The sequence below is a fragment of the Halalkalibacter oceani genome, assembly GCF_023715705.1.
Taxonomy (GTDB): domain Bacteria; phylum Bacillota; class Bacilli; order Bacillales; family Bacillaceae_D; genus Halalkalibacter; species Halalkalibacter oceani_A.
Genome location: NZ_JAMBOS010000002.1, coordinates 172221 through 229891, shown reverse-complemented (window position 1 = coordinate 229891; position 57671 = coordinate 172221). Strand labels below are relative to the sequence as shown.

55 protein-coding genes, 2 tRNA genes, 1 riboswitch and 2 other annotated features (2 of these 60 cut by a window edge) are annotated in these 57671 nt (G+C 47.6%); of the genes, 5 read left to right on the top strand and 52 right to left on the bottom strand.

What is annotated here, in order from left to right; all coding sequences use genetic code 11:
* The 12 genes from lonB to ilvE form a co-directional block, all read right to left on the bottom strand.
* On the bottom strand, nucleotides 1-1233 hold the 5' portion of the coding sequence (lonB, locus tag M3212_RS02970; RefSeq protein ID WP_251192454.1) for an ATP-dependent protease LonB. It extends 438 nt beyond the left edge of the window; only the first 1233 of its 1671 coding nucleotides appear in the window; it begins with the start codon at nucleotides 1231-1233; its stop codon lies beyond the left edge, outside the window.
* Nucleotides 1234-1657: 424 nt separating this feature from the next.
* The gene (gene clpX / locus M3212_RS02965) at nucleotides 1658-2932 is read right to left on the bottom strand and encodes an ATP-dependent protease ATP-binding subunit ClpX (RefSeq protein ID WP_251192453.1); all 1275 of its coding nucleotides are present in this window, start codon (nucleotides 2930-2932) and stop codon (nucleotides 1658-1660) included.
* Between the two features lie 547 nt (nucleotides 2933-3479).
* Complete coding sequence (tig, locus tag M3212_RS02960; protein WP_251192452.1) at nucleotides 3480-4772, bottom strand: trigger factor; 1293 nt, start codon at nucleotides 4770-4772, stop codon at nucleotides 3480-3482.
* Nucleotides 4773-4892: 120 nt separating this feature from the next.
* Nucleotides 4893-5945: a hypothetical protein gene (locus M3212_RS02955; RefSeq protein WP_251192451.1), complete on the bottom strand. Its 1053-nt coding sequence runs from the start codon at nucleotides 5943-5945 to the stop codon at nucleotides 4893-4895.
* 228 nt (nucleotides 5946-6173) lie between these two features.
* Complete coding sequence (gene leuD / locus M3212_RS02950) at nucleotides 6174-6755, bottom strand: 3-isopropylmalate dehydratase small subunit (protein ID WP_251192450.1); 582 nt, start codon at nucleotides 6753-6755, stop codon at nucleotides 6174-6176.
* An 18-nt stretch (nucleotides 6756-6773) separates the two neighbouring features.
* Nucleotides 6774-8192, bottom strand: a complete 1419-nt coding sequence (gene leuC / locus M3212_RS02945; protein WP_251192582.1) for a 3-isopropylmalate dehydratase large subunit — start codon at nucleotides 8190-8192, stop codon at nucleotides 6774-6776.
* A gap of 77 nt (nucleotides 8193-8269) precedes the next feature.
* Nucleotides 8270-9361, bottom strand: coding sequence for a 3-isopropylmalate dehydrogenase (leuB, locus tag M3212_RS02940; RefSeq protein WP_251192449.1), 1092 nt, complete (start codon nucleotides 9359-9361; stop codon nucleotides 8270-8272).
* A gap of 209 nt (nucleotides 9362-9570) precedes the next feature.
* On the bottom strand, nucleotides 9571-10587 hold the full coding sequence (ilvC, locus tag M3212_RS02935) for a ketol-acid reductoisomerase (protein ID WP_251192448.1): 1017 nt from the start codon (nucleotides 10585-10587) through the stop codon (nucleotides 9571-9573).
* 57 nt (nucleotides 10588-10644) lie between these two features.
* Nucleotides 10645-11166, bottom strand: coding sequence for an acetolactate synthase small subunit (ilvN, locus tag M3212_RS02930; RefSeq protein ID WP_251192447.1), 522 nt, complete (start codon nucleotides 11164-11166; stop codon nucleotides 10645-10647).
* Complete coding sequence (ilvB, locus tag M3212_RS02925; protein WP_251192446.1) at nucleotides 11163-12887, bottom strand: acetolactate synthase large subunit; 1725 nt, start codon at nucleotides 12885-12887, stop codon at nucleotides 11163-11165. The genes ilvN and ilvB overlap by 4 nt, the downstream gene beginning before the upstream one ends.
* An 89-nt stretch (nucleotides 12888-12976) precedes the next feature.
* Nucleotides 12977-13235 (bottom strand) — a binding site (T-box leader).
* A 4-nt stretch (nucleotides 13236-13239) separates the two neighbouring features.
* Entirely contained in the window at nucleotides 13240-14907 is a 1668-nt protein-coding gene (gene ilvD / locus M3212_RS02920; RefSeq protein ID WP_251192445.1) for a dihydroxy-acid dehydratase, read from the bottom strand.
* 39 nt (nucleotides 14908-14946) lie between these two features.
* Nucleotides 14947-15843, bottom strand: coding sequence for a branched-chain-amino-acid transaminase (ilvE, locus tag M3212_RS02915; RefSeq protein ID WP_251192581.1), 897 nt, complete (start codon nucleotides 15841-15843; stop codon nucleotides 14947-14949).
* A 382-nt stretch (nucleotides 15844-16225) separates the two neighbouring features.
* On the opposite strand from ilvE, the gene M3212_RS02910 reads away from it, so the two are divergent.
* On the top strand, nucleotides 16226-16630 hold the full coding sequence (locus M3212_RS02910) for a hypothetical protein (protein ID WP_251192444.1): 405 nt from the start codon (nucleotides 16226-16228) through the stop codon (nucleotides 16628-16630).
* 44 nt (nucleotides 16631-16674) lie between these two features.
* On the opposite strand, the gene M3212_RS02905 is transcribed toward M3212_RS02910, so the two are convergent.
* The 12 genes from M3212_RS02905 to M3212_RS02850 all read right to left on the bottom strand — a co-directional run bounded on the left by M3212_RS02905 (nucleotide 16675) and on the right by M3212_RS02850 (nucleotide 26209).
* Entirely contained in the window at nucleotides 16675-17691 is a 1017-nt protein-coding gene (locus M3212_RS02905) for an ABC transporter substrate-binding protein (protein ID WP_251192443.1), read from the bottom strand.
* A 114-nt stretch (nucleotides 17692-17805) separates the two neighbouring features.
* Entirely contained in the window at nucleotides 17806-18630 is an 825-nt protein-coding gene (locus M3212_RS22225; protein ID WP_251192442.1) for a helix-turn-helix transcriptional regulator, read from the bottom strand.
* Between the two features lie 121 nt (nucleotides 18631-18751).
* Nucleotides 18752-18828, bottom strand: a tRNA-Arg gene (locus M3212_RS02895).
* A gap of 5 nt (nucleotides 18829-18833) precedes the next feature.
* Nucleotides 18834-18904 (bottom strand) — tRNA-Gly (locus tag M3212_RS02890).
* Between the two features lie 349 nt (nucleotides 18905-19253).
* The gene (locus M3212_RS02885) at nucleotides 19254-19760 is read right to left on the bottom strand and encodes a metallophosphoesterase family protein (RefSeq protein ID WP_251192441.1); all 507 of its coding nucleotides are present in this window, start codon (nucleotides 19758-19760) and stop codon (nucleotides 19254-19256) included.
* 12 nt (nucleotides 19761-19772) lie between these two features.
* Nucleotides 19773-20369, bottom strand: coding sequence for an XTP/dITP diphosphatase (locus tag M3212_RS02880; RefSeq protein WP_251192440.1), 597 nt, complete (start codon nucleotides 20367-20369; stop codon nucleotides 19773-19775).
* On the bottom strand, nucleotides 20366-21121 hold the full coding sequence (gene rph / locus M3212_RS02875; protein ID WP_251192439.1) for a ribonuclease PH: 756 nt from the start codon (nucleotides 21119-21121) through the stop codon (nucleotides 20366-20368). The genes M3212_RS02880 and rph overlap by 4 nt, the downstream gene beginning before the upstream one ends.
* Before the next feature lie 275 nt (nucleotides 21122-21396).
* The gene (locus tag M3212_RS02870) at nucleotides 21397-22455 is read right to left on the bottom strand and encodes a GerMN domain-containing protein (protein ID WP_251192438.1); all 1059 of its coding nucleotides are present in this window, start codon (nucleotides 22453-22455) and stop codon (nucleotides 21397-21399) included.
* Nucleotides 22456-22802: 347 nt separating this feature from the next.
* Nucleotides 22803-23603, bottom strand: a complete 801-nt coding sequence (racE, locus tag M3212_RS02865) for a glutamate racemase (RefSeq protein ID WP_251192437.1) — start codon at nucleotides 23601-23603, stop codon at nucleotides 22803-22805.
* Between the two features lie 50 nt (nucleotides 23604-23653).
* Entirely contained in the window at nucleotides 23654-24094 is a 441-nt protein-coding gene (locus tag M3212_RS02860) for a MarR family winged helix-turn-helix transcriptional regulator (RefSeq protein WP_251192436.1), read from the bottom strand.
* A 133-nt stretch (nucleotides 24095-24227) separates the two neighbouring features.
* The gene (gene ptsP, locus M3212_RS02855; RefSeq protein WP_251192435.1) at nucleotides 24228-25946 is read right to left on the bottom strand and encodes a phosphoenolpyruvate--protein phosphotransferase; all 1719 of its coding nucleotides are present in this window, start codon (nucleotides 25944-25946) and stop codon (nucleotides 24228-24230) included.
* Complete coding sequence (locus M3212_RS02850; RefSeq protein WP_251192434.1) at nucleotides 25946-26209, bottom strand: phosphocarrier protein HPr; 264 nt, start codon at nucleotides 26207-26209, stop codon at nucleotides 25946-25948. Before M3212_RS02850 ends, ptsP begins: the two co-directional genes overlap by 1 nt.
* Nucleotides 26210-26634: 425 nt before the next feature.
* Between M3212_RS02850 and M3212_RS02845 the strand changes: the two genes are divergently transcribed.
* A complete protein-coding gene (locus M3212_RS02845) occupies nucleotides 26635-26859 on the top strand; it encodes a helix-turn-helix domain-containing protein (RefSeq protein ID WP_251192433.1) in 225 nt (74 codons plus the stop codon).
* Between the two features lie 206 nt (nucleotides 26860-27065).
* On the opposite strand, the gene M3212_RS02840 is transcribed toward M3212_RS02845, so the two are convergent.
* The 5 genes from M3212_RS02840 to M3212_RS02820 form a co-directional block, all read right to left on the bottom strand.
* Nucleotides 27066-27524, bottom strand: coding sequence for an acyl-CoA thioesterase (locus M3212_RS02840; protein ID WP_251192432.1), 459 nt, complete (start codon nucleotides 27522-27524; stop codon nucleotides 27066-27068).
* A 128-nt stretch (nucleotides 27525-27652) separates the two neighbouring features.
* Complete coding sequence (gene sdhB / locus M3212_RS02835; RefSeq protein WP_251192431.1) at nucleotides 27653-28402, bottom strand: succinate dehydrogenase iron-sulfur subunit; 750 nt, start codon at nucleotides 28400-28402, stop codon at nucleotides 27653-27655.
* Nucleotides 28399-30168, bottom strand: a complete 1770-nt coding sequence (gene sdhA, locus M3212_RS02830) for a succinate dehydrogenase flavoprotein subunit (protein ID WP_251192430.1) — start codon at nucleotides 30166-30168, stop codon at nucleotides 28399-28401. Before sdhA ends, sdhB begins: the two co-directional genes overlap by 4 nt.
* Before the next feature lie 20 nt (nucleotides 30169-30188).
* Nucleotides 30189-30821 (bottom strand): succinate dehydrogenase cytochrome b558 subunit, encoded by a 633-nt coding sequence (locus M3212_RS02825; protein ID WP_251192429.1) that lies wholly within the window; start codon nucleotides 30819-30821, stop codon nucleotides 30189-30191.
* Between the two features lie 368 nt (nucleotides 30822-31189).
* Nucleotides 31190-32539 (bottom strand): TrkH family potassium uptake protein, encoded by a 1350-nt coding sequence (locus tag M3212_RS02820; protein WP_251192428.1) that lies wholly within the window; start codon nucleotides 32537-32539, stop codon nucleotides 31190-31192.
* 153 nt (nucleotides 32540-32692) lie between these two features.
* Here M3212_RS02820 and M3212_RS02815 point away from each other — a divergent pair, with 153 nt between their 5' ends.
* Complete coding sequence (locus M3212_RS02815) at nucleotides 32693-33097, top strand: YslB family protein (protein WP_251192427.1); 405 nt, start codon at nucleotides 32693-32695, stop codon at nucleotides 33095-33097.
* Nucleotides 33098-33193: 96 nt separating this feature from the next.
* Here M3212_RS02815 and M3212_RS02810 read toward each other — a convergent pair whose 3' ends face one another.
* The 16 genes from M3212_RS02810 to M3212_RS02735 all read right to left on the bottom strand — a co-directional run bounded on the left by M3212_RS02810 (nucleotide 33194) and on the right by M3212_RS02735 (nucleotide 52913).
* Nucleotides 33194-34429: an aspartate kinase gene (locus M3212_RS02810; protein ID WP_251192426.1), complete on the bottom strand. Its 1236-nt coding sequence runs from the start codon at nucleotides 34427-34429 to the stop codon at nucleotides 33194-33196.
* Between the two features lie 117 nt (nucleotides 34430-34546).
* A riboswitch (Lysine riboswitch) is annotated at nucleotides 34547-34736 on the bottom strand.
* A 77-nt stretch (nucleotides 34737-34813) separates the two neighbouring features.
* Complete coding sequence (gene uvrC / locus M3212_RS02805) at nucleotides 34814-36586, bottom strand: excinuclease ABC subunit UvrC (protein WP_251192425.1); 1773 nt, start codon at nucleotides 36584-36586, stop codon at nucleotides 34814-34816.
* A 93-nt stretch (nucleotides 36587-36679) separates the two neighbouring features.
* Nucleotides 36680-36994 (bottom strand): thioredoxin, encoded by a 315-nt coding sequence (trxA, locus tag M3212_RS02800; RefSeq protein ID WP_251192424.1) that lies wholly within the window; start codon nucleotides 36992-36994, stop codon nucleotides 36680-36682.
* Between the two features lie 182 nt (nucleotides 36995-37176).
* A complete protein-coding gene (locus tag M3212_RS02795) occupies nucleotides 37177-38154 on the bottom strand; it encodes an electron transfer flavoprotein subunit alpha/FixB family protein (RefSeq protein WP_251192423.1) in 978 nt (325 codons plus the stop codon).
* 13 nt (nucleotides 38155-38167) lie between these two features.
* Nucleotides 38168-38938 carry an electron transfer flavoprotein subunit beta/FixA family protein gene (locus M3212_RS02790; protein ID WP_251192422.1) on the bottom strand — a complete coding sequence of 257 codons (771 nt, stop codon included), beginning with the start codon at nucleotides 38936-38938 and terminating at the stop codon, nucleotides 38168-38170.
* 19 nt (nucleotides 38939-38957) lie between these two features.
* Nucleotides 38958-39737 (bottom strand): enoyl-CoA hydratase, encoded by a 780-nt coding sequence (locus tag M3212_RS02785; RefSeq protein ID WP_251192421.1) that lies wholly within the window; start codon nucleotides 39735-39737, stop codon nucleotides 38958-38960.
* A gap of 16 nt (nucleotides 39738-39753) precedes the next feature.
* Nucleotides 39754-40347, bottom strand: a complete 594-nt coding sequence (locus M3212_RS02780) for a TetR/AcrR family transcriptional regulator (protein WP_251192420.1) — start codon at nucleotides 40345-40347, stop codon at nucleotides 39754-39756.
* 130 nt (nucleotides 40348-40477) lie between these two features.
* Entirely contained in the window at nucleotides 40478-42166 is a 1689-nt protein-coding gene (locus tag M3212_RS02775) for a long-chain-fatty-acid--CoA ligase (protein WP_251192419.1), read from the bottom strand.
* 303 nt (nucleotides 42167-42469) lie between these two features.
* Nucleotides 42470-42883 (bottom strand): DUF350 domain-containing protein, encoded by a 414-nt coding sequence (locus M3212_RS02770; RefSeq protein ID WP_251192418.1) that lies wholly within the window; start codon nucleotides 42881-42883, stop codon nucleotides 42470-42472.
* Between the two features lie 15 nt (nucleotides 42884-42898).
* Nucleotides 42899-45259 (bottom strand): endonuclease MutS2, encoded by a 2361-nt coding sequence (locus M3212_RS02765; RefSeq protein ID WP_251192417.1) that lies wholly within the window; start codon nucleotides 45257-45259, stop codon nucleotides 42899-42901.
* Nucleotides 45260-45295: 36 nt separating this feature from the next.
* Complete coding sequence (polX, locus tag M3212_RS02760; protein ID WP_251192416.1) at nucleotides 45296-47017, bottom strand: DNA polymerase/3'-5' exonuclease PolX; 1722 nt, start codon at nucleotides 47015-47017, stop codon at nucleotides 45296-45298.
* Nucleotides 47018-47145: 128 nt separating this feature from the next.
* Entirely contained in the window at nucleotides 47146-47685 is a 540-nt protein-coding gene (locus tag M3212_RS02755) for a CvpA family protein (protein WP_251192415.1), read from the bottom strand.
* A 1-nt stretch (nucleotide 47686) separates the two neighbouring features.
* The gene (gene zapA / locus M3212_RS02750) at nucleotides 47687-47956 is read right to left on the bottom strand and encodes a cell division protein ZapA (RefSeq protein ID WP_251192414.1); all 270 of its coding nucleotides are present in this window, start codon (nucleotides 47954-47956) and stop codon (nucleotides 47687-47689) included.
* 261 nt (nucleotides 47957-48217) lie between these two features.
* Entirely contained in the window at nucleotides 48218-50644 is a 2427-nt protein-coding gene (gene pheT / locus M3212_RS02745) for a phenylalanine--tRNA ligase subunit beta (RefSeq protein WP_251192413.1), read from the bottom strand.
* A gap of 36 nt (nucleotides 50645-50680) precedes the next feature.
* On the bottom strand, nucleotides 50681-51715 hold the full coding sequence (pheS, locus tag M3212_RS02740) for a phenylalanine--tRNA ligase subunit alpha (protein ID WP_251192412.1): 1035 nt from the start codon (nucleotides 51713-51715) through the stop codon (nucleotides 50681-50683).
* A 138-nt stretch (nucleotides 51716-51853) separates the two neighbouring features.
* Nucleotides 51854-52095, bottom strand: a binding site (T-box leader).
* Nucleotides 52096-52157: 62 nt separating this feature from the next.
* Nucleotides 52158-52913, bottom strand: coding sequence for a TrmH family RNA methyltransferase (locus tag M3212_RS02735; protein ID WP_251192411.1), 756 nt, complete (start codon nucleotides 52911-52913; stop codon nucleotides 52158-52160).
* A gap of 122 nt (nucleotides 52914-53035) precedes the next feature.
* On the opposite strand from M3212_RS02735, the gene sspI reads away from it, so the two are divergent.
* Nucleotides 53036-53242 (top strand): small acid-soluble spore protein SspI, encoded by a 207-nt coding sequence (gene sspI / locus M3212_RS02730; protein ID WP_251192410.1) that lies wholly within the window; start codon nucleotides 53036-53038, stop codon nucleotides 53240-53242.
* 66 nt (nucleotides 53243-53308) lie between these two features.
* On the opposite strand, the gene M3212_RS02725 is transcribed toward sspI, so the two are convergent.
* Nucleotides 53309-54394, bottom strand: a complete 1086-nt coding sequence (locus M3212_RS02725; protein ID WP_251192409.1) for a M42 family metallopeptidase — start codon at nucleotides 54392-54394, stop codon at nucleotides 53309-53311.
* Nucleotides 54395-54469: 75 nt separating this feature from the next.
* On the bottom strand, nucleotides 54470-54958 hold the full coding sequence (locus M3212_RS02720; RefSeq protein ID WP_251192408.1) for a dUTP diphosphatase: 489 nt from the start codon (nucleotides 54956-54958) through the stop codon (nucleotides 54470-54472).
* 159 nt (nucleotides 54959-55117) lie between these two features.
* Here M3212_RS02720 and M3212_RS02715 point away from each other — a divergent pair, with 159 nt between their 5' ends.
* On the top strand, nucleotides 55118-55501 hold the full coding sequence (locus M3212_RS02715; RefSeq protein WP_251192407.1) for a sigma-w pathway protein ysdB: 384 nt from the start codon (nucleotides 55118-55120) through the stop codon (nucleotides 55499-55501).
* An 88-nt stretch (nucleotides 55502-55589) separates the two neighbouring features.
* Here the strand turns inward: M3212_RS02715 and M3212_RS02710 are convergent, their stop codons facing one another.
* From M3212_RS02710 to infC, 5 genes are all read right to left on the bottom strand, one after another.
* Complete coding sequence (locus M3212_RS02710; RefSeq protein ID WP_251192406.1) at nucleotides 55590-56168, bottom strand: TVP38/TMEM64 family protein; 579 nt, start codon at nucleotides 56166-56168, stop codon at nucleotides 55590-55592.
* Nucleotides 56169-56193: 25 nt separating this feature from the next.
* On the bottom strand, nucleotides 56194-56466 hold the full coding sequence (locus tag M3212_RS02705; RefSeq protein WP_251192405.1) for a DUF1294 domain-containing protein: 273 nt from the start codon (nucleotides 56464-56466) through the stop codon (nucleotides 56194-56196).
* 147 nt (nucleotides 56467-56613) lie between these two features.
* A complete protein-coding gene (gene rplT / locus M3212_RS02700; protein ID WP_251192404.1) occupies nucleotides 56614-56973 on the bottom strand; it encodes a 50S ribosomal protein L20 in 360 nt (119 codons plus the stop codon).
* Between the two features lie 37 nt (nucleotides 56974-57010).
* A complete protein-coding gene (rpmI, locus tag M3212_RS02695) occupies nucleotides 57011-57211 on the bottom strand; it encodes a 50S ribosomal protein L35 (RefSeq protein WP_251192403.1) in 201 nt (66 codons plus the stop codon).
* A 36-nt stretch (nucleotides 57212-57247) separates the two neighbouring features.
* A protein-coding gene (infC, locus tag M3212_RS02690) for a translation initiation factor IF-3 (protein ID WP_251192580.1) crosses the window boundary here: on the bottom strand, nucleotides 57248-57671 show its 3' portion. 80 nt of this gene lie beyond the right edge of the window; the window shows 424 of its 504 coding nt (coding positions 81-504); its start codon lies off the right edge, out of view; it ends in the stop codon at nucleotides 57248-57250.

Sequence of the window (57671 nt, the reverse complement as noted above, 5' to 3'; positions counted from 1 at the left end):
TGACCCTTTCGCCATGCTTTTCCGGCGAATCGAACGCATTTGGTTACCTGTGCTTTCCTCCTCGGCAATACCGGTTATGTTTACATTCCCTTTTCCCTCATTTTTAATAACATTCACTTCAATTTCCAGCAATGCTCCAAGATTAGGCCCATACACTGCGAGACCGTTGACGAGCCCTACCGCCGGCTGATGGTGAATCTTCCGCTCCGGACGCGGGGCCAACTGACTCGCATGAAGCACCCATTCGACATCGGCGCAGCTCAATGTTGTTCTGCCCTCCGACGTGGCAACACCGGCGGCGATTTGCACAATATTAACCGCTTCACGGCCATTGGTGGCGTATTTGGCTATGCATTCAATCGCTCCCTCTTCGGCTGTGAACGAGATTTTCGCCGCTGCTTTTTCAGCAATTTGAATAATTTCTTTCGGCTTGAGCGCGCGGAAATAAACCTCCAGGCAGCGTGACCGAATCGCCGGAGGAAGCTCCTGCGGCGTTCTTGTCGTCGCCCCAATTAAACGGAAATCCGCCGGCAGCCCCTTTTGAAAAATTTCGTGGATATGCCGCGGAATTTGGCTGTTTTCTTCACTATAGTAGGCAGACTCTAAAAAGACTTTCCGGTCCTCCAACACTTTAAGCAATTTATTTAATTGAATCGAATGCAGCTCGCCAATTTCATCGATGAACAACACACCGCCGTGCGCTTTCGTCACTGCGCCGTGCTTCGGCTGGGGAATGCCGGCTTGTCCCATCGCTCCGGCACCCTGATAAATCGGATCATGGACCGAGCCAATCAGCGGGTCGGCGATCCCCCGTTCATCAAACCGGGCTGTCGTGCCATCCAATTCAACAAAAACGGCGTCCGCCGAGAATGGAGATTTCGCGTTACGTTTCGCTTCCTCCAGCACAAGCCGTGCCGCCGCCGTTTTGCCAACCCCTGGCGGACCATAAATAATCACATGCTGCGGATTCGGCCCACATAAGGCAGCGCGCAGGGAGCGAATCCCTTCCTCCTGCCCAACAATATCAGCAAAGCTTGCGGGCCGAACCTTCTCGGAAAGCGGCTCGCTTAATGAAATGGAGCGCATCCTTCTTAATTGTTCCATCTCTTTTCTTGATTCCCGGTCAATCGAGACGCGCTGACTCCGTTGATTCCGTAATAAATTCCAAAAGTAAATGCCGATGACAACGCCAAAAAAAAGTTGCACAACCAATGCAATTCCAGTCCAATTCATACATACCCCTCCAGAAGTTGTCGTTTGTTTCTTTTAGTATGACCGGGAACCACTTCCCTAATCAAAGAAACTTCTGAGAATGATTGGTTACGCCGCTCATTCTCTTAACGAAAAAAACCCTGGATAAAAGGTTGATTTTGACCTTTATCCAGGATTTAAAGCTGTAGGTTATAGAGATGTCGCTGTCTTGTTCTACCGTAATGGCTCCACTCGCTGCACGTCAGCTGGGAGAACTTCACTCCTAGCTGACTTAAAAGAGCTTGCAGCGGTTCCGCTCATTACTTAAAAAAGAGTGTTCCCTTGCGGGAACACAGCGGTTTCGTTCCGGGCGCAGCCAGAAGGAAAGAAAACCACTTTCCTTCTGGCTTTAAAACCCTTGCCCAGACTCCACTCGCTGTTTTGGAGATGTCTGCGACATCTCCTCTTACGCGCTTTCTTTTGGTTCGGTTTGGGAGAGCGTAATTTCTGTTCCGTCTTTTGTGAGCAGCGTTGGTGGTTCATTATCTGTGACGCATTTGTCATGAATGACACACTTCACGACGTCATCGCGTGATGGCAGATCAAACATTACATCGAGCATTAATGTTTCAATAATCGAGCGGAGACCACGGGCTCCTGTTTTGCGTTCAATCGCTTTATTGGCAATTTCACGCAAAGCTTCCTCTGTAAACTCAAGCTCAACCTCGTCAAGCTCAAGCAGCTTTTGATATTGCTTCACCAAAGCATTCTTTGGCGCTGTCAAGATTTCAACCAATGCGTCAATATCAAGCGGCTCAAGGCTGGAAATCACCGGCAGACGGCCGATAAATTCAGGAATTAATCCGAAACGAAGCAAGTCTTCCGGCAATACTTTGCCTAAATATTCACCCGGCTTCAGTTCCTCCTGCTTTACCTCTGAACCAAACCCGATAACCTTTTTACCTAGACGACGTTTAATAATCTGTTCAATTCCGTCAAAGGCTCCACCGCAAATGAAGAGGACATTTGTTGTATCAATTTGAATGAACTCCTGATGCGGATGCTTGCGTCCTCCCTGTGGCGGCACACTGGCTGTTGTTCCTTCCAAAATCTTAAGCAGCGCCTGCTGCACGCCTTCTCCGGAAACATCGCGTGTGATCGATGGATTTTCCGATTTGCGGGCGACTTTATCGATTTCATCGATATAAATAATCCCTTTTTCCGCTTTCTCCACATCATAATCAGCGGCCTGAATCAGCTTCAAAAGAATATTCTCGACGTCTTCCCCGACATAACCGGCCTCTGTTAAAGAAGTCGCGTCGGCAATCGCAAACGGTACGTTTAAAATCCGGGCCAACGTCTGGGCGAGCAATGTCTTCCCGCTCCCTGTAGGTCCGATCATACAAATATTACTTTTTGCCAGTTCAACTTCATCAGAACGGTTTAATGAATTAATTCGCTTGTAATGATTATAGACAGCGACCGAAAGCGATTTCTTTGCGCGATCTTGTCCAATGACGTAATCATCAAGAATTTGTCTGATTTCATGCGGCTTTGGTACTTCCTGATATTCAACTTCCTCTTCCGTCCCAAGTTCCTCTTCCACAATCTCCGTACAAAGCTCAATACACTCATCGCATATATACACACCAGGTCCGGCTACAAGCTTGCGGACTTGGTCTTGTGTTTTTCCACAAAAAGAACATTTTAATTGTCCTTTTTCCTCGTTAAACTTAAACATATTATCACCCCTAAAGAATAATTGTATCATCCTCGATGCTTCTATATCTAGGATAAAGCGTTCCCAACTGGCTGACTTCACGACGATCATAGGGACGATACCTGCAAACCAAGCTTCTGATCGTATGTTTCGTCATTGTATCATACAAAAGCAAAAACCACTAAAAAAAACTCTTTTTATCCGTCTTTCAGCCCAAAGCTTAATATGTACAGACCTTCCTAGTGCTATGTGGATTACTTCATTTTATGTAAGGATTGCTTATACATTCAAGATTTAGAGAGAAAAATCCTTTTTCTTTTCTAAATTGATACACTTTTCTCACCTGCTTCAAACCTATTTTCTCTAAGCTTGTTCTAAAAACAGGTAAGTCATACACGAATGAGCGAGAAAGTGAATCAATCAGATGTGGAAAAAGAGGTGTCTGAAAAGGCCGATTTTACCTTTTAAAACACCTCCGAAGCATTGGGCGGAGCGGCGTGAAGCAATGTGCCCCACGCTCGAACAGCCCTAAATGTTCTGTAGACTTTGTACGAAATTAAGAATGTTTTTATTTCTTTTTGCTGTTGTCAACAAGAAATTCAACAGCCTTTTGTACTTTCAGGTCACCTTTGATTCCATCAAGTCCGCCCTGTGCGGCAAAGATTGTCTTGATTTCCTCAACAGAACGCTGGTACATTTCAGCCATTTTTTCAAGTTCCTTGTTTACATCGTCTTCTGACACTTCAATGCTTTCAGCATCAGCAATCGCTTCAAGCGTCAGGTTAATGCGGACGCGTTTTTCACCGTCAACCTTAAACTGTTCGCGCATTGCCGTCTCGTCCTGGCCAGAAAACTGGTAGTACATCTCAAGGTTCATTCCTTGCATTTGCAGACGTTGTTCAAACTCCTGCATCATCCGGTCAACTTCAGTCGTAATCATTGCTTCAGGAATGTCGATTGTCGCATTTTCTGCCGCTTTTTCGACCAATGTGTCACGGATTTCATGGTGAGCTTCATGCTCTTTATCTTTTTGCAGCTTGTCCTTCAGTTCTTTTTTCAATTCATCAAGTGTTTCCACTTCTTCATTCGCGTCCTTCGCAAATTCATCATCAAGCTCAGGCAATTGCTTGCGCTTGATATCGTGGATTTTCACTTTGAATGTTGCAGGCTTCCCGGCAAGATTCTCAGCATGGTATTCCTCAGGGAATGTCACTTCCACATCTTTCTCTTCCCCAGCCTTTAAACCGACCAGCTGCTCTTCAAAGCCCGGAATAAATTGACCGGAACCGATTTCCAATGAATAGTTTTCAGCCTTTCCGCCTTCAAACGCTTCACCATCAACGAATCCTTCAAAATCCATCACAGCCGTATCGCCATTTTCGATCGTACCATCTTCGACGACAACAAGCTCGGCCTGACGTTCCTGTAATGATTTTAGTTCTGCTTCGACATCTTCATCGGTTACAGTAGTATCTTTCTCCTCAACTTCAAGTCCTTTGTACTCACCAAGAGTCACTTCCGGCTTGACCGTTACTTTTGCGGTGAAAATAAGATTCGCACCCTTTTCCATTTTCTCAATGTCAATTTCAGGACGGTCAACAGGCTGAATCCCTGCTTCGTCAACAGCGCCAGCGTATGCTTCCGGAAGAAGAATATCAAGAGCGTCCTGATAAAGTGCTTCTACACCAAATTGCTTTTCGAACAGGGCACGAGGAACCTTCCCTTTACGAAAGCCTGGTACGTTAACTTTTTTAACGACCTTTTTGAATGCTTGATTAAGGGCCTCGTCCACTTTTTCAGCAGCTACATCTACTGTAAGAACGCCCTCATTACCTTCTAACTTTTCCCATTTTGTAGTCATTTACTTTCCCTCCAACTATACACATCTTCGTTTCCGAACGATAGATTTCTCATCATCATTGACAACCATTCTAGTATAACATAATGCCCGGTCTTTTCAAATATTACTTAACGTCACCGTTTATGGATTTTCATTTCCGGTATAAACCGGATTGACTTGATAGACAAGACGTTCCAGTTGATTGACTTCAGCCGCTTTTTTAGCTAGGGTCCGGGCGGAAATCGCATAACGTTCGGCCATCCGCTCAAGCTCCTCCTCACCTGCGAGGCGCTCGCTTGCACAATAATGGAAGACGGCCGTCCAAAGCCCCGCATCCTCTGGCTCCGGCAAAAATGGAAATAGCGCAAAGAGATGGGCGGAGCATAGCTGGCGGGCAAACTCGAGCAGCTGCGGGCTTTCCTGTTCAAGCTCCTGATCAAGCTGCTTCAGTAATTCTTTTCCAAATGGTGATTCAAACGGCTCGACCAATCGGGCCGGGATAACTACCGCTTCTCTGTCTACTTTTGAAATATGTATTGGCTGCTCATATTCTTTTTCCTGAAGGGCCAGCAGCGCCATGCTGCTCAGAGCTAAATCCTGCTCCGGCTTTTGTAAAAAATCAGCGAGCGCTTTCGTCGCTTCGACATCCGGAAGCTTCTTCAATTGTAAAATCGCCTGCATTTGCAATTCCGGTGAGCGTGAATCAAGCATATGTAAAATGTCTTCGGGCACTCCCTCAGGCTCGGTCTCCTGCTGAGCCAGCCATTCCTGGTCACCCGCCATCTGTCTGCTGAAGTGGAGAAGCTGATAAAAGGATTCCGCATATTGCGCGGGTACTTTGTTTTCAGAAAGGACCGCATCAAGAATGTCAACGACATCTTGATACTGACCGAGCTGCACGAGCAAGGAGATATGAACCTGGAGATTATCATAATAATCGCCGATCCCTTCCTTTAGCAGTTCACTCGTATGCTCAACCGCCTCATGGAGCCGCCCGAGCTCAACAAGGCTCAGCATCTTGCCAAACAGAACTTGAGGGTGATCCGGCTCATGCTCCTCGGCTGAAAGAAAAAACTCAAGCGCTGCTGCACCATCCTTTGCCTTCAACGCATCCATTCCTTTTTCAATTAAACGTTTCACAAGCCCAGGGTATAAAATCACTTTCTTATCCGTTTTATGTATTCGTTTATCCATTATGGAACCGCTCCACTCTTTCATGAGTTTGACTAATGATATTCCTTATAGTTTAACAATTCCCAATTCATGTGACAAACAACCCTCTTTTTTGGACGAGCCTGTTGAGTTCTCCCTTCTTAGATAGAAAAGAGGTCTGTCCCCATAGTCTGCGGCATCCCAGGTCATACAATACACCCGAAATCGTCTGCCGACTAATAAGGTCAGACCTTTATCTAACGCTAGCCGTTATCCAATCCTCTGCTCATATTCTTTTATCTTATCCTCGTAGGTTAGAGTCCGGCCAATTTCATCCCAGCCGTTTAGCAGCATTTCTTTCCAATAAGGATCAATCTCGAAGGATGCTTCAAAGCCTTCGCCCGTGATTTTTTGTGCCTCTAAGTCAACTGTAATCTCAACAGCCTGATTCGCTCCGCTTGCCAGTAGCTGGTTGACTTTCTTTTCATCAAGACGGATCGGCAGCATGCCGTTTTTCACACAGTTATTATAGAAAATATCAGCAAAGCTTGGCGCGATAATGATTTTAAAGCCGTAATCTTGCAAAGCCCACGGAGCATGCTCACGTGATGAACCGCAGCCGAAGTTATGAGCAGCGACTAAAATCGTCGCTCCTTTGGTGTGGGGCTGATTTAGCTCAAAATCCGGGTTTGGCGAACCATCTTTCAGGAAGCGCCAGTCGAAAAACAGAAATTGACCAAAGCCGCTGCGTTCTACCCGTTTCAAGAACTGCTTTGGAATGATCTGGTCCGTGTCGACATTGACCCGGTCCATTGTTGCAATCGTTCCTGTATGTGTAATAATTGGTTCCATTGTACTCCCTCCCTCTATTTATTGAGCAACTTGTTCCTTTTTCCACTTTCTCACATCGACAAAGTGGCCATTGATTGCTGCTGCCGCGGCCATTTCCGGACTGACGAGATGAGTCCGCGCGCCTTTCCCTTGACGGCCTTCAAAATTACGGTTTGAGGTTGACGCGCAACGCTCTCCTTCCGGCACAACATCAGGGTTCATGCTTAGGCACATGCTGCAACCGGAGCTGCGCCATTCAAAGCCCGCTTCTTCAAAAATGCGATCAAGTCCTTCTTCTTCCGCAAGCTTTTTCACGCGTTCTGAACCTGGCACAACAAGAGCTCGGACGTTTGGAGCAACCTTATGTCCTTTAACGACTTCGGCTGCAGCACGAATATCGCTGATGCGTGAATTCGTACAGGAGCCAATGAACACATGCTGAATCTCAATTTCTGAAATTGGCGTTCCCGGACGAAGATCCATATAGGCTAATGCCTGAGCAATCGCCCGTTGTTCCGTTTCATTTTTACCATCTTCAGGCGAAGGAACCACTTTTGAAATCCCCGCTCCCTGCGAAGGGTTTGTTCCCCATGTAACCATCGGCTCGATTTCACTCGCATCAATCGTCACAACGCGGTCATACACCGCGCCTTCATCAGTAGCAAAGGCTTGCCACTTTTCCACGAGCTGATCAAACGCTTCTCCGGATGGAACGTTTTCGCGCCCTTTTAAATAATCAAAGGTTACCTGGTCAGGGCTAATCAGTCCTGCTTTTGCTCCTGCTTCAATCGACATATTACAAATCGTCATCCGCTCTTCCATTGTCAACCCGCGAATCGCATCACCGGTAAATTCAATAACGGAGCCCGTTCCTATATCTACACCAAATTTAGCAATAATCGCTAAAATGATGTCCTTCGCTGCCGTTCCCGGTAATAATGTGCCTGTTACCCGGACCTCAAGCGTTTTCGGGCGGGCCTGCCATAACGTTTGTGTCGCAAGCACATGCTCGACTTCACTCGTACCGATCCCGAAAGCAAGCGCGCCAAAAGCGCCATGCGTAGATGTATGACTATCTCCACATACGATTGTTTTTCCTGGCTGGGTTAACCCTAGCTCGGGCCCAATAACATGGACAATTCCATTTTCAGGATGTTCAAGATCGACAAGATCAATGCCGAATTCGCGGCAATTCTCTTCCAATGTTTCCATCTGCTTGCGGGCAATCTGGTCGGTAATGTTATAACGGTCAACAGTCGGCACATTATGATCCATCGTCGCAAAGGTTAAATCAGGTCGACGGACCTTGCGTCCTGCAAGCCGCAGGCCTTCAAATGCTTGTGGAGAAGTTACTTCATGGACCATATGAAGATCGATATAAAGTAAAGACGGCTTCCCCTCTTGTGCGACAACCTCATGCGCTTCCCAAATTTTTTCGATAATCGTTTTTGCAGCCATCATTCGCTCCTCCTTTTCTATTCACCACATTGGGGTAGAAATGGGAGCAATGGATATGCTCCATTGCCCCGTGTGTTTTAAGACGTTGCTGTTGTCTGTTTCAATGCTTCCACGACTTTTTCAGTCATTTCGTCCGTTGACAGGACATTGGCCTGATCAGCCGTTAAATCTGCCGTACGATACCCTTTATTTAAGACGTGATCAATCGCCTTCTGTAATGCCTTCGCTTCCTCCGGCATTTCCAGCGTATAGGCGAGCATTAATACAACTGAAGATAATGTTGCCAACGGGTTGGCAATTCCTTTTCCGGCAATATCCGGCGCCGATCCATGAATCGGTTCAAACAATCCTGGTCCCGCCTCACTTAAGCTGGCAGAAGGCAGCATTCCGAGCGAACCTGTAATCATTGAAGCCTCATCACTTAAGATATCTCCAAACATGTTCTCCGTGACGATAACGTCAAACTGCTTCGGGTTACGGATAAGCTGCATCGCTGCATTATCAACAAGCATATGACTATACGTCACTTCCGGATAATCACCGGCAACCTCTTCAACCACTTCGCGCCATAGACGGCTTGATTCCAGCACATTCGCTTTATCGACCGACGTTAAAACACCGCGACGCTCACCGGCAAGCTCAAATCCGCGTCTGACGATTCTTTCAATTTCGCTTCTCGAATAAATCAAAGTGTCAACGGCGGTTTCGTCGCCATTCACATTTCTGCGCTCACGCGGTTCACCAAAATACAATCCGCCAGTAAGCTCTCTTACAATTAACAGATCCACTCCCTGAACAACTTCATCCTTCAACGGAGAAGCATCAGCCAAGCTATTAAAAATTGTAACAGGCCGCAAGTTAGCAAATAAACCGAGTGACTTGCGTAGACCGAGCAGACCTTTTTCCGGGCGGATATCACCATGCAACGAATCCCATTTCGGTCCGCCAACCGCTCCTAATAAAACCGCATCGCTTTGCTGGCAGGCATCAATCGTTTCCTGCGGTAAAGGTGTACCGTATTCATCGATTGCCGCTCCTCCCAGATAAGCATGCTTCACTTCAAATTCATGTCCATAAGTCGCCCCGATTTCGGTCAGCACCCGTTCAGCTGCCGCTGTCACTTCAGGTCCAATCCCGTCACCAGGAAGAATCACAATCCGTTTTTGCATTCGGTTCTCCTCCTTTCTTTCCGCTTTGTTTGGCTCCATTGAGTTGGAAACAGCCATCCCAATAGAATGGCTTTATCTTAATTCGGCATATTTTCTGACATATTTTTATAAGAAAAATGCATAGCGCCCTTTCTTATAACGGATGCGTACCAAAAGGAAAGACATTCCTTTCGGCACACAAACCCTTATCCCAGTATTGACAATGAAAATTAGTTGTTAGCGCCGACTGCACCCTTTTTCGCTTTAACAAATGGCATCATTTCACGAAGCTCACGGCCGACAACTTCGATTGGGTGATTCTTTTCTGCTTCATTGATTGTTGTGAATTCAGGACGGTTCGCCTGGTTCTCAAGAATCCAGCCTTTTGCGAATTTACCAGTTTGAACATCTGATAAGATCTCTTTCATTGCCTTCTTCGTTTCGTCCGTTACGATACGCGGTCCAGCCTGGAAGTCACCCCATTGAGCTGTATCGGAAATGGAATAACGCATGTACTCAAGTCCACCTTCGTACATTAAGTCAACGATTAGCTTTAATTCATGCAAGCACTCGAAGTAAGCAACTTCAGGCTGATAACCGGCTTCCACTAATGTTTCGAATCCAGCTTTCACAAGCGCTGCCGTTCCTCCACATAATACTGCCTGCTCACCGAAAAGATCTGTTTCCGTTTCTTCCTTGAATGTTGTTTCAAGCACACCAGCGCGAGCTGAACCAATTTGCTTTGCGTATGCAAGAGCGATATCTTTCGCCTGACCCGTTGCATCCTGAAATACAGCGATTAATCCCGGTACCCCGGCTCCATCTTCAAATGTACGGCGTACTAAGTGACCAGGTCCTTTTGGTGCAGCAAGGAAAACATCGATATTTTTAGGTGGAACGATTTGGTTAAAGTGAATGTTAAAGCCGTGAGCGAATGCAAGTGTTTTTCCTTCTGTTAATTCCGGCTCGATTTCGTTTTTATACACAGCCGGTTGAATTTCATCTGGAAGAAGGATCATGATTAGATCCGCCTGCGCAGACGCTTCACGAACGGAATATACATTAAAGCCATCGTTTTCAGCTTGCTCCCATGATTTCCCTTGGCGAAGTCCGATGATTACATCAACGCCGCTTTCACGCATATTTTGTGCATGAGCGTGGCCTTGAGAACCGTAACCGATAACAGCTACCTTCTTTCCTTGTAATACTGCCTCGTTTACGTCACCATTGTAATAAACTTTTGCCATAATAAATCTCTCCTCGAATTTTGAATTTTGTTTTTTTATTAGGAAATGAATTCCAAACTAATTGATAAGGGTCAGCCGATAAGGATCGGTGACAGGTTTTTTCGTGCTACGATTGAAGGCCGTAATACCTGTACGGGCGAGTTCTTTAATCCCATAAGGACGGAGCAAATCAATAAATGCTTCCACCTTTTGATGATCACCCGTAATTTGAACCGTCATGCTTTCTCTGCCAATATCAATGACACTGGCCCGAAATGGATTAACAAGGGCAGCTACCTCACCACGTTGCTGCGGAGTAACAACGACCTTAACAAGGGCCAGTTCTCTCGCAACAATAGATTCATCGGTAATGTCCTTCACCTTCAACACATCGACCTGCTTATTCAATTGCTTGATGACTTGCTCGATGTTTTGCATGCTGTCGACAAGGACGACAAATGTCATTCTCGAAATCGCCGGGTTTTCTGTCATTCCGACGGTAATGCTTTCAATGTTAAAATGCCGTCTCGCAAACAACCCGGTGATGCGGTTAAGGACACCTGACGTGTTGTTAACAAGTGCTGTTATCGTCCGTTTCATGGCTTAACCCCCTCCATTTGATGATGACCCTTTCCTGGAGGAATCATCGGATAGACGTTTTCATCCTTGGCGACACGAATGTCCATTAGCACCGGTCCCGGATGAGCAAGCATTTCATTCAACGCCGCTGCCAAGTCGGATTTCGCATCGACTCTAATTCCTTTAATGTCATAAGCGCTTGCCAGCTTGACGAAATCAGGCTGAATTGGGAAAAGTGAATTTGAATAGCGCTCACCGTGGAAAAGCTGTTGCCATTGTCTAACCATGCCGAGTGAGGCGTTATTGACGATGACCACCTTAACCGGCAAGTTCAGCTCCTGAAGAATCGAAAGCTCTTGGGCTGTCATTTGGAAGCCGGCATCGCCGGTTACAGCAATAACGGTCGATTCCGGCTCGGCAAACTGGGCGCCGATCGCCGCCGGAAAACCAAAGCCCATCGTCCCAAGCCCGCCGGACGTCACCCAGCGGTTCGGCTTATTAAACTGATAAAATTGCGCTGACCACATTTGATGCTGACCAACATCAGTCGTAATAATCGCCTCGCCTTTTGTGGCGTCATGAAGCATTTCCAGAAGCTGCTGTGGCTTGATCGTCTCGCCATCCTCTTTATACCAGAGTGGATATTCCTGCTGCATTTTCTGAAGATGACCGCGCCATTCGCTTGTGTCAGCCGGTTCAGCCTTCTCTTCAAGCAGCATTTGCAATGCCTGCTTCGCATCGCCAACTACCGGAATTTCGGTTTCGATATTTTTCCCGATCTCCGCCGGATCAATATCGATATGGACGACACGCGCTTCAGGAGCAAAATAGTCAAGGTTCCCGGTTAAACGGTCATCAAAGCGCGCTCCGATGCTGATCAGCAAATCAGCTTCATGAATCGCCATATTGGCGGTGTAAGTACCATGCATTCCCGCCATTCCGAAAAACAGCTCATGGTTGCCAGGAAACCCGCCCAAGCCAAGCAATGTATGAACTACCGGAATTTGATACGTTTCCGCAAAGCTTTGCAGTTCATTAGCCGCTTTGCCGTGAAGCACACCGGCTCCGGCAAGGATTACCGGCTTTTTCGACTCGGCTACCGCCTCCACCACCTTGCGGATTTGCAGACGGTTTGGAACGATTGTCGGCTGGTAGCCAGGAAGGACGACCTCCTGGTCATAGTCAAACAATCCGCTTGCCTGAGAGACATCCTTTGGCAAATCAATCAAAACCGGACCCGGGCGGCCTGTCGTCGCGATATGGAAAGCCTCTTTAATAATGCGTGGCAGCTCTTCAATCGAGCGGACCTGATAGTTATGCTTTGTAATTGGCATTGTAATTCCAATCATATCCGCTTCCTGGAACGCATCTGTTCCAATCACAGAAGTTGCTACTTGGCCCGTTATGACAACTAGAGGGAGAGAGTCAATCATTGCATCTGCAATTCCGGTAACAACATTCGTAGCCCCCGGACCAGACGTCACAATACAAACCCCTGGCTTTCCAGATACTCTGGCATAGCCCTCTGCGGCATGAATTGCGCCTTGCTCATGTCTTGCGAGAATATGGCGGATTCCCGTTTTATAGATTTCATCATAGGTTGGAAGAATCGCGCCACCAGGGTAACCAAAAATGACATCGACGTTTTCCCTTGCAAGTGCTTCAATTAACATGCCTGAACCTGACAATTCTTTAATTGATTCATTTGCCTGCTGTTCTTTCTTCTTTACTTTCATACTCATCTCCTCGTGCCTCCTTACATAATCATAACTTTCTCTCCACACTGTCCAAAACAAAAAACCTTTCCACCCCATAGAAAGCCATCTCTGGCTTAAGGGGTGAAAAGGTTTCCTTTCCACGGTACCACCCTTATTCATTGAATTAAACATCAATTCAATCTTACGGATAAGTTCAACGACTTATCACATTTTGGTAACGAGTGCTGTGAACACTCGACTAACCCTAATAGAAACCGTTCAGGCTAGTACTCAGAGGCGAGCTTCATCATTACTGACCTCACCGCATCTCAGCAACCGCGGCTCTCTGTTGAAGTCATCGTAATGATTACTTTTCCTCATCTTCGTTTTCAAGCTATTAGATTTTCATAATTCCGCCGGTATTAGCCGATGTTACTAATTTTGAATAGCGGGCCAAGTAGCCTTTCTTAACTTTTGGCTCAGGCTCTACCCATCCTTCTTTACGCTTCGCATGTTCTTCCTCTGAGACAAGCCACTCAATTGTGCGGTTTGTCAGGTCAATGCGAATCTTATCGCCATTTTCCACAAAAGCAATCGGTCCGCCTTCAGCCGCTTCAGGTGAAATGTGTCCAATGGAAATTCCTCTGGAAGCTCCTGAGAAACGGCCATCTGTGATCAGTGCGACCTTTGTTCCTAAGCCGCGACCTGTGATCGCTGACGTTGGAGCAAGCATTTCAGGCATCCCCGGACCACCCTTCGGTCCTTCATAGCGAATGACGACGACGTGGCCGGCACGGACAGTACCGTCATTGATTCCTTGCTGCGCCTCATCCTGTGAGTTAAAGACAATCGCTTCTCCTTCAAACACCTTAATGGAAGGGTCAACGGCTCCAACCTTGATTACCGCGCCGTCCGGGGCAATGTTTCCATATAGAATCGATAGGCCGCCGACCGGGCTGTATGGATTATCTTTCCGACGAATGACGTCATCGTTAGTAATCTCTGCATCTTTGACGTTTTCATACAAACTTTTTCCGGTAATCGTAATGCGATCACGGTGAATCGCTCCTTCGATCTCACAGAGCTCTTTAATAATGGCACTTACGCCACCCGCTTTGTGAACATCATCCATCGAATAATCCGATGCCGGACTGATTTTACATAAATATGGTACACGCTCCGCTACCTGGTTAATGCGCTGTAAATCATAGTCAATTTCTGCTTCGTTGGCAATTGCCAATGTATGAAGAACAGTGTTTGTCGAACCGCCCATCGCCATATCAAGAGCGAAAGCATCGTCAATTGTTTCTTTTGTGACGATATCGCGTGGTTTAATATCATTCTTAATCAGGTTCATCAAGTGCTTCGCTGCATCCTTAATGAGCTGGTGACGGTCTTCAGAAGTCGCGACAATCGTGCCGTTACCCGGCAATGCCAAACCAAGCATTTCCATCAACGAGTTCATCGAATTAGCGGTGAACATTCCCGAACAGGAGCCACAGGTTGGACAGGCTGATTGTTCGATTTCAAGCAGCTCTTCCCTTGTCATTTTTCCTGACGAAACAGCGCCCACTCCTTCAAAGACAGATACGAGTGAAAGACTTTGACCATCTTTCGTCCTTCCCGCTTCCATCGGTCCTCCTGATACGAAGACAGAAGGGACATTGGTACGAACTGATGCCATCAGCATTCCAGGTGTGATCTTGTCACAGTTCGGAATGTAAAATACTCCGTCAAACCAGTGAGCATTAATCACCGTTTCCGCCGCGTCACAGATAATTTCCCGGCTCGGAAGGGAATAGCGCATACCGATATGTCCCATCGCAATCCCGTCATCGACTCCGATTGTATTAAATTCAAACGGAATACCGCCGGCTTCGCGAATAGCTTCCTTCGCTACTTCCGCAAATTTATTCAGATGCATATGGCCGGGAATAATATCGATGTACGAATTACAGACCCCGATAAACGGTTTATCCATTTCGTCTTCTTTAACACCCGCAGCGCGTAGAAGACTTCGATGAGGTGCGCGGTCAATTCCTTTTTTTATCATATTACTTCTCATACAACTCTCTCCCAACTTCAACGCTTCTCGCTGTTTCTATTAACGGATTTCTACTTCCGGGTATACTTTCTCACCGTCTTCAATCACTCTCGTTCTGAAAGCTTCAAGAAGCCGGTTCGTTTCTTTTCCTGGGTAACCATCGCCGATTTGGCGGCCATCAACCTTTACGACCGCAATCACTTCAGCTGCCGTTCCTGTTAAAAAGACTTCATCAGCTGTATAAACATCATGTCGCGTGAATGGTTCCTGCTTCACGGTGTAACCAAGCTCCGTAGCGATTTCAATAATCGCGTTCCGGGTGATCCCCTCAAGGGCACCGACATAGCCCGGAGGTGTGGACAGCGTGTTCCCTTTTAAGATAAAAACGTTGTCCGCTGAACCTTCGGCAACGTAGCCTTGATCGTTGAGCATCAGCGCTTCACTGACTCCCGCGAGACTGGCTTCAATCTTCACCAGAATGTTATTCAAATAATTCAGAGATTTAACTTTAGGACTAAGAACATCCGGCCGATTCCGTCGTGTTGCAACCGTAATGATTTCCAGGCCACTTTCATACAGTTCCTTTGGAAACAGAGCAAGTTCTTCAGCGATTACAATCACTTGCGGATTTGAACAGGATGATGGATCAAGACCCAGGTTCCCGACTCCACGTGAGACAACAAGGCGAATGTACGCATTTTGCAATTCGTTCTTTCGCAGCGTCTCAATTAAAACACCTGTCATTTCCTCTTTTGTCTGAGGAATCTCAAGCATGATCGATTTTGCGGAATCATAAAGGCGGTCAAGATGCTCCTTTAATCTGAATACATTCCCCTCATACACGCGAATTCCTTCGAATACGCCATCCCCATATAAAAAACCGTGGTCATAAACCGAAATCTTTGCATCTTCCTTCTCTACGAACTCTCCATTTAAATAGATCCACTGTTCAGCTATGACGCTCACTCTCCTCATCATTCATGCCACTTCTAGTCTGTGTAAAACGCGAGATGTTCGGCATATGAAATATCTCTCTTGAGCGGACATTTGTTTATAACAATAGTTGTTGTTTGAGGTTTATAATACGCTGATTCAGGGGCATGGTCAACCACTTTTTCAGAAAATAATTTGACTATTTTGATTTGTCAGCACTTATGTATGCGCTTACATTCCCGTCATTGCCTGTTCTGACGTCAGATTTTTCGACATAAAAAAAGTTTCGGGCCTCTATCTTTTCGTTTGCCCCCGTTGTTTTTAGCCGTCCTAATCCGATTCCCGCCTGCTATTTTTTAGCATAGAATGACAAAAGCTGGGACATCCTATAGAGGGGTGATAAGCAATGATCAAATTCCTGAAACGGACGTTAAGACGGTCCGCCAAATTTCCTTATATCCACATTCGTCAGCGCTCAAAAGCATCACTCGTCATCGTGAAAGATCTTTCGGACCGCTGCAAAACCGAAGCGGAAAAAAAGCTTTATCAGCAATTGCGGGCAAGGCTCTATTATCCGACTCCGAACTATTATGTTCAAGGTATTCTGATTACGCTGGCCTTAGTTCCATTCAAGCTTGCCTTCATCGAAACGGACCCTGGCAACAATCAGTCACGGATCAGCCGCCAACTAAGGAAAAAAGGCTGGGAGGTTGTCTTTTTTGATGCAGAGAAATTGCTTCAGGATGAGAACCGTTATGTGAACATCCTTTTACAAGCTGCGCCGGAACCAATCAAAAACGTCTCTTCCTGATCTTACTCCGGGAAGAGACGTTTTTTGCTGCCTATGTTCTTTATCTACTCCAATGCTTTTATCACTTCATCAATTCCATAAGATTGTCCGATTGGACCATAGCCAAGCGCAAGCTCGCCATTAATTGGATAAACCTGTCCATTTTGAACGGCCTTCAATCCTTGCCAAACCGCGCTGTCCTCCCACTCATCTGTCAGTGCTTTCATGCTTGGATCAACGATATTGAAGCATCCTAAAAATAAGTGAGACGGGTCCAATTCACTCAACCCTTCAAGAGAAAGCTGTCCTCCCTCTTTCATTATTTCAAAATCAGGCGATGTCAATTGCAGCGTATCGTAATAAAGCGACAGATGATTGGTCCCCTGAACCCAAAGAACATCCTCTCTTACTTGAACAAACAGCACATCCTCGCTCAGATCAGCCAGCTTTTCCTTCGCCGCTCCAGCCTTTTCGTGAAAATCTGCCAGGAAGCGGCTTGCTTGTTCTTCCTCACCTAAAATCTCACCGAACAGCGTCACGAGCGCCGGCCAGTCCTCCCATACGACATACTTTTGTTCATCAACAACATAGGTCGGAGCAATTTGCTTCAAGTGATCAAGATCAACCTGCTGATTAATCTCACTGCCGGCAATGATGAGATCCGGCTCAAAAGCAAGCAAGGCTTCCATGTTCACCTGCTCGTTCTCCCCGACAATCACAAGCTCCTCAAATTTGCTGACATAAGGCTGATAGCTGTCTGTATGCAGGACCGAGCGCTTCTCAGTAAACGGTAATGCCAGCGCTGCAGCCGGCACATCAAATAATAAGAGGGAATCAGCAAACCCCCAATGAATGACCGCGACTCGTTGCGGTTTTTCTTCTATCGTCATTTGACCGTTGGCCGCTTCAACAATCCGCGGAAAACCGTCCTCTGTCTGAGCCGCTTCGTTGCGTTCCTCTTCTTCTGCAACTGGCTCAGCCGTCTGCCCGTCCTGCGGCTCCTCACTTGAGCAGGCGCAACTTAGCAGGATGAGCAGAATGAGCACGGCAAGCTTCGGTATGTTGGATGATATAACTGACATGTTCAAAACTCCCTCTTTTCCCGTTTCTCAACGATAACAATTATCATTATCAATAGAAATGATAACAGCGTTCGTCTGCGCTGAAAATAGAGAGTTTCCCGAATCGACGATGGATTATTTCGTCTCCTGTCCGGAAAGCCTGCTCGGAGAGACGCCTTTGTATTTTTTGAACAGCCTGCTGAAATAATAAGCATCAGCATACCCTACACTTTGGGCAACATTCTTAATCGTAAATTGCCCTGTCATCAACAGCTCGTACGCTTTGTTCATCCGATACTGTATAAGATAGTCAATCGGCCCCGCCCCTGCAAATTTTTGAAAAAGATAAGAAAAGTACTTCGGCTTCATATCATAGCGGCCGGCCAACAAGGAGAGCGTTAGCGGGCTCGCATAATTCGCATGAATATAGGTGATCGTTTCCTCAATAAACGTATGACTGTCCCGATTTTGACTTTGACGCTCCGCTTGTAAAATATCATTTACCAGCTCGTAAAAAACGGTCTGTTTTGCGAAGCTGCTCATGCTGTTTGCCGCGGAGGTCACCGTTTGCAGCCGCTCGATTTTCTGCATAAGGGGAGGCTCTAGCGGACAGCACAATTCATTAACTTCGATCAACGGCTCGATCCCACTCTGCTTAAGGTTTCGCGGCAAATAGTGAATCAAACAATATTCAAAGCCGGCATTCCCGACTTCTATGTCAAGCTGCATCCGATAACCGCCAAGCAGCGCTTTGCCAGGGAATAACTCATAATGATCCGTGCTGTTGAAGGTAAACGTTGCTCTCCCTTGCAGGGCAATAATCAACGCACAATGGCGGGTTGGACTCCTGCTATGCCCCCGGTAAACCTGATTGGCATCCAGGCGGGTGCGATAAACCCCATCAAGCGCAAGCGGCACTTGAACGAAGCGATCGGCAAGCCTTTCATAGGAAACCTTCACCCTTTCACCTCCTCCCTCTTTTTTTCAATAGCAAAAAAGCCTTCTATCCTATTTGACAAAAGACGGTATCTTTTCGATAGAAAGAAGGCTAATCTATTTTTTCATTTATGTAATAATCAAATGGCGTCCCAGGAGAGATTCGAACTCCCGACCGACGGCTTAGAAGGCCGTTGCTCTATCCAGCTGAGCTACTGGGACCAAAAAGCGGGTGATGGGAATCGAACCCACGACATCAGCTTGGAAGGCTGAGGTTTTACCACTAAACTACACCCGCATATTAGTATTATTTTATTCCTATTGGATTCAGCACGCAACTGGCATGCCTCTTCCTCTTCTCGCTTACCCTTCGGTGCTTCTTGCGTCGAGGCAACTCGGGGGCTTTTCGACGATGCGTCGCTCGTGGCTGAGGTTTTACCACTAAACTACACCCGCATATTAATATTATTTTATTCCTATTGGTTTCAGCACGCAACTGGCATGCCATACTTTTCTTCAGGACACTTATTTTCCCGACGACATTTATAATAATACAGAAGTTTGGTGGAGCTGTCAATAGTTATTTTCCAATTGTAAAAGCTGTCTCAAAAGGGGATAAATCGGCCTTTTGAGACAGCTTATCCCTTTTAGGCTGAAAAGAGATAGATCATATCTTCGACAACATCCCCGTCTTTTGTGTAGAAGGTGACAACCGTCTCTGTCTCTCTGCGTTCGCAAAGACAATAGGTCCCTTCCGCCCTGTTTCGCGGCAGACGAATACTTCCTGGATTAATGTAAATGACGCCATTTTCCTTGAAGGCTGTAGCGACATGGGAATGACCAAAGCAGACAATATCTGCTCCGATTTCCTCGGCCCGGTAACTTAGCGTGACGTAGGTCATTTTGACATTGTATTTGTGACCATGGGTGGCATAAATGGTTGCCCCTTGAACCGTCTCGCTCCATTCCTCCGGAAAACGACTTGCATCACAGTTTCCTCGGACAACGATTGCCTGTTGAAGAGCCTGATGCTGTTCAGCAAGTTCAGAATCACCGCAATGCAGGATGAGATCGACTTCCGCCCGATGCCTTGAAATGATCGACTCGACCTCTTCTACCAGACCATGGCTGTCACTTAAGATTAATGCTTTCACACCATCTCCTCCTTACTCCCAGTCTGAGCGGTTCGCTGTAAGCTGCTTCATCGCCTCGGCTCGGTGGCTGAAACGGTTTTTCTCTTGCGGGGAAAGCTCCGCCATTGTCTTTTTCAGCTGGGGAACGTAAAAAATCGGATCATAGCCAAACCCATTTTCACCAGAAGGCGTTAACGCGATCTCCCCCTCACAGAACCCTTCGTAGTACTGCGTTAGCCGATTTGGACCTGCTACGGCAATCACACAAACGAAGCGGGCGGTCCGCTCCTCCTGAGGGACTCCCTGTAATTCAGCCAGGACTTTTTCGTTATTTGCCTGATCATCCTTATCAGCACCTGCATAACGGGCAGAGTAGATGCCTGGTCTACCATCGAGAGCATCAACAACGAGCCCTGAATCATCCGCTAAAACGGTCTTGTCAAAGGCTGCGGCAATCGCTTCTGCCTTCTTCGCTGCATTTTCACGAAAGCTCTGCCCATCCTCGACGATCTCCGGTATGTCCGGAAAATCAAGCAACGAACGGACCTCCAAGTCCATTGGCGCAAACAACTGTTGAAAATCCTTTACCTTCCCGGCGTTCTTTGTTGCAATTACGATTTCCCGCTTCATTCACCTTTCTCCTTCTGACCAATTCGTGCAGCAATTTCTCCGAGAATTTCGCTTTGTTTCATGATCAAAGAGTCGATCCCGCCTTCCGCCAAATCAAGCATCCTGTCCAGCTGGGCACGCGAAAAAGTCGCTTCCTCCCCTGTTCCCTGCAATTCAATCAGCTGATGATCTCCAGTCATAACAACATTCATATCGACTTCCGCCGCCGCATCCTCGATATAGCATAAATCAAGCAGTTCTCCTTGCTCTTTCATACTGCCGACTGAAATCGCCGCCAGATAATCAACAATCGGCCATTCCTTAATTTTGCCGGTCTTCATTGCCTTCTCCATCGCCAGAGCGAGGGCGACAAACGCCCCGGTAATCGAAGCAGTGCGCGTGCCACCATCAGCTTGAATCACATCACAGTCAATCCAGATCGTTCGTTCGCCGATTTTCGTTAAATCGATAATGGCCCGGAGCGAGCGGCCAATTAACCGTTGAATTTCCATCGTTCGCCCAGTCACTTTCCCTTTTGACGATTCTCGAATATTCCGCTGTTCGGTTGCTCTTGGAAGCATCGCATACTCGGCGGTGATCCAGCCTTTTCCCTGGCCGCGTAAAAAAGGAGGGACCCGGTCCTCAATACTCGCCGTACAAATGACCTTTGTTTCTCCCATTGAAATCAGCACCGATCCTTCCGGGTGCTTGACAAAGTGTGGAATGATTTCCACACGACGCAGTTCATCATTTGCTCGTCCGTCCGTTCTCATCATCCGCCTCCTCAATCTATCATTCATTGCTTCATTCTATGTAATAAGGATAAGAATAGGTTGTCCCAAAAGCCCCGCTTTGGACACTACCCTTTTCGTAGGTCATCTTAAGGTTCGAGATCGTCTTCTTCAATACCTCTTCATCCTTCTCTTACTGCTTTGGGGGTGTGGCAAAGAACCTGTTGTCCTTTTGCCACACCCCCTCTTATTACATTCCCCCACTATTATAAAGAAAAGTGCCGCCCTCGTCCAATTTCCTTCATCTTTAATCGAACTTAGTAGCTTCCTGTATTAACCAGTTGCGGGCGGGAGACAGGCTGGACAGCTTCTCCTGTTTCAGCCAGAACATTCGCTTCTCCATTTACTTCAATCGCTACTGTTTCAACGCCTTCCTGCTCTGTTAACGTCAGGGCGAGCATGTTCAACACGTCTGTCGAGACAGCTGTTGCCTGAAGCTCACTGAGAATATCTTCATTGAAATTCAGTGTAACAACCCCATTTTCATAACTTGGCTCTTCCTGCAGGGCGACACCTTGTCTGAAATCAGATAACAGCTGAGAATGAGGCGAAGGGCCGCGTAGAAGCTCTGTTACAGCGGCTGTTAGAGAATCGTTCTCCATTGATACACGGCGAGTGACCGGAACATAATAGGAGTTGTCTCCATTTTGGGCCAGAAAGTAAAGGGTTACCCCTTTACTATTCACAATATCAGTGACAGCATCCGATTCGATATTAATCCCATCAGAGCGGCTGACTCCTTCGCCGATCGGTGTGCCATTTACCGGCATCATTTCCTGCTCATAGCCGTTAATGCGGATTTGGACTTTCTCTACATTATCAAACTGAGTCAACGTCCATGTAATCGCCTGAAGAATCTGCAGCTCTTCCGCCGGATCATATTCTTTAAATTCATTTGAAAAATCAGCTACTGCTACCCCATCTTCTGTCAAATTCACGTCGACCGCCGTCCCTGCCGGAATGACAGCTTTAAAGCCATTCGGAAGCAGTTCAGTAATCGGACCGCCATCTACCAAATATTCAAGTGACTGTTTTAACACGCCGTCTGTTTTTGGCAAAGTCAATGTTTGCGGAACAACCATCCCATTTGCATCAATCAAATAAAGCTCGCGCTGCACCGTTTCTGTTGGAACTTCGCTTTCCACGCTTTCCTCCTCTGCCGGCTCTTCGACACCCGCTTCCTCTAAATCAAGTGATTCATTTTCTTCGACATAATTAACAGGCGGTGTATCCATCTCCTGCATCACTTCATTTGAACCAAAAGAACAAGCTGTCATGATGAGCAGCAACGTAAACATTAATAGCACTTTACGCATCATTTTCCCTCCCAAGATGGTTTGTACTAGATGTATACGAGCTGTTAAAAAAGAATAGACCATCTTTTCATAGAAAAACGCCATAAGGATGGACCTGATGATTTCCGTTACACGGCGCTCGCTTTCCGCGGGCAGTACGTGAGGCTCCACATCATTTGTCTCTTTAAACAACAGAAAAAAGGAAAAGAGGGGCGATGATTCCATTTTCCCGGATCCGAAAAAATTGAAAGCAGGCAATGCTGATTTTCGGCTGACATGAAACTGAAAAAACGGCCAGCATCGAATATCCTTCAAAAAACAAAAACGCCCCGGCGGCTCTGGAGAAACCATCGGGACATCTTTTTTGCTTATTCACCTAACTGGATCGTTTCCACATGACCGACATCGATTTCCAACCACTGATCGGCCAAACGCTTGAACCGTTTTGCATCACCGGTCGTGTAGAAATGATGCTCAGGCTGCCGGTCATCCACATAAAGAAGGTTCTTATGATAAAGAAGGCTGCTCACTTCCCGCGCTGTTTCATCGCCCGATGAAATCAATTCAATATCGGGACCGACACGTTCACGGATGACCTCCCGCAGCAGCGGATAATGGGTACAGCCCAAAATCAACGTATCAAAGCCTTTTTGATCGAGCGGCGTTAAAGCCTGATCGACTGTTCGCGCAGCTTCCTCCCCTGAGAACACGCCTCTTTCCACTAACGGCACGAAAGGAGGACAAGCAAGGCTATCAACCTTCACTTCGCTATTAATCGCTTTTAACGCTTTTTCATAGGCACCGCTTGATATCGTTCCCGCCGTGCCGATCACCGCAACATGATCGCGCTTTGTGACCTTTAAAGCACTGATCGCACCAGGATGAACGACGCCAACTACCGGAATCGACAATTCCCGTTTCACTTCCTCCAGCACAACAGCCGCTGCCGTATTACAGGCAATCACCAGCATTTTCATTTGCTCTTTCAACAGGCGGTTGATCATTTCCCACGTAAATCTTCGAACGTCCTCCGGATCGCGTGGACCATATGGACAGCGGGCAGAATCGCCGATATACACAATCTCTTCTTTCGGCAACTGTCTCATAATCTCTTTCGCCACCGTTAGTCCGCCTAAGCCGGAATCTATTACCCCAATCGGTTTATCCAATCCTCTTCCCTCAATTTCTGTCTATTCTGTGCAGTTCATGTAAGCGTCGTTTATTTCACGCGCATTGCCTTCATTTCATCGTGAAGCTTGTGCAGACTTTTCTCCAAAATATCGACTTCCTCCTGAGAAAAATCTGTTAAAATCTTTTCCAAATAATCCTGACGTTTCTTGATCACTTCTTCAATGATCGTCTGACCTTTTCTGAGCAGGTGTATCCGCACCACACGCCGGTCATTTTTATCTTTAACTCGTTCTACGAGTTCATTTTTTTCCATTCGATCAATGAGATCCGTTGTCGTACTGCACGCTAGGTACATCTTTGATGAAAGCTCTCCAATTGTCATGTCACCATGTTCATTCAGCCATTGCAAAGCGACAAATTGCGGTGGAGTAATTGGAAATTGCGTAAGAATGTCACGCCCTTTCTGCTTAACCATGTCAGCCACTCGACGTAATGAGCGTTCAATATGTTCAACCTGGCGATGGTCCATATGTGTTAGCGCACCTCTTTCATTATGAAGCTATTTTCATTATTGTCGCTGTTTTGAGGCTTAATTGCAACAATATCTATGAAAAAAAGTGGCATACCTTTTCTTTCCGTTTCAAGGCAGCCACTTTTTTCTTTTACGTTGTGAAAAAACGCTCTCTGACGCGACGCTCTACTTCAGCTGCGCTCTCGATGTACAGCATTTCTTCGGCAAAGGAAGACAGCTCCTCTTGAGAAAGTTCTAACAGCTGACTTCGTGCCGGCAGGATTGAAGTCGCACTCATGCTTAACTCGTCCAGACCGAGACCGAGTAAAAGTGGTATCGCCACTTCATCTCCGGCCATTTCGCCGCACATCCCGACCCATTTTCCTTCTTTATGGGCTGCGTCCACTACCATTTTCACTAAACGGAGTATCGCCGGGTGGTACGGCTGATATAAATATGAAACTCGTTCATTCATCCGGTCAGCCGCCATCGTGTACTGGATCAGATCATTCGTCCCGATGCTGAAGAAATCGACTTCCTTCGCAAATAAGTCTGCCGCCACAGCTGTAGACGGAATCTCGACCATAATGCCGAGTTCAACCTTATCAGCAACAGAAACGCCCTCGCTTATCAGCCGCTCTTTTTCTTCCATAAATATCGCTTTCGCCTGGCGTACTTCCTCAAGCGTCGCAATCATTGGAAACATCACTTTTAAATTTCCGTAGGCGCTTGCCCGCAGTAACGCTCTAAGCTGCACGCGAAAGATTGATTGTTCCTCGAGACAGATCCGGATCGCCCGATAGCCTAAAAATGGATTCATTTCTTCCGGCAAATTCAAATATGGAAGTTCTTTGTCTCCGCCGATGTCCAATGTCCGAATAATGACCGGCTTGTTGTCCATTCTTTCAACAACTTCCTTATACGCCTCAAACTGCTCTTCTTCAGACGGCAGCTCGCTGCGGTCCATATAAAGGAATTCCGTCCGATACAGCCCGATCGCTTCCGCTCCATTTTTGAGAACTCCGTCTAAATCCTTCGGCGTCCCGATGTTGGCGGCAAGTTCAATATGCTTCCCATCCTTCGTTCGGGTTTTTTCGCCGGCAAGCTTGGCCCATTCCTGCTTTTGCTTGAGGAAGTCCTGACGTTTTTGTTCATAAAGAGCCTTTTCTTTTTCTGTCGGTTCGACGATGACCGTTCCTTCTATGCCATCAATGATCACGGTCATTCCAGTCTTAATCTCTTTCGTTACCGTTTTCGCTCCCACTACGGCCGGAATCTCCAATGAGCGGGACATAATGGCCGAATGAGAGGTTCTTCCGCCAATATTTGTCGCAAATCCTTTAATAAAGGCCGGATTTAATTGCGCCGTATCCGATGGGGTCAAATCCTCGGCAATCACGATCATTTCTTCGGTTACAGCCGCTAAAGATTGCGTTTGAACACCGAGCAGGTGACCGAGCACCCGTTTTGACACATCACGAATGTCAGCCGCGCGTTCTTTCATATATTCATTTTCCATGTTCTCAAACATCTCAATAAACATCGACGCGACTTCATTCATCGCATATTCAGCATTTTGCTTTTCTGCTTCAATTTTTCCAGTGACGGCATCGACAAGCTCAGGATCACTCAGGACGAGCAGATGCGCTGCGAAAATCTCCGCTTTATCCGCTCCCAGTTCCTGCTCAGCCTTATCTTTAATGACTGTAAGCTCTTCCTTTGATTTTGCCACAGCTGCCTGGAAACGTTCAATCTCGGCGGTCACATCCTGCACTTCTTTTTTTTCGATGTTCATTTCCGCCTCAACGTGCACGAAAGCTTTCGCAATGGCAATACCGGCAGAAGCCCCTATGCCTGATAATTGCTTCATTATTCTCCTAACCCTTCTTTAATAACCTCTTCAATCCCTTTCAACGCATCCTCTGCGTCGCTGCCTTCCGCTTTAATCGTCACTTCTGCTCCCTGGCCCACGCCAAGAGACATCACGCCCATGATTGATTTCAGATTCACTGTCTTTTGTTTATACGTCAGGGTAAGGTCAGAGGAAAACTGACTTGCTTTATTGACGAGTTGTGTCGCTGGACGAGCGTGAATACCTGTTTCTGCTGTAATATGAAATGTTTTTTCTGCCATTGTACCTACCTCTTTCTTCAAATAAACAATTTTTGTAAGACATACACCTGTGTTACGTTCGATTTATAACAAAAAACAGGCATGAGAAAAGAAACGCACATGATGAAAACAAAAGGATGCACTTAGTTGTAGCGTACCCCATCTGAGTCACATATACACTTCCTACTCATGCCTGATCGGATCAGTAACACGTATGTAGTCCTTTTTTAGATAAAATCGCCTACTTCTCAATAAGCAGTACCAGTATAGCATAACTGTTTTTCTTGTTTCAACAAATATCCTGTTTCGCTTTTTTTCTATGTGTTCGAGGAGTTCTGACACATCGGTGCGAAGTGATACATATACTATCGAGACTAAAACCCTTCATCTCTCGGGGGTTTCATGACCCCCGCCGCTCTCAGCCCGAGCAAGAAGGAGTGAACTCATTGAAAGGAGCAGAATTTGGACCTAAGCCTTTACTTACGAAAAGGGAACGCGAAGTATTCGAATTACTTGTTCAGGATAAGACGACAAAGGACATCGCAAAAGAACTTTTCATAAGTGAAAAAACCGTACGAAATCACATTTCTAATACGATGCAAAAGCTTGGAGTCAAGGGGCGCTCTCAAGCGGTGATTGAATTGGTTAGACTGGGTGAACTCGAAATATAGCTTCCGTATTATCGCATTCGTTTCAGGAAATGGGGCTGTCTCCAAGCTTTGCAACGAACCTGCCTTGCAACGGGGGTGTGCAATTTTGGCACACTCCCAAAACAGCGAATGAAGACTGCATGATCAGAGGCTGGGACAAAGGGTGCTTGTCACCTTTTTCCCAGCCTCTATTCTTCTGTATATTGTCTCAACCACGTTGATTCTCTTCAAGTGAGGTAAGGCTGAAAAAGCGCTTTCATCTTTTCGTTCCAAGGCAACGAGCGCTCTGTCTTTTTGTTCACCTGGACCATCGTTCCTCTTCCTGTCAAGCAAATCTCTTCCTGTTCATTTACCACGAGATAATGTAGCTCCATCGAAGAGTGTCCCAGCTTTTCAACCTTCACTCCTACTTGTAATGCTTCGCCGAATGTAATTTGCCGAATATAATCACAGTGCAAATCAGCTGTCACAATCATCGCATCGCTGTCCCGCGCAGCCCATTCTTTCATGATCCCTATTTTCTCGAAAAGAGCGATCCGCCCTTCTTCAAAATAGACAAATACTTTCGTATTGTTGACATGACCGAACGCATCCGTTTCACTAAAGCGGACTTTTACCGGCTGAAAAAAATGAAAGGATGCCTTCCATGCTTCGAGATCGTTAATATAGGCAGGTAGTCTCTTCATCGGCTCGCCCCTCCTTCTATGATCAGAAAATGAAAAAGGAGTCGCCCAAAAAGCAACTGCTTTCGGGCAACCCCTCTGACATATCGGAACCGGTCACCCCAGTCCCTCGCTATGTCCTTTGGCCAGGCTTACGCACCAAAGAAGTTTTTAAAGGACTGAAGCGTCGTTGAACGGTTAAGCGCAGCAATTGATGTCGTTAACGGGATTCCCTTCGGACAAGATTGCACGCAGTTTTGTGAGTTACCGCAGTTTGCCAGTCCACCGTCACCCATAATGGTCTCAAGTCGCTCTTCCTTATTCATTTCACCTGTCGGGTGAGCGTTAAAAAGTCGAACTTGAGAAAGTGGAGCTGGTCCGATGAAATCAGATTTGCTGTTTACATTCGGGCAAGCCTCAAGGCAGACTCCGCATGTCATACATTTTGACAACTCATAGGCCCACTGGCGCTTCGATTCCGCCATCCGCGGTCCAGGACCAAGATCGTACGTTCCATCAATTGGAATCCATGCTTTTACCTTCTTCAAGGAATCAAACATCCGGCTGCGGTCAACAACCAGGTCGCGCACGACCGGGAATGTCTTCATCGGCTCAAGACGGATCGGCTGCTCCAGCTGATCAACGAGCGCCGTACACGATTGACGCGGCTTGCCGTTAATAATCATCGAGCAGGCTCCGCACACTTCTTCTAGACAGTTCATTTCCCAGGCGATCGGCGTCGTTTGTTCGCCTTTTTTGTTCACCGGATTGCGTCGGAATTCCATTAACGCCGAAATAACATTCATATTAGGACGATACGGCACTTCAAATTCTTCTTCATAAGGAGTGCTGTTCGGATCGTCTTGTCGCATCACTTTGAATTGAATTGTTTTTTCACTCATGATTTCACAGCTCCTTGTTTCTTTTGTGAGTAATCACGCTTACGTGGCTTGATTAAAGATGTATCGACATCTTCATAAGTAAAGTCCGGAGCGTTTTTCTCTGCATTGTAGGTAGCTATCGTCGTTTTCAAGAACTCCTCATCGTTACGTTCAGGGAAGTCCGGCTTATAGTGAGCCCCGCGGCTTTCATTACGGTTGTAGGCACCCAACGTAATAACGCGGGCAAGGCTGAGCATGCCATCCAGCTGACGGGTAAAGGAAGCTCCCTGGTTGCTCCATTTCGCTGTGTCATTAATATTAATATTTTGATAGCGTTCCATAAGCTCCTGAATTTTCTCATCTGTCTTTAACAGCTTATCGTTGTAACGCACAACCGTTACGTTATCCGTCATCCATTCGCCGAGCTCTTTATGAAGGATATAGGCGTTTTCCGTTCCATCCATCTTCAGAATCCGGTCATAAGCTTCCTGCTCTTTCTGAGTTTCCTGTTCAAAAAACGTTGAAGGCAGACTGTCGGCGGATTTTTCAAGACCTGCCATATATTCAACAGCTTTCGGTCCCGCTACCATACCACCGTAAATCGCAGAAAGCAACGAGTTTGCACCGAGACGGTTTGCACCGTGCTGAGAATAGTCACACTCTCCCGCCGCAAATAGGCCAGGGATGTTGGTCATTTGATCATAATCAATCCACATACCGCCCATTGAATAGTGAACAGCAGGGAAGATCTTCATCGGCACTTTACGAGGATCGTCGCCCATGAACTTCTCATAGATTTCAATAATACCGCCAAGCTTAATATCAAGCTCTTTTGGATCTTTGTGAGACAGATCAAGATATACCATGTTTTCGCCGTTAATTCCGAGCTTCATGTCGACGCAGACATGGAAGATCTCACGCGTCGCGATGTCACGAGGGACAAGGTTTCCGTAAGCAGGATACTTCTCTTCAAGGAAATACCACGGCTTACCGTCTTTATACGTCCAAACTCGTCCACCTTCCCCACGCGCTGACTCACTCATCAAACGAAGCTTGTCATCTCCCGGAATAGCGGTTGGGTGAATTTGAATAAACTCTCCATTCGCATAGCGTACACCCTGCTGATAAAGCTTCGATGCCGCATAGCCAGTGTTAATGACAGAATTCGTCGACTTTCCAAAGATAATCCCCGGGCCGCCTGTTGCCATAATAACGGCATCGGCAGGGAAATGACGGATTTCAGAGGACTTCAAGTCCTGTGCTGTGATCCCGCGACAGGTTCCTTCATCGTCAATCATCGCGGATAAAAATTCCCAGCCTTCATATTTCGTCACAAGTCCACTTACTTCATGACGACGTACTTGCTCATCAAGAGCATATAACAGCTGTTGACCAGTTGTTGCACCCGCAAACGCTGTACGGTGATGCTGGGTTCCCCCGAAACGGCGGAAATCAAGCAGACCTTCCGGCGTACGATTAAACATTACTCCCATACGGTCCATTAAATGAATAATTCCAGGCGCGGCCTCTGTCATTGCTTTAACCGGTGGTTGGTTTGCTAAAAAGTCTCCACCGTAAACTGTATCATCAAAGTGTTCCCACGGAGAATCTCCTTCACCTTTTGTATTCACGGCACCGTTAATTCCACCCTGTGCACAGACTGAGTGTGAACGTTTAACAGGAACCAATGAGAAGAGATCGACCGGAACCCCTTTTTCTGCTGCTTTAATTGTTGCCATCAGACCAGCTAGTCCGCCCCCGACAACAATAATTCTACCTTTACTCATAGTAGCCCACTCCTTATCTCTTAAATGTTTGCTAAGTCCGGATTAATAAACGCAAGGATCGCTCGAATACCTATAAATGTTAGAAGAACGAAAATTGCCATCGTCACATAGGTTGTAATCTGCTGTGAACGTGGTGTAACCGTAATTCCCCAAGACACGGCAAATGACCAAAGTCCATTCGCAAAGTGGAATGTCGCTGACACGACCCCGATGATATAAAAGACTAGCATAAATGGACTACTTAAAATATCGGCCATCATATCGTAGTTTACTTCTGCTCTTCCCAAGGCATAGGCAATTCTTGTTTCCCACACATGCCAAGCGATAAAAATTAAGAGAATGACACCGGAAATCCGCTGAAGCACAAACATCCAGTTACGGAAGAATCCATAGCGGCTTGCGTTATTGTTCGCTTGGAACGCAATATAAATTCCGTAAATTGCATGATAAAGAAGCGGTAAAAAGATTACAAAAATTTCAAGCGCATACCTGAATGGCAGGCTTTCCATGAAGTGAGCCGCCTGGTTAAAAGCACTCGCTCCACGCGTCGCAAAATGGTTGACCACCAAATGCTGAATTAAAAATAATCCAACTGGAATAACACCAAGTAATGAATGTAACTTTCGATTAAAAAATTCACGATTACCAGCCATACTTTTCCCCCCACAAATGTTTTTGACCTATCCACAACTAATGATTTTTGCTTACTCTCTCTTTTTTTCCCGTATAGCTTGTACCTCCCCACCGCGACTTGTCGAGATATGGATTCATGCAAATTATGAAACTTTCCCAAAGTTTCTGTGAAAAAAAACCGACAATTTCATTGTACTCTCAACTCATACCCCAGTCAAGAAAACGTATACAGCCTTTTCAACTGTCTCCAGTTACTCAAAAAGCGCGTTTTTGCAGCGTTTGTGCGCGCTTCGAACGAAGTCACTCTATAAGCCAAAAACGGGCGCTGCGCTCGCTTGCGGAAGGAAGAGAAAACCGTTCTTCCTTCCTTTAAAACCGTAAGCGGCTTTTATCCAATAATAATGCGTTCGGTTGGGTATTTGTAGTAGCTTTTTGTTTCTCTTCTTCTGACGGAGAAGAGAAAGGCGATGAGGCCGACGCGCCCGATGAACATCAGTGCCATCAGGATGAGCTGGCTTGGTATGGACAAATGGGGGGTGATCCCCATCGAGAGTCCGCACGTTCCGAAAGCGGAGGCCGTTTCAAAGATGATCGCAATCAGCGCGATGTCATTTCCACTTTCAAACGCGACGATCAGCGTCACGGCTGCAAACAGCATCACAAGGAATACAGATAGAACAATAAACGCTTTTTGTCGGTCATCGGGGTGAATCTCTCTCCCGAACACCTTTACATCATCTTTCCCGAGCGCGAAGCTTCGAATCGTCAAAAACATGACCGCCAATGTGGTCGTCCGGATTCCGCCGCCCACACTCGAAGGGCTGGCTCCTATGATCATCAGCGCAGACATAAACAGCAGTGTCGCTTTGTTTAACTCTGACACCTCCATAATCGACAGCCCTCCGCTCCGTGTCGTAGCCGAATTAAACAATGAATAAAACAGCTGCTGATGCCAGTCCAGGCCAACATAGTAATGACCTGTTTCCAGCGCCCATATTCCAAGGACACCAATAAGGAAAACAGCAAAATAAGTGGTCGTCGTGATTTTTGTAAACAGACTGAAGCTGAAATTCGGATTTTTCTTAGAGATGTATTCGCGCAGCTCCAGCAGCACCGGAAAGCCAATCGCCCCGGCAAAAATAAGCAGAATCGTCACAAACTGTACATAGTAATCATTGGCGAACGGGATCAGCGACTGACCCGTAACATCAAATCCGGCGTTTGTAAACGCGGTAAGCGCAGCAAACGCTCCCTGATAATAGGCTTCTCCCGCCGTGTCGAAATAACGTAAATAATATGTACCTAAAATAAGTGCTCCAATTAATTCTATGATAAGGGCGACAAACAAAATTCCCCGCATCAGATTGACCAGACCTGAGAATTTATACTGATTTTGGTCGACCATAATCAGCATCCGCTGAGACAGATTGATTTTCTTCCGGAACAAAATCCAGACAAACGTCCCCATTGTCATAATGCCGATGCCGCCAAGCTGAATCGCCAATGCCAAAAAGAAAATTCCAGTATAATTGAACGTTTCCGAGACGTTAATCGTCGTCAGCCCTGTCACACTGACCGCACTGACAGACGTAAACAGCGCTTCCGCATACGTGAGCTCGACACCCTCCTGATGAGAAATCGGCAAATACAGGAGAATACTAAAGAGTACCATCGCAATGATATAGGCAATCAAAATACTGCGGAATGGTGATAGAAAATGATTAAGTCCTGCTTTCATGAGATTATCCCTCCGGCTTCATTCGCGCTTAAGTATACCATTTTAAAAAAATCAAGGCTATAAGTGGTAGAGAAATTCGATCATTCTCTTTATAATAGAAACCAGGCTTGATTATTGTTATTTCAGTGCGCGGTAAGGAGAGGTTGAAACTGCATGAATTTAGAAACAGAAGACTTTAGCTACCATTTAATTCGCAACGAGCTTTTGCAGGACCTGCTTGGGAAAGATCATGATGCGATTTTATACTGGCTTGGAAAATCATTGGCCCGAAAATATCCACTTGAATCCGTGGATGATCTCATCGCCTTTTTTGAAAAAGCGAATTGGGGCCAGCTGCAACTCGTAAAAGAAAAGCGGCAGGCTAAATTATTCGAACTTACCGGCCCGTGGATGGGAAAGCATGATTCACGCTGCTATCAGCTTGAAGCCGGCTTTTTAACCCAATATTTAGAGCAGAGCCTGCAGCGGATTGCCGCCGGAAGCTACTCCGCCTCTAAAAAAGCTGTGTTGTTTACAATTGAATTTGACCGTCACGATGCGGTTGCAGCAAACAATTAGCTCCAGCAAGTGAAGGAAAAAGGGACTTGCGCCGGATCAACTCGAACGTTGCGGCACAAGTCCCGAAGCGGTGAACTTTTGGACGGCCATGCCTGATTAAGCCGTAATCGCTTCTTCTTCCTCACCGAGTTGAAACGCCTGATGGAGCATTTCAACAGCGAATACCATATCATCCTCTGCGATGACAACAGAAACCTTCATTTCAGAAGTACTTACCATCTTAATGTAGATTTCATTCTGCGCTAACACATCAAACATTGAAGCCGCGACGCCCGGATTTGAAACCATTCCCGCGCCGATAATCGACACCTTCGCCAGATCCTCTTCTACATGCAGCGAACGAAAGCCCAGTTCAGACTTTGTATTTTCCAGAATCGTCAATGTTTCTTTTAAAGAAGACTGAGTAATCGAAAAGGAAAGGTCGACATGCTCCTCATCTGTCTGGTTCTGGATAATAATATCCACATTGACCCCGTTATCGGAAAGAGACTGAAACACTTTCGCCAGCGTATCGATTCTGCTTGGAAGCCCGGTCATGGTGATTTTAGTGACATCATTTTCAAAAGCAATTCCACGTACTAGTAAGTTTTTTTCCATTGTGATTTCCTCCTCAATTATCGTTCCCGCTTCCTCAACCATACTGGACGCCACCAGCAAAGGCATTTGATGATTCTTGGCACATTCAACCGCACGCGGATGGAGAACACCTGCCCCCAGATTGGCCATTTCCAGCATTTCATCGTAGGAGATCGCCTGGAGCTTGCGCGCTTGCGTGACGTAGCGCGGATCTGTCGTAAACACTCCGGTCACATCGGTATAAATCTCGCATCTATCCGCTGAAAGCGCTGCTGCCAGCGCAACGGCTGTCGTGTCCGAACCGCCGCGACCGAGCGTCGTAATCTCATTCTTCGCACTTCTCCCCTGAAAGCCGGCGACGATCACCACTTTTCCTTTCTCCAGTTCGGCTTCCATTCGCTCCGTTTCAATCGAGACAATCCGCGCATTCCCGTGACTATCTTCTGTTTCAATACCAGCCTGCCAGCCCGTGAACGAGATCGCTTCCACTCCGCGCTCCGCCAAGGCGAGCGCCAGAAGGGCGATCGTAACCTGTTCGCCTGTGGAAAGCAGCATATCCATTTCACGCTTGCTCGGATTCTCCGTCAGTTGCCCGGCGAGCCGGACGAGTTCATCCGTCGATTTGCCCATTGCTGAGACAACGACGACGACCTGTTGATCTTCACTGACCGCTTTTTCGACCCGCGAGGCAACATGGCGGATTCGTTCCACTGACCCGACCGATGTTCCTCCGTATTTCTGTACAATTCGCTTCATCCTGTTCATCCTCTCCAACTCACCCTGGTCATTGGGAACGCAAAAAAGCAACAATAAGGAAAACTCCTCACTGTTGCTTGTCATACCAGTCCGGTACCACACTGCTCCCTGTTTCTCGCGTGAGATAGTTCTCCACATATCCTTTGGGTTTGAATATGTGACAGCCCTATGCTTCTTCAACATAGGTCCAGCATAGAAAAACATGAGCCTTTTCTACACTTCGGCGAATTCCCCTTTCCCGATCTCCTCATCGGTCCTCATAAACCTTAGAGTTGGTACTGATGGTTTTCGCTCCTCTACCATCACTTCACTACCTGAAGTGCGGCATCTATTTAATTGGTATCCATTCTAACAAAGGTTCCCGTGGAATGCAAGCACAACCTGCTACTCATCTTTCAACGCTTCGAGGATCGCCTCTGCGGTTTTTTCAGGAATCGCCAGCTGCCTCAGCTCATCAATCGATGCCTCTTTTATCTTCTTGATCGAGCCGAAGTGTTTAAGCAGGCTGCGCTTCCGCTTTTCACCGACTCCTGGAATATCATCCAGCGCCGACTGGAAAAACGTTTTGGAACGCGTCTGGCGGTGAAAGGTAATCGCAAAACGATGGACTTCATCCTGAATGCGCTGCAATAAATAAAATTCATGACTGTCCCGCTTCAACGGCACTTCCACAGGTGGATCACCGAGCAAAAGCTGAGACGTTCGATGCTTATCATCCTTCGCCAGTCCGCATACTTTAATCGATAAGCCGAGCTCGTCTTCAATGACTTCCTGGGCCGCGGCAATCTGTCCCTTTCCTCCATCAATCACAATCAGGTCAGGCAATGGAAGCGACTCCTTCAGCAGGCGCACGTAGCGGCGGCGGATCACTTCACGCATCGAGCCGTAATCATCCGGTCCGGTTACCGTTTTAATCTTATATTTGCGGTAATCCTTTCGACTTGGCTTGCCATCAAGAAACGTGACCATCGCCGAAACTGGATCCGTTCCCTGGATGTTCGAGTTATCAAACGCTTCAATCCGGTACGGCGTCGGAATGCCCATCGCTTTTCCGAGGCGCTCCACCGCTTTGATCGTCCGCTCTTCATCCCGTTCAATCAATGAGAACTTCTCTTGTAAGGCTGCAGCGGCATTCTGATTGGCCAGTTCAACAAGCTCTTTTTTCTTACCGCGCTGCGGGAAATGAGTCTGGACATTGAGCAGCTCTTCAACAAGATTGGCCTCAATCTCCTTCGGCACCAAAATCTCTTTCGGCTTCAGATGCTCCTTTTTCAAATAAAATTGGCCGATAAATGTTAATAAATCCTCATGCGGCTCCTGGTAAAATGGAAAAATCGACACGTCGCGCTCAATCAGTTTGCCCTGTCTGATGAAAAAGACCTGGACACACATCCAGCCTTTATCGTAGTCAAAGCCGAACACATCGCGATCTACATGGTCCTGGATCGTCATTTTCTGTTTTTCCATCACTGCTTCCATATGCGTAATGGTGTCACGAAGATCGCGCGCCCGTTCAAAATCAAGCTCTTCAGAAGCTTTCATCATTTTCTCGGTCAGCTGTTTTTTTATTTCGCCGTGACCAGAACGGAGAAAGCGGGTAATCTCATGGATCATTTCCTGATTTTGTTCTGGCGTAACCTCATTGACACAGGGCGCCAAACATTGGCCAATATGATAGTACAAACAAACCTTATCCGGTAACGTCCGACACTTACGCAACGGATAAAGACGGTCAAGGAGCTTCTTCGTTTCATTAGCCGCTCCCGCATTCGGATAAGGACCGAAATACTTGCCGCCATCCTTTTTGACCTGGCGGGTCGTAATGAGACGCGGATGCTCTTCATTCGTTATTTTTAAATAAGGGTAGGATTTATCATCCTTAAGCATTACATTATACTTTGGATCATGCTTTTTGATCAGGTTCAATTCAAGAATAAGTGCTTCGATGTTCGATGACGTAATAATATATTCAAAATCGGCGATTTCGCTTACGAGCCGTTGTGTTTTCCCATCATGAGAACCGGTAAAATAAGACCGTACCCGGTTTTTTAAAACCTTTGCCTTGCCGACATAAATAATGGTTCCTTGCCGGTCTTTCATCAAATAACAGCCTGGTTTATCAGGCAGCACCGCCAGCTTTTCCTTCAACTGGTTCATCGAATTCTCTCACCTCCACTGCCACCCGGACTAAGGATTCTCTTTGTAAAAAAAGTCCCCTCTCTCGTTTGAGAAAGCGGACTGTCACTTGACTTACAGATGCTTGTTAAGCAGTTCAGCAAGCGCTTCTTTCGGTTGGAAACCGACTACTTGATCAACGACTTCGCCATCTTTAAAGACAAGCAAGGTCGGGATGCTCATGACATTGTACTTCCCTGCTGTTTCCTGGTTTTCATCGACATCAAGCTTGGCGATTTTCACTTTGTCGCCCATTTCCGAATCTAATTCTTCAAGAACAGGGGCAATCATTTTACAAGGTCCGCACCATGGCGCCCAAAAGTCAGCAAGCACAACACCTTCACTTGTTTCAGCTGCAAATGATTGATCTGTCACATTGACAATTGCCATTATAAAAACCTCCTAATCCATAACAAATTTGATTCCTCATGATTATACCATCGAAAAACAATGGTTGCGACTAAGTTGCTCGAAATTGTTTGAGAAAACCGCGTAATGGGCTTTCTTCTTCGAAAGTGGTTTCTCTCATGGTTTATCTTCTCTCACTCTTTAAAAAAGATACCCCGTTTCCGTCATTGCGAAACAAGGATGTGCCGCAGCTCCTCCGTTAATAATGGCACAATCTCAAAGAGATCGCCGACGATTCCGTAATCAGCCACTTCAAAAATCGGCGCCTCCGGATCTTTATTAATCGCAACGATTACCTTTGAATTGGACATCCCGGCCAAATGCTGAATCGCCCCTGAAATTCCGATTGCAAAATATAAGTCCGGGGTAACGACTTTTCCCGTCTGACCGATCTGTAAGGCGTAGTCGCAATAGTCGGCGTCGCAGGCCCCACGCGACGCCCCGACAGCCCCGCCGAGCAAATCAGCCAGCTCCTGCAGCGGTTTAAAGCCTTCCGCGCCTTTCACGCCTCGTCCGCCGGCGACAATAATTTTCGCCTCCGACAGATCAACTCCTCCCGTCGCCTTCCGCACGACATTCTGAATCGTTGTCCGCAAGTCGCTGATTTCGGCGGTAACGGAGGAAACATCGCCCGTTCGCCCAGCGTCCTTTTCCAGCGCGGCAATGTTGTTTGGCCTGATCGTCGCCAGCACCATCCCTTCCTTGATCCTCTTGCGCTCAAAGGCTTTCCCTGAGTAAATCGGCCTTGTAAAGACCGGCTCCCCGTCTTCCAGCTCCACGGCCACCACATCTGATACTAAGCCGGCCTGTGCTTTCATCGCCAGGCGCGGTGCCAAGTCTTTCCCGATCGCTGTATGGCCGAGCAGGACCCCATCCGGCTGTTCAAGGTCGATAACCTGTAGCACCGCCTGCTGATAAGCATCTGTTGTATAGCTCTTTAAATCCGGATGAGTGACTGTCACAACCCGGTCGGCACCATAATGAATCAGCTGCTCTGCTAAACCGCTTACATCTTCACCTATTAAAACACCGATGACTTCCCCTCCATCTGCGACGACCTTTCCCGCGGCAATCGTTTCAAAGGATACATGTCGTAATTCTCCATCGCGGACTTCTCCAATGATAATTGTTTTTTTCGCCATCAGTCTTCCCTCCTTATATGACCTTCGCTTCAGATTTCAATAGTGCGACAAGCTCTTTTACCTGGGCTTCCGGCTCTCCTTCAAGCAGACGTCCCGCCTGCTTTTCAGGCGGCAGAAAGATGTCGATTGTTTCTGTTTTGGCAGCGACATCTTCTTCCTCCAGCTCCAAGTCATCGAGATCAAGCACATCGAGCGGCTTCTTTTTCGCTTTCATAATTCCTGGCAGCGATGGATAACGAGGTTCATTTAACCCTTGCTGGGCTGTTACAAGGACAGGCAATGAAACCGCAATCGTTTCTTCATCCCCCTCCACGTCGCGAACGATCGTCGCAGCTCGCTCCTGAATGTCAATCTTTGTGATCGTCGTCACCTGAGGAATTGCCAACAATTCGGCGACACGCGGGCCAACTTGCCCTGAGCCGCCATCAACCGCCACATTCCCGCCAAGAATAATGTCAAACGACTGCTCGCGTAAATAAGCGGCGAGCAACGAAGCTGTCGTAAATTGATCGCGGTCATCCAGCTCCTCGGCATCGATTAAAACGGCTTTATCGGCGCCCATTGCCAATGCGGTGCGCAGCTCTTTTTCCGCTTCCTCCTCGCCGACGGTTACAACCGTCACCTCGCCGCCGTGTTCGTCACGCAAAACGAGCGCTTCCTCAATCGCATATTCATCATATGGATTAATGATGAATTCAGCGCCGCTATCATCAATTCTGCCTTGCTGAAGAGTGATTTTCTCCTCTGTATCAAACGTCCTTTTCATAATCACGAAAATATTCAATCAAAATACCTCCTTCTGCTTACTCGTTTTTTTGGTTAAATTGTGGTGACCGTTTTTCAATAAACGCCTGAATTCCCTCCTGGCCGTCGGCTGAATCAAACGCCAGGCCGAACAGCTCGGCTTCTCTGGCCGCTCCTTCCAGCATTCTCGATGAATCATGGTAGCGCAGCAGTTCAAGCGTCATTTTAACGGCGAGCGTACTCTTTTGGCTGATTTGCCGGGCGAGCTTCAACGCTTCCTCGGTGAGCGACCGTTCAGAATGAAGGGAATTAACAAGCCCGAGCTCCTTCGCTTCTTTTCCGCTGATCGGTTCACTTGTCAGCAGCATCTCCGCTGCTTTGGCAGTGCCGACATAGCGCGGCAGACGCTGCGTTCCCGCAAATCCGGGAATCAGCCCTAATTGAAGTTCCGGCAGCCCGAGCTTCGCATCCTCTGTACTCAGGCGGATATGGCAGGCCATTGCTAATTCAAGCCCTCCGCCTAAAGCGGCGCCGTGAATCGCCGCAATAATCGGCTTCGGATAATGTTCCATTCGCTCGAACACCTGCTGGCCAAGTCGGGAAAGCTCTGCAAATTCCGCCCCGTCCTTGATCGTTGTAAATTCCTTAATATCGGCACCGGCGGCGAAAAAGCGCCCCTCGCCATGCAACAGCAGTACATGAACGTCCTCTTGATCTTTCAGCTCGGTCAACACCTGATCCAATTCCTGCAGCACACCCCTTGAAAGCGCGTTGGCCGGCGGGCGCTGCAACGTTAGAATCGCAACCTTTTCTTCCACTGCGACACGAATAAACTCCACACTCTCACTCCTTTCTTTATGAAAGCCGTTGACTGATCCCACGAACAAGCATTTGCTGAATCGGTTTCGCCTGTACTACGAGATCATACTTACATTCCTTCATCACCCAATTGGTGACTACTTCATCTAACGTACCGAAGATCATTTGCCGCACAAGACGGCTGTCCAGCTGTTGTTCCATGCTGGCTGAAGATTGACCTTCTTTTATTAATTCGTCTATAAGCAGGAGATACCCTTTGAGAATTTGATTAATTTTTTTTCGGAGCTCCTTATTGGACTGCCTCAGTTCAAGCTGGGTGACAACCGCCAGCTGCGGATTAGCCTGCAGCTGTTCAAAATGCGTTTGAATAAGCAGCAGAAGCTTCTCTTCAAATGTCTCTTTCGTTTGGATGCGGGTACGGATCGTCTCGATAAACTGTCCCATTTTTTCCTCAAATAAAGAGATTAAGAGATCTTCCTTACTCGTAAAATATAAATAGATTGTGCCGTCTGCCACCCCGGCTTCTTTGGCGATTTTAGCGACCTGTGCCTGATGATAGCCATACTTGGCGATGACGGTGACGGCGGCTTCAATAATTTGCTCGTATTTTGCTCCTTTTTTCTTTCCCACGTTTGTCTCTCCTTTTTAATGAATGAATATTCATTCATATCCTCATTTTAAGGAAGCAGACTCCTTCTGTCAATGGAGCACTGTGCCAGGCAGGATACATGCACTCCACCTGGCTCTGCGCTGCACCTTCTTAGCTGCTGGCCGACTCTTGATCCTCTTCTTTTCCTTTCTCCTCTTCCAGCAAAACTCTTCTTAACACTTTGCCGACCATCGTCTTTGGCAGTTCACTGCGAAACTCGTAAAGATGCGGTACCTTATAGGCGGCCAGGCGGGCTCGGCAAAACTGATCCAGTTCTTCGGCTGTCACGTCCCTGCCCTCCTTTGGCACGATAAAGGCTTTGACGGTTTCACCCCGGTATGGGTCAGGAACACCAATAATCGCCACTTCCTGAATCGCCTCGTGTTCATACAATACTTCTTCAATTTCACGGGGAAAAATATTAAAGCCGCCGGCGATAATCATATCCTTCTTTCGATCAACGATATAAAAAAATCCATCTTCATCCATATATCCCATGTCCCCGGTCAACAGCCAGCCTTCCTGGAGCACCCTTTCCGTCTCCTCAGCCATATTCCAGTAGCCTTGCATCACCTGCGGACCACGGACCGCGATTTCACCGATTTCTCCCGGCTCCGCTTCCTGACCGTCCGCTGTCCGGACGATCATTTCTGTGTCGGGCCACGGGATCCCGATGCTGCCGGACTTACGCGTGCCCCATATTGGATTGGCGGTCAGCACCGGCGCGGTTTCGGTCAGCCCGTAGCCTTCCACCAGCTTTCCACCGGTCAGCCGTTCGAAGGTTTGCTGAACCTCTTGCGGCAATGGGGCTGCCCCACTTAGACAGGCGAGGACGGAGGAGAGGTCATATGTTTCGATATTAGGCTGGTGAATAAGCGCAATATACATTGTCGGAGCTCCTGGAAACAAAGTGACTCTGTGCTTCGCGATCACTTTTAATACCTGGAGTGGTTCGAATTTCGGCAAAAGGATTAACGTAAAGCCATTCATGATCGCGAGGTTCATACAGACGGTCATACCGTACACATGAAAAAAAGGAAGGACTGCCAGCATTCGCTCGTCTCCCGGCGTTGTCTTGTAAATCCAGTGACCGGCCTGCATCGTATTGACGACTAAATTCTGATGCGTCAGCATCACGCCCTTTGCAAGGCCTGTTGTTCCTCCCGTATATTGCAGAAGCGCCAAGTCCGTTTCCGGGTCAAGCGGAACTGGCTTAAAGGCCGCGCCTCCTTGCTTCAAAAAAGCGGAAAAAGCGACCGTTTGCTCATTGTATTCCACTGTTACGTTTCCTTTTTGGACGATGGGATAGAGAAGATTTTTCGGAAAGGGGAGATAATCCTTTATACTGGTGACAATGACTTGCTGCAAATTCGTATTCATTCTGACCTTCTGGACGCGGGGAAAAACGAGATCGAGACAGACTAATACTTTGGCGCCGGAGTCAGTTAACTGATGCTCGAGCTCTCTTTCAACATAGAGAGGATTTATTTGAACGGCAATCGCTCCGGTCATAAGGATTCCATAATAGCTGATCACCGCCTGCGGACAATTGGCCAGCATGATCGCGATCCGGTCTCCTTTTTCGACGCCAAAAGCCTGAAGCCCCTGCGCGAATCGAACTGCCTGCTGATGAAGCTCGGAATAGGTCAGCCGTTTTCCTAAAAACTCAATCGCCGTCTGGTCCGGATACGTGCGGGCGGAGCGCAGTAGATAATCATGGAGACTGTTGTTCTGATAGTCAAGGGAATGAGGAATTTCGTCGGGGTAATGCTTCAGCCAAACCTTACCAGTGGTCGACATTTCATCTCCTCCTCTTTATTCAGTTGCTCCTTTATGATCGTTCTACTACTATTGTATTGGAATCGCTTACATAAATAAATCATTTTTTGTCAATTTCGTGAAATCAAAAACGTGGACAGCGTGGACAATTCAGCAGAGACAGCTTCCGGGCAGCCCGCCGGTTCATCGCAGGCTGCCCGGAGTTAGAAACTGATTTAAGCAGCAAAAAACAGCATATAAATAATACCTGCTAACAAAAAAGCGCCACAACAAACATACAAAATTTTCATCAACAGTTCCACGGCTTGATTCTCCTTTTTGTTACTATCTCGCGATTATACTGGCTCCTATTACATAAGAGAGCCCGACGGAAATAATCATCGACATAATCCCGACGGCGCGGTTGTCGTTGGCGATTTCCTCGTCGATTTTGAAGGAAGGTGTTAAAAACTCGAAAATAAAATAGCTGACCAGCAGCAGCACAAATCCGTATACACCCCAGCCAAGCATCGTCAAAATGGAATCCGAGTGCTCGATTGAATGGCGAAAAATATTGGCAACGCCAAACAGCTTTCCTCCGGTCGCCAGCGCCACTGCTACATTGCCACGCTTGATTTCGCGCCAATTGTCGTATTTCGTGACGAGTTCAAAAATGGCCAGGAAGAGGATCAGCCCAAGTACGGTGACACTGTAATACGCCGCTGTCCGAATAAATTCATTTTCAAAGAATGTCTCCACTTACGTTCGCCTCACTTATTTTAATTCGACAACCGTGTTGCCGAGTCCACCTTCATTCATCCCGCCGTCGCGCTCACTTTTGACATGCGGATGCTTTTTCAGAAGCTGCTTCACCCCTTTGCGGAGCGCGCCGCTGCCTTTCCCGTGGATAATCGAAACTTGATGATAACCGGCAAGCAGCGCATCGTCAATGTATTTTTCAACGAGCAGCATCGCGTCCTCAAAACGCTCGCCTCGTAAATCAAGCTCGGCTTTGACGTGATGCTCGCTTCCTCTGACAGTCGCAAGCGGCTTCGCTTCCACCTGCTTCGGACGATCAAGCAGCTGCAAATCATCTTTATTGACCTTCATTTTCATAATACCAATTTGCACCTGGAATTCATTGTCGCTGATTTTTTCCGTGACGAAGCCTTTTTGTCCAAAGCTGAGCACCTTTACTTCGTCGCCAGGCGCAATCGAACGCTGGGCTTTCGCCGCGATTTTCTTTACTTTTTTCTGCTTCGCCGAAAGCTTCGGTGTCGCCTCCTCAAGATGCTTCTTCGCATCAATGATCTGATGCTCCTTCACAGCAATACCCTGCTTTTGCATATCGCGTAGCTCAGCAATTATCAGCTCGGCTTCTTCCCGGGCGTCATTAACTGCCTTCGCCGCCTTTTCCTCGGCTTCCTTCAGCAATGCTTCGCGTTCCTGCTCAAACGCTTCAAGCTGCCTTGCCAGCTCAGTGCGGAGCTGCTCTGCTTCAGCGCGTATTTTCTCGGCATCCTCCCATTCCGATTCAGCTGATTTCTGACTGGTTTCAAGCGCTTCGATCATGTTTTCGATCTGGTTCGTTTCGCTGTCAATTTGTTCCTTCGCCTTGTCGATAATCCGCTCGTCAAGGCCAAGACGGCGTGAAATCGCAAAGGCATTACTTCTTCCCGGCACTCCGATCAGCAAGCGGTACGTCGGACGCAGCGTCTCGACATCAAATTCAACGCTTGCATTGATCGCGCCCTCACGATTGTAGGCATACCCTTTTAACTCGCTGTAATGGGTCGTCGCCACGACGCTCGCTCCCCGCTCATACACATCGTCGAGAATCGAAATCGCCAACGCGGCTCCCTCGGTCGGATCCGTTCCGGCGCCCAGCTCATCGAACAGCACAAGGCTTTGAAAATCAACCTTGTCGAGAATGCTGACGATGTTCGTCATATGCGAGGAAAATGTACTTAAGCTTTGCTCAATCGACTGTTCATCGCCAATATCGGCGAATACTTGTTTATAGACAGCCATTTCAGAGTCCTCTTCTACAGGAACATGCAAGCCTGATTGGCTCATCAGCGTCAGCAGCCCGACCGTTTTCAATGTGACCGTCTTCCCGCCTGTATTCGGACCGGTAATGATCAGCGAGCGGTACTCTCCACCAAGCTCCAGGTCAATCGGGACGACCTCATCCTTGTCAAGCAGAGGATGACGCGCTTTCTTCAGCAAAATATAACCTTTTTCATTCAAGCGGGGCTTTGTCGCCTTGATCGCCTTGGCGTAATGGGCTTTGGCAAAAATAAAATCAAGTGTGCCCAGCACGTCAATATTGACGAGCAGCGCATCAGCGACCTCGGCCACTTCCGCCGATAAAGCCGCCAATATCCGTTCGATTTCGCGCGCTTCCCGGCTTTTTGCTTCCTGAAGCTGGTTGTTCAGCGTCACGATCGCCTGCGGCTCAATAAAGAGAGTGGCTCCCGAGGCGGATTGGTCGTGAACGATTCCGCCGAACGATCCGCGATATTCCTGTTTAACCGGAATGACAAAGCGTTCATTACGAATCGTCACAATCGCATCGGAAAGCATTTTCTGCGTACTGGAAGAACGGGTAATACTGTCAAGCTTCGTCCGGATACCGGACTCATAGCTGCGTACCTGCTGGCGGATCGTTCGCAGCGCCGGACTGGCCGAGTCAAGCACATGGCCGTTGTCATCAATACATTGCTTTATGCTGCGTTCGACATCGGTCAGCACTTCAATCCGTTCAGCGTGCTCATACAAGCGCGGCAGCTCAAGCTCCTCCTCTTCGACCATCGTCTGGATAAACTTCTTCAAACGGCGACCGCCATAGATCGTGCTTGCTATCTCAATCAGCTCACTCGCCGAAAGACTGCCGCCGATCTTCGCCCGCTTCGCATGAGGGGTAATATCTGAGATGCCGCCAAGCGGCGCCTGGCCTTTTAAACGGATCACGGTTGCCGCTTCTGCTGTTTCCGCCTGCCATTCCTCCACCTCTTCAATCTCGGTTGATGGACGGAGCTCGATCACTTTTTGCCGGCCAAGCGACGAAGCGACATGTTCTCTAAGCTGCTGTTTCATTTTTTCATATTCTAATACACGAATGACTCTTTCCATAGTACACTCCTTTTATAACGATGGCTCGTTATCTCTTCACGGCCTGTTGCGCTGAAGAAATTGCTGCAGGCGTTCCAACGGCCATGTGTTCAGGACTGAGGAAGGGTCAAGCATCGCCTTTCTGGCGACTCCCGCCCCAAAGCTCATATCCTCCATCATCTTCATATGATGCGCATCGGTATTGATTGCTATCACGACCCCGGCTTCCTCCGCCTTTTTCAGCCAATGGGCGGCAAGATCAAGACGAAGCGGATTCGCATTTAGCTCCAATGCTGTATTGGTTTCTTTCGCCAGCTCGATTAACTGTTCAACATCAACCTGATAGCCTTCCCTTTTGCCGAGCAGCCTCCCCGTCGGATGAGCGATCATGTCAACATGCTCGTTCAACAGGGCGTTTTTCAAGCGCTGCATCATCGTTTCCTGATCCTGTTGAAAAGAAGAATGGATCGACGCAATGACAAAGTCAATCTCGGCCAGCAATTCATCCGGGTAATCGAGCGTTCCATCAGGCAGAATATCCATTTCAATTCCGGTTAAAATGGTGAAATCGTCATACCGCTGATTCAGCTGACGTATATACGCATGCTGCTCCTTCACCTGCTCAATGCTAAGACCGTTGGCGACTTTCAAATAGCGCGAGTGATCGGTAATCGCGATATACTGATAGCCTCTTTGGCGCGCCGCTTCAGCCATTTCCTCAATCGAATGAGCGCCGTCGCTCCACGTTGTATGCATATGGAGATCGGCAATAATGTCGGCCTCTTCTACATAGCGGCGCGGCGCGGATGCTTGCGCCTGCTCAATCTCGCCCTGATCCTCACGCGCTTCAGGCGGAATGTAGTTGAGTCCAAAATGAGCAAAAAAAGCCTCTTCGCTCGGAAAAGTCTGCACCTCTCCGGTTTCTCCATCCTCCACACCGTATTCGCTGATTTTTTCTCCTCTTTTTTTCGCGAGCTGGCGCATCTTGACATTGTGCTCCTTCGAGCCGGTAAAATGGTGGAGAGTTGTTGCAAAGGCTTGGGGCTGAATCAGACGAAAATCAATCGAGATCGGAAACGTCGCCGTGACTTCGACCGATACCTTCGTCTCGCCACTGGCAATCACCTTCGTCACCGCCGGCAAAGCAAGCAGCTGATCCCGGACCTTCGCCGGCTCCGTTGTCGCAATAATAAAGTCCAAATCCTTCACTTCTTCCTTTAATCGCCGCAAACTCCCAGCTCGCGAAAAGCGCTCAACCCCGTCCATTGTTTCGAGTGCCGCTTCAATTTCAGCGACAACCGGCAACACGACCGGCAGCGCCAGACGTTCAGGACGGGTCATGACTTCTTCAATCGCCGCGAGCAGCTTTTCCTCTGTCTTCTTTCCGAAGCCGGCAAGAGACTGTACCTTGCCTTTCTGACAAGCCTGCTGCAGGCTTGTGACATCGACGACATTCAATTCCTGATAGAGCTTGCCGATTTTCTTCCCGCCAAGTCCGGGCAGCTTTAGCAGTTCAAGCAGTCCACCAGGCAAGCTGCCGGCCAGCTCGTCATAGAGCTTCGAGGCACCGGTCTGCTTCAGCTCGAGAATGACCTCCGCTGTCCCTTTGCCAATTCCTGATAAAGAAGCCGGGTCGTCCAGTTCGGCTAATGTTCGTTTATCCGTTTCCAATGCCTGGGCGGCTTTTCGATATGCAGATATTTTAAAAGGGTTGTCCCCTTTGATTTCAAGATAGGTGGCAATTGCCTCAAGTACACGAATGACATCTTTTTTATTCATCTTCTTCCCCTCCCCTCTTATCATACCGATAGCGGGATAAGAAAATCAACGTTAAGCCCGCCATACAAAAAGTCCGACCGATGAATCGAGCCGCCGCTGCTTCATCATCTATCGGACTGTTCTTGCAACTAAATTGTATTTTCAATCCATAACGATTTAATCCATTCAGACAGAAATGGCGTATAGTTCATCATCAGCTGGACGACGATTGAGCCTTGCATCGCACTTTGCACCGCTTCGATTGGCAAGAGCGCGGCGACAAACAGCAAAACGAGTAAAATTAAATACGCTTCAATGAAGCAAAGAATACCGCCCAGCAGCTGGTTGAATGAGCGCAAAATCGGCAAGTGTGCCAGAAAATCCAGCATCGAACCAAGAAGGTGAAGCACAAGCTTTGTCCCGAAAAACAGGATCGCAAACGCAATCCCAGAATAATAAACGCTTTCCGCATCAAACGTATTAACGATCATCCCGACCGTACTGTCCGAGGAAAACTGCGGATACGGGATCCACAGCCGAATATATGTAGCCAGTTCGCGAAAATAGCTGTAGGCAACGAACAGCGCTGCGACAAAGCTTACTAGATGAATAATTTGCAAAATAAAGCCACGGCGTCTGCCTATAAAAAAGCTGCAAAATAAAATAAACAAAATAAGAAAGCTTAGCATCCTACTCGTCTCCTGTCATCCGTTTCAGTTCCTTGAGAGCTTTTTCATGCTCTTCAAGCAACTTTTTATATTCATCGACAACATTTACCGCTGTTAGCACCGCTAAACGGGTTGTATCTAAATAAGGGTTTCGTTTTCTGATTTCTCTCATTTTCTCGTCAACCATTTGAGCCACTTCCATTACATGTGTCGGAGGCTCATGACCGACAACCGTATATTGCTGGCCGTAAATGGTTACAGTTGTCCGTTGCTTTACCTTCCGCTCAGTCACGAAAAAGCCTCCTATCTCTCAATCGCTCCAATAAAATCCTACCTTCTATCATAACATGAAGGGTACTTAATGGAAATACAAATCCGCAGACTCTGTTCCGTTCCCGCAAGCAAAGGTCCCTGCTGACTTACGGTGGCCATCACGTCGGATTTTGGAACATCAGTCTGTGGCTGATTTCCTGTTTCATTAAAAAAGAGCTGCTTCAAAAGGGGTTATTTCCTTTTGAAGCAGCCTCCGTAAATCAAACTGATTCGCTGTTTTTTATTGACTTCCGCGCAGCTTCGCCCCGACTTGTTCAAGCTCGGCAATCACGCGATCATGGACGCTTGTCACGTCTTCATCCGTTAACGTCCGTTCAGGATCAAGGTATGTTAATGAGAAAGCAAGTGATTTCTTGCCTGGCTCCATGTGCTCACCTTGGTAAAGGTCAAAGAGGTAAACCTTTTTCAACAAGTCCCCTCCCGCTTGCGTAATCACTTCTTCAAGCTCGCCAGCCGTGCGCTCTGTCGGAACGACAAGGGCGATATCACGCACCATCGCCGGAAAGCGCGGTAACGGCTCGTAAACCATCGGTGCTGTCTCAAACGTCAGCAACGCTTGGAGGTCCAGCTGGTAAACATATGTTTCCTTCAAATCCTTTTCTTTTTGCACGGTCGGATGGACCTGCCCGAGAAAGCCGATTTCTTCCTCATTGAGCTTGATCACAGCCGTTCGACCCGGGTGCATTCCAGGCTTCTTCGCCTGTTCAAACCGAATATGCTCTGCAAGACCGAGCTCTGCCGACAACGCCTCAAGCAATCCTTTCACGACAAAGAAGTCAACCGCCTTCTTTTCCCCCTGCCAGACATGCTCATGCCAGAGGCCGGTTAGAGCGCCGGCAAGCATTTCACGCTCCTGCGGCTGGCTGGAAAGCTGCTTTTCCTCACTTAAAAAGATCGAACCTATTTCATAAATATGAACGTGCTGATTTTTCCGATTTAAATTGTAGCTGATCACATCGAACAGATGAGGCACCAGGCTCGTTCTCATCGTACTACGATCCTCACTCATCGGCATCGCCAGCTTAACGGCATGCGCTTCCTTTTCCGTCGCAAACCCCTGCGCTTTCTCCGGACTAGTCAAGGAGTAGGTGATAACTTGAGACAGTCCCGCCTGCTCCAGCACCCTGCGGACGAGACGGCGCTTTTGCTGATAAGGCGTTAACGCGCCCTGCGTCGTCGCACCGGTTGGCAGCGTTGTTGGGATATGATCGTAGCCGAAAAGACGGGCTACTTCTTCCATCAAATCCTCTTCAATTTGCAGATCGAGACGGCGTGATGGCGCCGTTACCCGCAATTGCTGCTCTGCTTCTTCATAGGCAAAGCCGAGGCGGTCCATAAAGGTTTTCACTTCAGCGATTGTAATATTCATACCGAGGCGCTCATTCAGCCGGTTCATCTCAAGCGTGATGACTGCAGGCTGATGGACAAGCTCGTCCTGCTCGACTACGCCGGAAACAATCGTCCCGCCGGCCAGCTCGGCAATCAGAGCGGCCGCCCGCTTGCCCGCTTCACGGACCCGGTTCGGATCGACACCTTTTTCAAAACGGGCGCTCGCGTCACTCCGCAGCCCGAGATCGCGGGAAGCCTTCCGGATTGTTGCCGGATCGAAATAAGCCGCTTCCAACAGAATCGTTGTCGTCGACTCACTGACTTCAGAACTCGCGCCTCCCATAATTCCGGCTATCGCCACCGGCTCCTTGCCATTGGTAATCACAAGATGATCGCTTGCCAGCGTCCGTTTCTGATCGTCAAGCGTAATGATTTCCTCTTGGTCGTGAGCGCGGCGTACAACGACTTCCTTTGAGCCAAAGCGGTCGTAGTCAAAAGCGTGTAATGGCTGGCCATATTCGAGCAGCACGTAATTCGTTACATCAACTACATTGCTGATCGGCCGGATTCCCGCTGCCATTAAACGAGTTTGCAGCCAAAGCGGTGAGGGACCGACCTTGACATCCTTAATGATTGTTGCGCCGTAATACGGATTATCTTCCTTGGCTTCAACGGCAACGCTGACATAATCCTCCGCCCGCTCCTCGTTCGTTGCCAGCTCCACCACCGGCAGCTTGACCCTCTTATCGTAGAGGGCCGCAATCTCGTATGCAACGCCGAGCATATTGAGACAGTCAGAGCGGTTCGGTGTTAAATCGAGCTCAAGCACTTGATCATCAAGGTTCAAAGCAGCGAGTGCATCGCTGCCGACCTCAACTTCGCCCTGAAACACATAAATTCCATCGGCATACTCTTTCTGAATCAGCTTCTGATCGATGCCCAGCTCCTGTAATGAGCAGATCATCCCTTGGGATACTTCTCCGCGCAGCTTTGCTTTTTTTATTTTGAAATTCCCCGGCAGTACAGCGCCAACCTTGGCGACAGCGACATACTGCCCCCGGGCGACATTCGCCGCCCCACAAACGATCTGGACAGGCTCCTCTTCCCCAATATTGACCTGGCATAAATTGAGCTTGTCCGCATTCGGATGCTGCCGGCACTCCTCGACATAGCCGACAACGACACCGGACACACCTTGATTCAATTGATGAATGAAATCAATTTCAATTCCGCCGCGCGTCATTTTTTCGGCAATTTCCTGCGGTGTTACTTCCGCGACATCGACGTAATCCTGTAACCATTTATATGAAACGAGCATCTCATTTCCTCCTTCAATATCTCCTGTTAAATCGGCTTATTTCCGTTTGAATTGTGATAAGAAGCGAACATCGTTTGTATAGAAGTGGCGAATGTCATCAATATCATACTTCAGCATCGCCAATCGCTCGACGCCCATTCCAAAAGCAAAGCCGCTGTATTTCGTTGAATCAAACCCGCTCATTTCAAGTACGCGTGGATGAACCATGCCGGCTCCGAGCACTTCAATCCAGCCGGAATGCTTACAAATCCGGCAGCCGTGACCACCGCACATTCCGCAGGATACATCAACCTCAACAGAAGGCTCGGTGAACGGGAAAAAGCTTGGACGAAGACGAATTTCCCGATCCGCCCCGAAAAATGATTTCGCAAACGTTTCAAGAACCCCTTTCAAGTCACTCATCCGCACGTTCTCATCAACGTACAAACCTTCGATCTGCATGAACTGGTGGGAATGCGTCGCATCGTCATCATCGCGCCGGAATACTTTCCCCGGACAAATGATTTTCACCGGACCTTTCCCGTGATAGCGCTCCATCGTTCGCGCCTGAACCGGCGATGTGTGGGTCCGCAGCAATAGCTCCTCCGTGAAATAGAACGAATCCTGCATATCGCGGGCCGGATGATCTTTCGGCAGATTTAATGCTTCAAAGTTATAATAATCTGTTTCAATTTCGGGCCCTTCGGCAACAGTGAAACCAAGACCGATAAAGGCATCCTCCACCTCTTCGACAACAGCGGTTAAAGGATGAGTGGAACCGGCCTGAACCGGACGACCTGGTAAAGTGACATCAATGCTTTCGCTCGCGAGCTGGGCTTCAATTGCCGCTTCCTCAAGCGCTGCTTCCTTCCTGTCGACCTGCTCTTTAATTGCATCGCGGACATCATTGGCCATCTGACCGATGACAGGACGCTCCTCCGCCGATAATTTTCCCATACCGCGCAACACTTCTGTAATCGGGCCTTTTTTTCCTAAGTATGCGACCCGAACCTCCTGCAATGCTTTTTTGTCCTCGGCCTGCTTGACCTTCTCCAACGCTTCATCACGTAACGTTTCTAACTTCTCACGCATCTGTTTTCCTCCTTCTTTTCGACCATGAACCTACTTTTGCTTCACACCCGCTTCGGGCTTCTTTCGAGCATCCGCTAATCGTGCGACGCCTTCCCTCAAATCTTCCTGGAAATCGCAAAAAAAGAGCCCTCAATCCCGGTAAGGGACGAAGACTCTCGCGGTACCACCCTATTTAACGCAGAAAGTGACTGACTCCTGCATTCGCTCCATTGATTTAACGGCAATGACCGGTACATCTTCACGAGTGATCTCATTCTCTCGTGCTCCGATGCCTGCTCCAGAGCGAATTCGGAATTTCCTGCTATAAGAATGCTTTCAGTCAAGGCATTCTCTCCCTGCATAGCGGTTTCATTCGTACTACTCTCTTTCGTCGCATTTTGCTTTTTTCACTTGTATGATGATCGCTTTTTCATTATAGAAAAACTTCAGCGCTGATGCAACCTTATCCTCGTAAATAATAAAGGAGAATCCCGGTCGCCACGGCGACATTCAACGATTCTGCTTCTCCATAAATCGGAATGTACAAATTCTGATCGGTCAGCTCCAACAGCTCCGCCGACACCCCTTCTCCTTCATTCCCCATCAGCAGTGCAAAATCACGCTGCGGCTCAATCGCCGAATAAGAGCTGGCACCCTTCAGGGCGGTGCCGAAGACAGGGATTTGAGCCTGTTTAAAGCGTTCAATCCAGTCCAGCAAATCTCCCTTCAACACCGGCAAGTGAAAAATCGAGCCCTGCGACGCCCTAATCAGCTTTCCATTAAAAATATCGACACAGCCGTCACCGACAACAACACCGGTTAAACCGGCGCTGTCCGCCGTCCTGATCATCGTTCCTAAATTCCCGGGATCCTGAACGCGGTCCACCAGGAGATATTTTCCTTCCGTAATCTCGGCAGCCGGCGATTCAGGAAGCTCACATACGGCAATGACACCCTGAGGCGTTTCCGTTTCAGCGAGCTCTTTCATCACTTGCGGGCTAAGCATGATAACATCAAGCTCAGACAGCGACCACTCCGGAGGCAGAATCGTGTCATCCGTCAGCAGCACTGTATTTACTTTGATCGATGCCCGTAACGCCTCTTCCACAAGATGAAAGCCTTCGACAAGAAACTGTCCGGCCTTCTCGCGTCCTTTTTTCGTATGGAGCTTTTTCCAGCCTTTTACCTGCTCATTTTTGCTTGAATCAATCCTTCGCATGCGGCACTCCTTTACCTCTCTTTTCTACCCCTCATCATACCGATTTTTACAAACATAATCCAGTCTGATTTCAGCCATACTACAAGGAGAAAGCATTATGAACTGGAAAGGAGGGCACAAAGATGGGCTTTAACCTTCGTGGTGCGATTATGGCCAACATTCAAGGCAGCTCAGAAGAGGATGTCGAAGCAACGATCCTCGATGCGATTCAGCGTGGAGAAGAAAAGATGCTGCCGGGGCTTGGCGTATTGTTTGAAGTATATTGGAAAAACGCAGACGAGCAGCAAAAAGAAGAACTGTGCCAGCAGATTAGCCAGGGACTGCAATAAACAATAGAGGGATTACCGCCAACAGTGCCAGCTTGACGGTAATCCCTCTTGTTTTTTAGCCAACCATTAATCAAACGTAATCTTTTCAACCGTTTCGCGATCGAGCTTTTTGATGACCTCAACGAGCAGCTTCACCGTATTTTCATAATCATCACGATGCAAAATCGCGGCGTGAGTATGAATGTAACGGGTCGCGACCGTAATGGAAAGCGCCGGAACGCCATTCGCCGTAACGTGAATCGCACCGGAATCCGTGCCCCCGCCGGCCATCGAATCATATTGATACGGAATATTATGCTCATCAGCAGTTGACGTCACAAATTCACGCAAGCCTTTGTGCGAAATCATCGAAGCATCATACAGAACGATTTGCGGCCCTTCGCCCATTTTCGCGAGAGCTTCTTTTTCCGTTACCCCGGGCGTGTCGCCGGCGATGCCAACATCGATTCCAAAGCCGATATCAGGCTGGATCAAATGCGCTGATGTACGCGCTCCTCTTAAGCCGACCTCTTCCTGAATTGTCCCGACGCCATACACCGTATTCGGGTGCTTGGCATCCTTTAGTTCACGCATCACATCAATCGCAATCGCGCAACCAATCCGATTATCCCACGCTTTCGCCATTAAGTACTTTTCATTCTTCATGACGGTGAATTCACAGACCGGGACGACCGAATCGCCGGGACGCACGCCGAATTCAAGCGCTTCCTCTTTGCTCGAGGCACCGATGTCAATGAACATATCCTTTTTATCAACCGGCTTTTTCCGGACATCGGCCGGAAGAATATGCGGCGGCTTTGACCCGATTACCCCCGGAATGTTCCCTTCCTTTGTCATGACCGTGACCCGTTGGGCAAGCATCACTTGCTCCCACCAGCCACCGACGGTCTGAAAGCGGAGAAAGCCTTTGTCATCAATGCTTGTGACCATAAAGCCGATTTCGTCGAGATGACCGGCAATCATTATTTTCGGGCCGTCCGCCTGGCCGACCTTTTTGGCAACAAGACTGCCAAGCTTATCGGTCGTCACCTCGTCGGCAAACGGCTCAATATAGCTTGTCATTACTTCTCTGACTTCACGCTCATCGCCGGAAATGCCGTTCGCATCGGTCAAGTCTTTCAGCATTTGCAGACGTTCATCAAGCTTCTTCATTATGTACATTCCTCCCATGATCAAGTCGTGCCTCATTTTTAGTATACATAAAAAGCGCGATCCTACTCAATCAATCTAATAGCCGACATCCTGCCGTTCATGATTCACTTTATTTTTTGCCAAATAACCGTCTTCGATTTCCTCATGCGAAAAGCCAAGCTGCTGGCCTAACGCCAGGAAGGCTTCCATCAGGGCAAAGTAGTTCTCTTCTGTTGGAGCAAGCTGCAACCGGTGTGTCGTTTCCATCACGAGCAGAAATTGCCCGGTTAGTGTTTCCTGATGGGGATATGATTGAAGCGGCTGCGGGTAACGAAAGCCGAGCGCCAGTCCGAGTGTCAGGACGAAATGCAAGCCGTCGACATACTCCTCCAAAATGACGCCGCGCTCCGAGGCCGGCTTCCGGCTCCAATATTTAAAACAGCGCGTTTCGTTCGCCAGTTCACCAAGCTCAACAAGAAATGCCAGCTGCTGCTCCTGAAACAGATCAGCCTGCGTGAGCTGATGCTCGGTCATAATCCGGTTGTTTAATTTCTCCTGGATGTCAAATAGCTTTTGAATATCCAACGTTATCCCTCCCCTTGAACTTGATTATAACAATTTTTTTAAAAAAAGATGCAACCAAATCTTTTCTGATTCGTATAACTGATTAACTACTTTACTTCCTTTATAAAAGTATGTCAAAATCATTCTATTCACTGATCCCTCATAAAGGAGGAATGAAACATGGTCATTCTCTTTCGTTTCTTAATTTTATTAGCTCTTATAATTCTGGCTTACTCGGCCTTAAAGTATTTATTTCACCCGCGCCGCAAGCTCGAGCAGGCCCATGAACGCCAGCAGTTTTTCTTCTACGATGATGAGAAGGACGTCAGGAAAAACTTCCTCCTCACCTACAAAGGTGTGATGTTTGAAGGAGAAAAATATTTAGGAACGACGGAGGACTCCTTCGAGATTGTTTCCGTCTATATCTGGGCGAGACAAACCGACCGGCTGAACGGCTTTTCCAAAGAGGATTTTCAATTTATTGCCGATGATGTTCATCTTCGCTATCCGAATGCAAAAATCGAATGGAAAAGTCCGATTAAAGAGCTGCTGCGAAAAGAATAAGCAAGAGGGGTGCGCCAAAAGGGAAGAAACCTTTTTGACACACCCCATCTTTTTTTGATCGCTGTGAAGCTTTTAAGACCGCTGACGCTCACTCTTTCTTCTCCGCAAAAAAACCGGCCCAGCTGACGGATGTTGTGCGCTTCGGCCGGAAAAAGAGAAAGAGCAGCGCTAGAAAAAGAGCAAATACCATCGTCCCGACAAGCGGCAGCTCATGCAGCATATCACCAAAGGATGTATAAACGACCGCCGGTGGGATACTGACGATAAAGGATTGCTGTGTATACTTTTTTACATTGTTTGTCGTTTCCATAATATAAAGCGACACGAGATGGAAATGGACAAATGGCATCAACCTCATCACCATCATCTGTGGCAGCGTCAGGCGATAATCATCTTTCAGCATACGTCGCTTTAAAGCAGCCACCTTTTTCCTGACACCCGGAAAAAGATACACAAGCCAGTAAAAAACGAAGCTGACTGCGGTCAGACCGATAATCGAATAGAGCGAGCCGGCCAGCGTCCCGAATAAATACCCGCCAAGCAGGCAAATAAACAGGACCGGTATGAAGAAGATCTGCCTGATGACATGCAGCAAAATAAAGAACACCGGGGCGAGCCAACCGCTTTGCTCAATTACGAATAAAGACTTTCTGAGAAACTCTTCCATTGTCAGCTCCACCTCCTCTACTACCTTATGCTTGTATCGCGGAAATGATGAAGACCAGAGCCAGCACCTGAATCAGGATAATAAGCGGAACTCCGATCATAAACCGTTTATGCTTCGTCTTATGACGAAAAAATCTCATGCCGATAAAGGAACCAAGGCTTCCACCGATGATCGCCCAAAGAAAGAGCGTCCGCTCTGAAATGCGCCTCTGTTTCTTTCGCGCCTTTTGCTTATCAGCTCCTACAACGATGAAGGAAAGCACATTCACCAGTAACAAATAAAGGACTCCTGCTCCCATCTTCGCCCCCGCCTTTCTGCCAGTCCGCGCATGTTAATCAGAAAAAAAGGATGTCCCAAAAAGCCTTAGGCTCCGGGACACCCTCTCTTCCTTTTTGTGAGATAACCCCTAGGCACTGTATCCGTTGCTTTTAGAGCTGTCTCTTCTTTATGCGTTAAGGCTTGCTTTTGCTTTCTCAGCAAGCTGAGCGAATGATTTCTCGTCATTAACAGCAAGGTCAGCAAGCATTTTGCGGTTTACATTGATCTCAGCAAGCTTAAGACCGTGCATGAAACGGCTGTAAGAAAGACCGTTCACACGGGCAGCCGCGTTGATCCGTGTAATCCAAAGCTTACGGAAGTCGCGCTTCTTTTGACGACGATCACGGTAAGCATAAAGCAAGGACTTCATTACTTGTCCTTGAGCTGATTTGAATAATGTATGTTTTGAACCGAAATATCCTTTTGCTAACTTTAAAACCTTCTTACGACGACGACGAGCGACATAACCGCCTTTTACTCTTGGCATCGCAGTTCCCTCCTTTTTTCTATCAGAAAAACATCAATTATTTTTTGTACGTTAACATTTCACGAATACGTTTGAAGTCACCAGAGTGAACAATCGCAGATTTGCGGAGCTTCCGCTTCTGCTTTGTTGATTTGTTTGCAAATAAGTGACTAGTGAATGCGTGTGAACGCTTCAGCTTTCCAGATCCTGTTTTCTTGAAACGCTTTGCAGCGCCGCGATGAGTTTTCATTTTTGGCATAACTCAGGTCCTCCTTTAATCTACTTCGAATCGATGTTACTTCTCCACCTTTGGAGCCAAGATTAAGAACATGCTGCGTCCTTCCATCTTCGGCTTTGCCTCAATCGTGGCAACATCTTCACATTCTTTCGCCAGACGCTCTAATACCCGGCGTCCGATTTCGGAGTGGGTAATCGCCCGTCCGCGGAAGCGGATCGCAGCCTTTACCTTATCTCCCTTTTCCAGGAATTTACGCGCATTACGAAGCTTTGTGTTAAAGTCATTATCTTCAATCGTCGGGCTAAGACGAACTTCCTTGACGTTAATGATCTTCTGCTTCTTGCGTGTTTCCTTGTCTTTCTTTTGTTGTTCATAACGGAATTTTCCGTAGTCCATGATACGACACACAGGCGGTTTCGCAGTTGGAGCGACACAAACTAAATCAAGATTGACATTCTGCGCCATTTCAAGCGCTTCCTGC

Excerpts from the sequence above, each read along its gene's own strand:
- M3212_RS02710 (WP_251192406.1), bottom strand. The coding sequence starts at position 56,168 with ATGGAAGAGTTTCTCAGAAAGTCTTTATTCGTAATTGAGCAAAGCGGT.
- uvrC (WP_251192425.1), bottom strand. The coding sequence starts at position 36,586 with ATGAACCAGTTGAAGGAAAAGCTGGCGGTGCTGCCTGATAAACCAGGC.
- ilvB (WP_251192446.1), bottom strand. The coding sequence starts at position 12,887 with ATGAGTATGAAAGTAAAGAAGAAAGAACAGCAGGCAAATGAATCAATT.
- pheT (WP_251192413.1), bottom strand. The coding sequence starts at position 50,644 with ATGCTCGTTTCATATAAATGGTTACAGGATTACGTCGATGTCGCGGAA.
- polX (WP_251192416.1), bottom strand. The coding sequence starts at position 47,017 with ATGAATAAAAAAGATGTCATTCGTGTACTTGAGGCAATTGCCACCTAT.
- sspI (WP_251192410.1), top strand. The coding sequence starts at position 53,036 with ATGGGCTTTAACCTTCGTGGTGCGATTATGGCCAACATTCAAGGCAGC.
- ptsP (WP_251192435.1), bottom strand. The coding sequence starts at position 25,946 with ATGAAGCAATTATCAGGCATAGGGGCTTCTGCCGGTATTGCCATTGCG.
- M3212_RS02765 (WP_251192417.1), bottom strand. The coding sequence starts at position 45,259 with ATGGAAAGAGTCATTCGTGTATTAGAATATGAAAAAATGAAACAGCAG.
- M3212_RS02810 (WP_251192426.1), bottom strand. The coding sequence starts at position 34,429 with ATGAAGCGAATTGTACAGAAATACGGAGGAACATCGGTCGGGTCAGTG.
- pheS (WP_251192412.1), bottom strand. The coding sequence starts at position 51,715 with ATGCGTGAGAAGTTAGAAACGTTACGTGATGAAGCGTTGGAGAAGGTC.
- leuD (WP_251192450.1), bottom strand. The coding sequence starts at position 6,755 with ATGGAACCAATTATTACACATACAGGAACGATTGCAACAATGGACCGG.
- M3212_RS02860 (WP_251192436.1), bottom strand. The coding sequence starts at position 24,094 with ATGGACCATCGCCAGGTTGAACATATTGAACGCTCATTACGTCGAGTG.
- M3212_RS02755 (WP_251192415.1), bottom strand. The coding sequence starts at position 47,685 with ATGCTAAGCTTTCTTATTTTGTTTATTTTATTTTGCAGCTTTTTTATA.
- M3212_RS02795 (WP_251192423.1), bottom strand. The coding sequence starts at position 38,154 with ATGGCGAAAAAAACAATTATCATTGGAGAAGTCCGCGATGGAGAATTA.
- M3212_RS02910 (WP_251192444.1), top strand. The coding sequence starts at position 16,226 with ATGATCAAATTCCTGAAACGGACGTTAAGACGGTCCGCCAAATTTCCT.
- M3212_RS02705 (WP_251192405.1), bottom strand. The coding sequence starts at position 56,466 with ATGGGAGCAGGAGTCCTTTATTTGTTACTGGTGAATGTGCTTTCCTTC.
- M3212_RS02735 (WP_251192411.1), bottom strand. The coding sequence starts at position 52,913 with ATGCGAAGGATTGATTCAAGCAAAAATGAGCAGGTAAAAGGCTGGAAA.
- M3212_RS02775 (WP_251192419.1), bottom strand. The coding sequence starts at position 42,166 with ATGTCGACCACTGGTAAGGTTTGGCTGAAGCATTACCCCGACGAAATT.
- sdhB (WP_251192431.1), bottom strand. The coding sequence starts at position 28,402 with ATGAGTGAAAAAACAATTCAATTCAAAGTGATGCGACAAGACGATCCG.
- ilvN (WP_251192447.1), bottom strand. The coding sequence starts at position 11,166 with ATGAAACGGACGATAACAGCACTTGTTAACAACACGTCAGGTGTCCTT.
- rpmI (WP_251192403.1), bottom strand. The coding sequence starts at position 57,211 with ATGCCAAAAATGAAAACTCATCGCGGCGCTGCAAAGCGTTTCAAGAAA.
- leuB (WP_251192449.1), bottom strand. The coding sequence starts at position 9,361 with ATGCAAAAACGGATTGTGATTCTTCCTGGTGACGGGATTGGACCTGAA.
- M3212_RS02880 (WP_251192440.1), bottom strand. The coding sequence starts at position 20,369 with ATGAAGCGGGAAATCGTAATTGCAACAAAGAACGCCGGGAAGGTAAAG.
- trxA (WP_251192424.1), bottom strand. The coding sequence starts at position 36,994 with ATGGCAATTGTCAATGTGACAGATCAATCATTTGCAGCTGAAACAAGT.
- M3212_RS02905 (WP_251192443.1), bottom strand. The coding sequence starts at position 17,691 with ATGTCAGTTATATCATCCAACATACCGAAGCTTGCCGTGCTCATTCTG.
- M3212_RS02820 (WP_251192428.1), bottom strand. The coding sequence starts at position 32,539 with ATGAAAGCAGGACTTAATCATTTTCTATCACCATTCCGCAGTATTTTG.
- M3212_RS02955 (WP_251192451.1), bottom strand. The coding sequence starts at position 5,945 with ATGGATAAACGAATACATAAAACGGATAAGAAAGTGATTTTATACCCT.
- M3212_RS02825 (WP_251192429.1), bottom strand. The coding sequence starts at position 30,821 with ATGGCTGGTAATCGTGAATTTTTTAATCGAAAGTTACATTCATTACTT.
- M3212_RS02840 (WP_251192432.1), bottom strand. The coding sequence starts at position 27,524 with ATGAAGAGACTACCTGCCTATATTAACGATCTCGAAGCATGGAAGGCA.
- leuC (WP_251192582.1), bottom strand. The coding sequence starts at position 8,192 with ATGGCTGCAAAAACGATTATCGAAAAAATTTGGGAAGCGCATGAGGTT.
- tig (WP_251192452.1), bottom strand. The coding sequence starts at position 4,772 with ATGACTACAAAATGGGAAAAGTTAGAAGGTAATGAGGGCGTTCTTACA.
- M3212_RS02715 (WP_251192407.1), top strand. The coding sequence starts at position 55,118 with ATGGTCATTCTCTTTCGTTTCTTAATTTTATTAGCTCTTATAATTCTG.
- M3212_RS02725 (WP_251192409.1), bottom strand. The coding sequence starts at position 54,394 with ATGAAGAAGCTTGATGAACGTCTGCAAATGCTGAAAGACTTGACCGAT.
- clpX (WP_251192453.1), bottom strand. The coding sequence starts at position 2,932 with ATGTTTAAGTTTAACGAGGAAAAAGGACAATTAAAATGTTCTTTTTGT.
- rph (WP_251192439.1), bottom strand. The coding sequence starts at position 21,121 with ATGAGAACGGACGGACGAGCAAATGATGAACTGCGTCGTGTGGAAATC.
- M3212_RS02870 (WP_251192438.1), bottom strand. The coding sequence starts at position 22,455 with ATGCGTAAAGTGCTATTAATGTTTACGTTGCTGCTCATCATGACAGCT.
- rplT (WP_251192404.1), bottom strand. The coding sequence starts at position 56,973 with ATGCCAAGAGTAAAAGGCGGTTATGTCGCTCGTCGTCGTCGTAAGAAG.
- ilvC (WP_251192448.1), bottom strand. The coding sequence starts at position 10,587 with ATGGCAAAAGTTTATTACAATGGTGACGTAAACGAGGCAGTATTACAA.
- M3212_RS02850 (WP_251192434.1), bottom strand. The coding sequence starts at position 26,209 with ATGGCAGAAAAAACATTTCATATTACAGCAGAAACAGGTATTCACGCT.
- M3212_RS02815 (WP_251192427.1), top strand. The coding sequence starts at position 32,693 with ATGAATTTAGAAACAGAAGACTTTAGCTACCATTTAATTCGCAACGAG.
- sdhA (WP_251192430.1), bottom strand. The coding sequence starts at position 30,168 with ATGAGTAAAGGTAGAATTATTGTTGTCGGGGGCGGACTAGCTGGTCTG.
- ilvD (WP_251192445.1), bottom strand. The coding sequence starts at position 14,907 with ATGAGAAGTAATATGATAAAAAAAGGAATTGACCGCGCACCTCATCGA.